Origin of the sequence: Candidatus Odyssella thessalonicensis L13 (assembly GCF_000190415.1) — a bacterium.
Lineage (GTDB): Bacteria > Pseudomonadota > Alphaproteobacteria > Paracaedibacterales > Paracaedibacteraceae > Paracaedibacter > Paracaedibacter thessalonicensis.
In genome coordinates this window covers 288,042-345,712 of record NZ_AEWF01000002.1, presented here as the reverse complement: position 1 = coordinate 345,712, position 57,671 = coordinate 288,042, and the positions used below count along the sequence as shown (strand labels likewise).

The window sequence follows — 57,671 nt, the reverse complement described above, 5'->3', positions numbered from 1 at the left end:
GGCGCACACTTTCCATTTTTAGCATGCGCATAATGACTTCCATGACCAAGCTATCAGGTAACAGGGTCATCACGCGGGCCGCATGTTCAGGCCGGATCCGGGTCAAGACCACGCTAATGGTTTGCGGATATTCGTTCTTCAGATAGTTCGCTAATAATTCTTCATTAATATTGCTGAGCTTATCCCACATGGTCCGTCCAGCGGGTCCGCTGATCTCTTCCATGATCTGGGCGACCTTTTCTTGGGGCAATGCCTTAGTCAATAATCGCTTTGTACTTTCAGGCGTCCCAATGAGCGACCCGGTGGTCGACAATTGATCAACAAAGTCGCCAAACATCACTTCCACAACATTTGACGGCACCTTCCCCAGGCTGGTCATGGTCATGGCAATATCACGAATTTCTGACTGATCTAAATGTTCAAAAATCCGCTGAACTTGCTCCTCGCCTAACGCCAGTAATAGCAAAGAGACACGTTCAATCCCATTCAGGCTTATGTAGTCTTTTCTTGTTTCCATGGCTCTTCATACATCCAGTTTCTGATTATTGTAACGGCTTCTTCAGGGTGTTTATCGATAATCTCTGCAATCTTCTTTAAAGAGGATGCCTTGAGACGACCATCGATATTAGAGATATCCAGCATATCCTCATCCTCTTCCTCTTCAGAGGATGAGAGCAAGTCAAGCTGGTTCTCTTCTATTTTTGTAAAATCGGGAAGTGCAACATAATTTCTGCCATTAGCATTAGCGAGCAGAGCAGCAATCTCACTATCCTCACTAGCGACACCACTACTTTCGATGACACGCAACAATACGGGGCGAACGATCATAATTAGGATCAGCACTCCTACAGCGGCTAACACGGCCAATTCAATAATCTTTGTGACATCCATTTGCGGCAGCATGGTGCTCGGATCTTCGGCTTTCAGATTATCGAGATCCGACTTGGCAAACTGCATGTTGATCACTTCGACCCGATCGCCACGTTCTTGTTTAAAGCCGATGGCAGTTTTAACCAATTTGGTAATTTGATCGATTTCTTCTTTGGTGCGCGGGGTATAGGTTTCCTTACCATCGCTTCCTTTGACATAGGTGCCATCCACTAACACAGCCACTGACAGACTCTTGATTTGACCCGCTTCTTTCTTATGGGTTTCCACAGTGCGAGAAATCTCATAGTTAATATTCTCATCGGCGCGTTTATTCTTATTATCAGTCTGCCCTTGACCTCCAGCTCCAGCGTTAGGCAAGGCATTGGCAACAGTAACGGTCCCATCATTCGCCGTTGAGGAAGCATCCTCATTACTATTGCTGGTTGATCGAGCCACCTGTCCATCAGGATCATACTTTTCTGAGTTAACAACCACTTGATCAAAATCAATATCTGCTGAAATCTCAGCTCGGATTTTCCCCACCCCGAGTGTGCGCTCCAATAAGCTTTCGATTTGTTTACCAGTAATAACTTCGTAGTTGCGGCGAGCTTCTTGTTGAACGGTCAGATTTTGAGCCGCCCCTTCCCCTTCTGTTCCCCGGGCTAATAAGGTTCCGCGATCGTCGACTATTGAAATGCGATCAACTGGTAAGCTTGGCACCGCAGAGGCCACTAAGTACTGGATCGATTTTACTTGCTGGTCGCTCAAACGCGTTACCCCTTTCATTTTCAGCATAATTGAAGCCGAAGGCTCCACTTTATCTCGTGAAAACAACTCTCTTTTAGGGACCACCAGATGAACCCGTGCTGCCGCAACTCCATTAATAGTTTTAATGGACTTTGTCAGCTCCCCTTCAAGGGCCCGCAGCTTATTAATATCGATCAAGCTACCCGATGTGCTAAGAATATCGCCACGGTCAAAAATTTCATAACCTAAAGCGCCGCCAGAAGGTAGACCTTCTTGAGCAACGTCCATACGCAGACGGGCAATTTTTTCAGCAGGTGCATAAATGGTCGTTCCATCAGGACTGATATTAACAGGGACCCCCATTGATTCTAATTTCTGAACAATGCGAGCACCATCGGCGGGATCCACTTGCGAGTAGAGAATTCCCATCCCTCCCGTTGATGTCTGCGACATAAGATAAATAAAGAATCCCGTCACCCCCAGCATAACGCTGCCGATTGCAGCAAGCCTGATGGGCCCTAAATTACGAAGTATTTGTGCAAACCCGTCCAATTTATCTGACCTTTATCTAAAATTACACCTATTATAGCTTCAGAGTAGGGCGCTGTTATTTAAAAAAGCGTTAACAATAGGAATTTTTTTCCTAGTTAATGTTTTTGCTAGGCAATTTTTTTAGCTTTAGGGAAAGTCGTAACATTATAGTCACACTTTCTGCACGAGGATCGGTATTGGAGGGGCGTTTCTTATTATTATAAAAGCTAACCATTTAATATTTTAGCCAGCAAGATTAAAAGGGGGCGTCTATCAAAAATTAAAAGCTTGAGCATTTTGCTTTAAGAGAAGTCCCTCGAGCTATAAACATAGCCATTTGATATTTAAAGAAACTAAGTAAAACTTTAATAAAGCAATCGGCACAGCTTCATTGTTAAAGATATTTTGTCCTCATTCTTCTCGACAAATTAGTGAGCAAAACCATGCAATCTTTATATAAGAGCTATAACTTAACGACTTCAAGTCGTCTTATCCACTTGCTTAAAAAAGTTTACCACAGATTCTTTTTAAGAAGCGCGAAACAAAAAAGAAGACCCTTAACGCAGCTGTTTGTGTGGGATCACTCTTTCTGTTTGGGAGGTCTGGAACTCCTTTTGCCTCTTAAGCAGATGCTCCCACGTTTATTAGTGTCACATAGTAAATTATTTATGTGACACCTTTTTATTCTCCAAAAAGGCAAGAGCACTCCAAGTTGGCTCTCTGGATTAAAGGCTAAACTTCTTTTCTGGATAACTTTTATTAATTGACCTTGTCACTATTGCACTTTAAAAACATGGCATAGAAGATATATTACGTCTCCACTCAGGGATCGCTCAATCACAATGATCCTCCAATCGATTAGGACCGAGCTTTTATAGTCCTGCAGGGACGGTATTTATAAAAAGCCATTAAAAATTGATTATTTTATAATGAATTCTTTATGTTTAAATTGTCGGAAAAAATCTTTGCCTGGCTTAGTTAGAAGACGGTGAGGCATTTGAATATCGAGAAACATTCGATAACCACGTCCCTCTAGAAATAAATGAGCTTGCGTTGATCCTGTTTTCAAGTCAACAGTGCTCCCTGTAAAAGCAAGCAAAAGATAAAGCCTCACTGATCATCTTCATAATCTTTTTACCAGTTTGTAGATCCTGCTCTGAGGAACTGAAATCAAAAATACGTTGATCATTCGAAAACGTTGCCGTTTGCAGCATCCCCATGAATAAAACAGCCCTTAAAATTGAGGTCAGCATAAATAGTCTCCCATAACATTCGGTAAACTGAAAAATCCCAACTATAATATGGAGAAAACAATTAAACAAGCCCTACTTAGAACCAATTTTTAATGTTATGATTTTCTATAATATTTATGCCTTCAAACATCAATAAAGAAAACTCACCTAATTACAGAATAAGACAAGGAGAGGACCTCATAACAGGAGCTCTACTCATAGAAGATTACTCCCCTCTTTCGTTAGAAAGAAGAGCATAAGCCACTATCATCTTAACTTCTATAGAATAAGCGGCATAAGATCGGTAAAGAGGAGTGTTAGCTTAACCCGCGCGATCCCATGGCTAAGAATTTATCATAACGGTGCCTTAATAAAGCTTCACCATCCATATTAGCAAAGGTGGTGATGTAATGCTCAATCTCACGCGCGACAGTCTCAATCACCGCTTCAGGATTACGATGGGCGCCACCAATAGGTTCAGACAAGATTTTATCGGTAATCCCTAATCCGTATAAATCTTGAGCCGTTAATTTTTGTGCCTCTGCCGCCTCGGGGGCCTTGGTGGCACTACGCCATAAAATAGAAGCACAGCCTTCAGGAGAGATGACAGAGTAAACGGAATGCTCAAGCATTAAAACTGCATTGGCAGCTGCAATTGCAATCGCCCCCCCGGAGCCACCTTCACCAATAACAATACTAATTAACGGCACCTTAACTCTTAAACAGGTCTCAATACTCTTAGCAATGGCTTCTGCTTGTCCCCGTTCTTCAGCATCAATGCCTGGATACGCCCCGGCTGTGTCGATAAAAGTAACAATCGGCAAAGCAAACCGATCCGCTAGTTGCATCAAGCGAATGGCTTTACGGTAGCCTTCTGGTTTAGCCATACCAAAGTTATGCTTAACTCGGCTTTCCAAGTCATTACCTTTTTGTTGGCCGATTACCATCACGGATCGAGTCCCAATCCGCCCTATTCCTCCAATAATGGCTTGATCATCCGCAAAGCAACGGTCCCCAGATAATGGCAAAAAGTCCTTAACAATAGCATTTAAATAGCTCAAAAATTGCGGTCTGTTGGGATGGCGAGCAACTTGTACTTTTTGCCAAGGCGTTAGATTAGCATAGAGCTGGCGGAGCATCCGATCTACTTTGGATTGCAAACGTGAAATCTCTTCGACGATATTAAGATCACCTTGAGAGGACAAATGGCGCAATTCTTCTATTTTGCCTTCCATTTCAGCGACAGGCTTTTCAAAATCTAAGAAAACGGCCATCGTGTTTTATCCTTATTTTTATTAGCATTAAGTAAAATTGTTGTACCTTATTTTTGCTTTCTTGCCAATGGGTGATGTGTATTAACAAGATTAATAATATGCTCAGCCGCCACATGAGTATAGATTTGAGTTGTTGAGATATCCACATGACCCAATAATTTTTGAATTGATAACAGATCTGCGCCCCCTTGTAACAAATGGGTGGCAAAAGCATGGCGCAGTACATGCGGTGAGACTAAATCCGGAATTAACCCCGATTTTAACGCCAATTCTTTGAGAAGTTGAAAAAATCTTATCCGAGTCACGTGGCCTTGTTTACCATGGGAAGGAAAGAGCCATGGGCTTGCTTTGTGCCCTTGTGGAATAAAATAGCCTCGTACAAGTAAATACTCTTTGAGAGCATGGACGGCGGGCTCTCCCAGGGGTACCAAGCGCTCGCGCCCCCCTTTACCTTTAATATGCAGCATTTGAATCTGCGCCAGCAGGCGGGTATCTTTTGGCAAGACTGAAAGCGGCAAACTCACGAGTTCACTGACTCGCATGCCGCTGGAATATAAAATCTCAAGCATAGCGCGCAACCGCAACCCATAAGCATCTTTCTGCGTTTCCGCAGCTGACAATAATAAGTCAACATCTTCTATAGATAGGGTTTTAGGTAAATTCTTACGTAAACGCGGTGAATCAATGGCGCGAGTAGGATCTGAGGCCAGGACATCTTCGCTTAATAAGAAGCGGAAATATTTCCGCAGGCAGGATAAGCGGCGGGCTTGGGTCGCACTTGAAAACTCTTTGCCAGCCAGATCTTTTAAATAGTCTGCAATGTCTGAAGATTGGACCTCTTGGACCGGTTTGGGTACAAAGTTGTGAAAATCCCCTAAGTCGCGGCGGTAAGCAAGCAAAGTATTGGTAGCACAGCCCCGCTCAGCGGCTAACATTTCCAGAAATTGTTCAATTAAATTTTTATGGTTTTCGGCGATTGAATTGAGTTTGGGCAACTTGGTCATAGAATAATTGCTCTTGTTTTTTCTGCTGCTGTAATTCTCTCATAATTTCTATATCTTTGACGAGCTCCATTTTTTTACTGTCCTGAAAGTATAAGTGCACCTCTTCCAAGCAGTCGCTAATTTGTTGATCGAGTTCTTTAATTTCCTGATGGATCTGGTCAAGTGTTAGACGCGTATGCGCCCCAAAAGCTGGCAAGGTAAAAGATTCAATGGGATGTTGAGCTGCTATAGCCGTCTCCAGACGTTCGTTTTCTTTAAGGCGATCTATTTCATTAGTCAACATATCCCGGCGTCCTTGAAGCTCAGAGACTTTTAACCGCAGCCGATCCAAATCCATATCTGCAAGGCGTTGCAGAAGCTTAAATGAGCGAATACGTTTTGACACCTCTGCCTCTTATTTTACACCTTTTATAATAAGCACACTATTATTGTCATGATATTTAAGATTCTGAAAAATCTAGCCACGCCTTTAGGGGGTTATAATTTCTTTTAGTAAGTTAAAGCTCTCTTCCAGGCTAAAAGATTCCTTATGATGCTGTCCTAAAAAGGCCATCAGTTTAGGATTCATCTCTATTGCTTCATCCACTTCAGCGTTGGTGCCCGGGCGATAGGCGCCTAAGCGAATCATGTCCGCCATATCTTCATACTTGGATAAGTATTCACGTGCCTGGATCACCATCGTTTGTTCTTCAGGCGTATGGCAGGCTGGCACCATTCGCGAAAGACTCTTTAGAATATTAATGGCCGGATAATGCCCCCGTTCCGCAATAGCTCGCTCTAAGACAATATGACCATCCAAGATACCGCGGACAGCATCGGCAATCGGTTCATTATGGTCATCCCCATCAACAAGAACTGTAAAAAAGGCTGTAATATCGCCTTGATTAACCCCTGGGCCGGCGCGCTCTAACACTCGGGCTAATTCCACAAACACACTGGGCGTATACCCCTTTGTCGTAGGGGGTTCACCCGCAGACAGGCCAATTTCTCGTTGAGCCATCGCCAGGCGAGTCACGCTATCCATTAAACATAGGACAGATAAACCTTGGTTACGAAAATGCTCTGCAGTTGCCATGGTCGTATACGCTGCCCGCCGCCGCATTAAAGGCGATTCATCAGAGGTGGCAACCACCATAATACTTTTCTTTAATCCCGCTTCCCCCAGGGTGTCTTCTATAAACTCCCGGACTTCCCTGCCCCGTTCACCAATTAAGCCGATCACACAGACATCACATTCTGTATAGCGAGCTAACATTGAAAGCAGCATAGATTTTCCCACACCAGAGCCCGCAAAAACACCGACGCGTTGCCCTCGGCAAACTGTTAAGAAAGTATTGATCGCCTTAATGCCTACACCGATGCGCCCGGAAACTTTATGGCGTTGGTGCGCTGATAGAGGTTGAGCTCTAACCAGCACATTATCCTGACCTTGAGGGAGCAAGCCTAGACCATCGATAGGCTGCCCCAATCCATTTAAGACACGGCCGAGCCATCCTTCACAAGGATGGACAACAGAGTCACGTAGATCAAAATCAACGCGCGTCCCGGGCCGTATGCCATCAAGAGAGCCATAAGGCATCACTAATACCAGTTCTTCCTCAAAGCCGACAATTTCACCGAGCATTTCCCCTTCAGGGATATCAATACGGCACTGCACCCCAACACTGATCTGGGTATTAATGCCCGCAACACGGATCAGCAATCCTTGTACGGATCTGACTACTCCATACAGGACAATCGTGGGAACTTTCTCAATAAGTTTAGAAACAGTTAATAAAGACATCACAATTTCTTTCAGAGCCAAACCCGCACTTTAGCTTAACTTTACCATAAAATGCAATATTATTATTGATATTTTATTAAAAATTTAAAAAATCCGTTATTTGTTTGTCAATTCTTTGCTAAGCTAATATTAAGAGGTCTGCCTATGAAGAGGACATTATGAGAGTTTTGCTTATTGAGGATGATTCAGCGACATCTAAAACACTTCAAGTTATGTTAAAGAATGAAGGCTTTGTTTGTGATACCACAGACTTAGGCGAGGACGGATTAGAGATCGGCAAGCTATATGAATATGATCTAATTATCCTTGATCTAATGCTACCTGACATTGATGGTTATGAAGTCCTAAAAAGACTGCGTGCCTCCAATATCAAAACCCCGACTTTAATCTTATCAGGCTTAAAAGAGATTGATGATAAAGTACGCGCCTTAGGTTTCGGCGCTGACGACTATATCACCAAACCTTTTAATAAATCAGAGCTGATTGCTCGTATTCATGCAATTATTCGCCGCTCCCACGGCCACTCTGACTCCTTGATCAGGACAGGCCGTATGTGCGTTAATCTTCGTCAGCATACAGTTACTGTGGACGATAAAATTGTGCATTTAACCGGTAAAGAATATGCCATTTTAGAACTGCTGTCTCTGCGCAAAGGGACCACCTTAACAAAAGAGATGTTTTTAAACCATTTATATGGCGGCATAGATGAGCCCGAACTTAAGATCATCGATGTGTTTATTTGCAAATTAAGGCGCAAGCTGACCGAAGCTCTGGACGGCGAAGATTGTATTGAGACGGTTTGGGGCCGAGGATATGTGTTAAGAGATCCACAGCCAAAAACAGCAGACGGACGGCAAAGCAAACCAATTACCGGGGCCGAGATCCCTTCCAAAACCAAACAAGCGCTTGATTCAAAACTCAGTGCTACGTCCTACCGTTAACACCATCACGTTCTTTAAATCTTAAAGCTGCTCTCTGAGCAGTTTTTTTAATATGCTCCCTTAAAGAACTCAATCTTAAGAAAATTCTATAGAATACACTGAAGCAATATGGGGCCGTGGCTTAATAAATCTCTCAGCTTTGGAGATTTCTTTTCCTTTAAATATTGCCAACATCTGAATTGCTTCCTTCAAACCTAAATGACCTGCACTTTCAAGCCAGTACAAAAAAGATTGCTGCAGTTGCGAGGCAAGCTTAGGATTGGATGTTCGCTTATAACTCTCATAATATTTCTCAGCTAGAGTATATTGCGCCAAAGCGAACCCTCCCTTTGCGGCAAACTCAAGATTATTGAGGGAAGCGGGTGTCCAGGGATCAATAACCGGCGCAATAGCATAAGCAAAGTAAGCAGACTTCACTCTTCCCATTTTTACAGCGTGACGGGTATAATATATAATTTTTCTAGCAGTAGCATAATTTATGTGAGCAGTACCTTGTATAGGTGAAAGCAGAAGAACATAAAATGGATCCCAAGCACTATCGCAATGGAGCTGCGAGAGCTTACAAAAGACGGACTTCAGGTCTGCAGAATGATTTGCATACTGCTCCGCAGCTGACGCGGTTGAAACAGGCACCGCTTCCTTAAAAAAGAGGAAGGCAAGCTCTGCAATGATAAAACTCTTATCCGCATAATTGACAATAAACTCTTTGAGCACTTTACCATGAGGAGAAGCTAGTATCTCTAGGGGACAATACCCATAAAGAAAGTACTTCTCTAAGACGCCTTCTAACATCTCCTTAACTTCATAAGGATAATCACTGTCTTCAGCCAGGGAGAGGCAGGTCTCCAGGTCCTGCTTTGTTAAGGTAGCAGGTGTATTTCTTAAGAGCGCAGAGGATTTATTACTCAGTGTATCTTGTTCAGCCGCGAAAACAAAACTCACCATAAGGTATATACAGCTAAGAATTATTCTGTGCATATCTTATCTCCGTTAGAGCTTATCTTCACAAGCTTGTAGCATATTATCGGCTATATTGAAATAAATTTTACACAAATATTATTTAGTGTTTTAATACCCCACCTTAGAGGAAGATCTTGCCCCACAAGGGCAACAGGGCCTCAATAGGACCCTGAGCACCTTCAAGCCTTTAAAAGGTTAAAATAATAATCCGCACTTTTTGTAGATATAGTTACGGATTATAAGTGTTTATAGCTATAAATTTGCTACTCAGCGTTAGGAAACGTATCTATAAACATTAATTTCTCTAGGAAGGCTTGGGTAAGCTGCTCCTCGTAGAAATTGAAATCACTCGCACCTTCAGGAAGTAAGCTTCTAGGAAGCGGGTTACCTTCTAAGCTTAAGGAGAATAAGGCTCTTGCTTGCAGCCACTCGTGCGGCAAGGTTGTCAAGTTGTTGTTCTCCAAACCTAGCTCCTTTATGTTACTGTAATCTGCTGCTGGAAGGGAGTCCAATTGGCACCCCTCTAATTTCAGAGCATCTGTTCGCTCAATAATATTTTTGGAAATGGCTTTAAGGGGATTATGGCTTAGATTTAGAAAAAGGAAACGAGGAAGATTATTTATACGCCATTCAAACGTATCCTCAACTTCTTCTATTTGATTCTTATCTAAATTAAGTGAATTCAATTTCGGCATACTAAAAAGGCTTCTAGAAACGCGCTTGATTTTATTATCGCTTAAATCTAGGTTATCCAACTTCGGGAATTCAATTAATTCTTCAGTGATCTCTGTCAGAGCCTGTCCAGAAATAGTTAATTGCCGCAAAACTGGTTTGAGCAGAAATATATAGCGAGGAATTGTCCTTAATTTAATATTTGTCCCATTTTCAAAAGAGATATCCAATGCTAATATTTCAGCCTCAAGATCTTCAGGAGCCATACGCTCAAAAAGATCTTTAAAATTTTCGTCAACTAAACGATAAATCCACAAGAGGTGTCTTAGTACATCCGTATAAGCATGCCAAGCTTTTAAATCATGGTAGAATGCTCGATAGTCATCCCCAAAAAGATTTTTAACAAGGGGAGAAGAAAACAGTAAATGATTAAGAATTTCACGCTTTATCGGAAATTCAACCTTTGATTCCTGGGTTCCTAAGTATTCATCCAACTCGCCTCCATATCTATCCCTAGCGCCCGTATCTAATCCTAAAACATCGCAATTGCCAAAAGCTTTAAAGATAAGCTGTTCAATCAGCGCTTTATTGCGAGGTAATCCCCAAAACAAATAGATTGATTTAGCAGAATTCCATACTTCCATATAAGATGTGTGCAGGAGCTGCTGCTGGCTTTGATTGCGTAACTTTTCAATCCAAATCTCTTCTCCTTGGATTATTTTGTTCCAATCCCAACAAACAGAGGTGGCGCTTGAAAACAGAGTCTTGTCATCGACACATGCTAAGACCTGCGCTAAAATCTGGGAGGTAAGCATATTAATGGGAGCAACAGCAGCCTCTTCCTCATTCTCTTCTTTTGCATTAATGCTCTTCTCACTATCTTGTCTTGCTTTCTTAAGAGGAGGGGACACCTCTGCTTCCGTGCTTTCTTTTTCCGCGCTTTCGCTTTTCGCTTCTTGTATAAGAGAAGCGTCACGACTTCTCTTTCCTAAGCTTTGTTGGTTAGTAAATTCGGCAGGATCAGGCTCCATTGAGTTCACCCATAGAGGCGTACTGAGGGCGATAAGAGTAAGAATTTTCTTCAAGACTTTGACCTTTGCTTATTATTTTTTCTTATATTTTACACCCCCTTTACTACGACGCATTAAAGATAAATTCAATATTTTATATATTGATAATGTCAGATATTTTAACCTTTAAGCACTTAGTTAGGGGGAATATTAATGGCGGTCATTTTAGGAAAATCTTATCTTCCTTTAAAACTCACTTTCACTAGTTTCAAAAAGCGAAGTATTAAAAAGAAAGCATGAAAAAGCTCTGCTAGCCTAACAAAGCTGGCAACTAATCTGCTTTATTTAGTTTAAATTGCTATCTTTGATGTTCACGGATAAATAAAGCAATTAAAGGCTGGATCTCTTCGCGCCATCGTCTCCCATTAAAAATACCATAATGGCCCGTGCCCATCTGTAAATAATGGGAACGCATACTTGAAGGTAAACTAGAGCACAGATCATGGGCAGCATAGGTTTGCCCAGGGCAAGAAATTTCATCCAATTCTCCCTCGACCGTCATTAATGCTGTTTTTTTGATTTTTTCAGGACGGACAAGATAGCCCCGCCAAGACAAGAGTCCTTGGGGCAGCAAGTGATCTTTAAAAGCGATGCGGATACTATCGAGATAATACTCTGCTGGCATATCTAATACAGCACGGTATTCATTATAAAAGCTTTTATGGGCGTCCGCCCCTTCTCGATCGCCTTGAATAAGCTTGCTGAATAAATTAAAGTTTGCCTCTTGGTGACGCTGAACATTTAAACTCATAAACCCTTGGAGCATCAAAAAACCTGGACAGACTTCGCGCCCGGCACCGGAATAGGGTTTAGGGACTGCAGTAATTAAATTATTCCGGTACCAGAGCATAGAATGCTCCTGTGAGAATTGATTAACAGGACCAGGGTTTACACGCGTATCAATAGGTCCCCCCATCAGGGTCATTGTCCGCGGTTGGCAGGGCTCATCATACTCCGCCAACAAAGACACCGCACATAATACCGGCACTGAGGGCTGGCATACGGCAATGACATGGACGTCTTTTCCAAGGTAACGGATAAAGTCCAATAAATAATCGACATAATTTTGAAAGTTAAAGTTACCTTCCTTTAAGGAAACATCGCGGGCATTATGCCAGTCGGTAATATAAACATCATGATAAGGCAGCATGGCCCGGGTTGTATCCCGCAGCAAAGTGGCAAAGTGTCCTGACAAAGGCGCACAAATAAGCACTTTCGGATCCTTATAAGGGGCGGGTTCCCCATTTCGCTGCCGCTCAAAATGTAGAAGCGTGCAAAATGGTTTTACCATTACTTTCTTCTCAACAATCGGGAGTATTTCATCTCCTCGCAACGTCTGAGTCAAATTAAATTCGGGGCGGTCAAAGACCATGGCTGAGCGCCCGATCACTTCAGAAGCTGCTGAAATAACCTTCGAATACGGGTCAATTTCTTCCGGCATAATTGAAGCAAATAATCCGATCGCATCAGACCAGAATTTTGCCGGCATCATCGCTGCGTTTTTGAACTCGTTTAGGTGGTACAGCATCGAATAACCTCATAAAGTAATACTCTTAATTATTACAGAGAGGTTGTTAAGAAGTAATGAAGATGCCATAATTTATTGCCTTAGGGGAGAGGATAATTAATTCTTACCTTATTGTGGGAGATCTAAAGATCCATAGTTCTAATTATATGACCTATACTCTCTGTCATTTTATCTTCCCAATTATTTAAAAGATACGGGTAAATTTACATTGAAATAAGCGGCAGAGCTTCCAATATTTTAAAAAAAGGTCGCATTAGCTTGTGGACTTAAATGTAGAAATTAGTTGATTTACTTTGAAAGGATCAAACTTATGTTAACAGGCTCTAAGTTATTAGCTGCAGCATAATATTTACCTTATATACTTTAGAATCCGTATTACAATATTATCGATAACCGCATAACTTTTCCGATTTTTACAAAGAAGGATAACACAATGGGAGTGAAGCTCAACTTTTTTAAAGCCTTACCATTTCTACTCTTGACCGCGAGCCCATCCGTGTATGCCTCTAGCTCGCTAACAGTGGCTGAGGTTAATAACACTCTGGAGAGATATGTCCGTCAAGAATCCCAGAAGGACAGCCATTCTTATCAAGCTTTTGCTCAAGCTAACGCGCGTGTTATTAGGGAGATTCACCAAGACATAGAGCTCCATGTCAAAAGGGCTGAGCAAGAAAAAAAGATACTTGAGCAGTTTAAGAACCAACTGCCCTCTCATATAAAATCAGATAATATAACCACAATTTTTGGTTTATTTGTAAACATCTATGGTGACATAAAACATATCCCTTTGGATCAAGCCCAAAAGGACCTGTATAGAAATCCAGAAATTTATTACCGCTATATGGATAAGCTGACGGACCTCCCCTCCTCGACGACAACGGCGCTGCTATTCATCTTTTCTGTAGCCCGAGGCAATGATCAAATTAATCAAAAGAGATATAGTGCCGCCATAGAAACTTATAGGATTGCCTATAATTATGCAGAGCAGTTAGAGCCTATAATCCCGGGATTATTCGAGTGCACATTAACAGGATTACTGAAGTATTTTGTAGAAGCTTCAGAAATAGAGCCAACCGAGTATCCCCACGTTCTTGCTGTTTACCACCATTTAAGAAAAACGGCCAATCTGACGACTGTCAGCCTTGATGAGCACATAATGCTCTCTAATTTTTATTGTACTGCAAGAAATTATAGGAAAACTATAAAGCATGCCCACTCCGCCCTAAAAATTTTAATTCAAGAGCGGAAAAAAATAACAGAGGACATTTTACAACTTCAACCTCAAGCTGGAGAACTTATAGCAAGAGAGAGACTTCGTGAAGGTGATAACCTTCTTAAAAGTCAACGTTTATATCAATGGGATGATGCTCAGCAGTCATCTCAGAAGCTTCTAGACGACCTTAACTCTTTAATATTGCGCCTTGAGCATAATTTAGCAATTTCATTTTACTATTTAAATAAGCCTGAAAGAGCTAATGATTATTTAGATCAGATATATAATTTTAACAAAGACACCATCCAAACGGATCCTGATTATTTTATTCTCAGATCGGTCGTATATGCTCGGCTTGAAAGATGGAACGACTCATTTAATGCATTAAAAACTGCTTTTACGCTTCGCCGTCGGGGATTAGAACAACAAGCCCAAGACGAGGATGAACTGCTTATTATTGAGACATTATTACGAAATAAAGGCGAGCATCCTCAAGAGATAAATCACCTCCTTAACTATATGACCAGTTATAAGCAGGAGCTGGCGCAAGACATTAGCAGAATAGCTTCTAAAATAAGTCATTCCCAGCTGACGGAGTTTAAAATAAACTATCTAAATAAATTGGCAAAGAACCTTTTTGAGGAAGCTAGAAACCATTATTTGCTAATAGATCAGTATTATCTGCGATATTGGAAAAAACAATCTTTTGAGACGGTCATTATTCCTGAGCACTTATATAAAAAATTGGATGAGCAGTTTAGCCAAGGCTATCAATTGTACCAAGAATTAAAAAAACTAAAGTCAGCTGATAATTATGCATCTTTTATTAAGAAGATTCGCCAATTGGTCGAAGAATTAAGAATTGTTAAAGACAAGCTATTCATGGAGGTAGCGTTATTTGGGTCTAACCTAAAAACTCTGCTCCTTAAAAAGCAACGTACCGCCCCTGTTTACTCATTTATACAGGATACATTTATTGATAACGTCGCCAATCGGCACCCTGAGCAACATCACGACCCTGAGGCTGAAGAAACAGAGAATGAACGGCAACAAAGATTAATTAGAAAAGAACAACGCCAGCAGGAACGCCTTTATCTTAAAGAAGCGTATGAGAAGAGCCTCCAAGGCCTTAAGCAGAATCATAATAAAGGTGAAGCAGAGTCCTCTCCCTCGGTACCGCATATGATCCGTTCTCTCAAAAAAGGCATAACCGCTGACATCTGGTCAACAAAAAATCCAGGCACTCTTCCCTATTCTACCCTTGAACTTCTCCAAGCTTTAGATATGGCGCAAAGCACCTACCATTTACGGCACCTTGTCCCTACCAATGCGAGAATAGAACTCTTAAAGGGAAAGCGCAAAGGACAGATAAGCTTACGCACCAATGACCATTTCAGGATCTGTTTCAGATGGGTTGCGGGCGAAGGAGCCTATGAAGTTGAAATTACCGATCATTACAAAGCTTTATAGTAAGCCTATTTACTGATAATAGCAGGCCAAAATGCGTAGGATCACCCCAACAAAGGCGCTCCCGCGCATTATAGTTTCCTAAGGTGACGCCCTCCTCTTTTCTCGAACCCTACCCGGCTGCTTTTTCACCCCTTTACTCCTTAGAGAATTACTATAACTTTATTGCGTCTCGAGAACCTTCAAAGCCTTAAGCACATTTAAGGCTCCTTTAAAAGTTAAGCGCATACAACCGAATTCCATATTAATTTCCCAGGCTTCCTCGCGCCCGGCTTCTGGGATAAACGGGGCAAACCAATTATACAGCTGTGAGTTTTCTTCAAGCTCAGCGTTTGCTGCTGCCACTATTGCATTAACCACGTCTCGTGGTCGTAAATGGTGATAGAAGGCCTGCATGATCTCATCTTTAGACTTTGCTATAAGTTTGGGATGGAGAGTCCGACTGTGGCGATCAAAGGCGACAGCAGCCGACAACCCAATATCTGGACCGAGCACATTTTTAATATAACGAGATTGGTGCGCCGGCTCTAGGACTTCCTCTGTGGGCTCGAGCTCCAATAAATACTTAAAAAGCAAAGTGGTCCCTGAACAAAGGGCTTCTATCTCTTTTAATAAAATGCTATTCACCCAATACTTGACCTTTTCTTCCTCAGAGTTATAGCCTTCTAATGCCGGAAATTTGAACGCTGAGGGTAAATTGGCATAATAGGAATGAATTCCCTCTTCTTTACCCGTTACGCAATTTTGGATACAAGCTAATACCTTGAGGAATGTTTCCTCTTGAAGGGATAAGACTTGTCCTGCCCGACACTCTTGATCCAGGTGTTGCAAGAAGCTCGCTATAGCCACCAGCTTACTCACCAACGCTGGCACCGGCTCGTCATCTGCTGCCTTAATACTGAGAAGATTCTTAAGGAAGGGGCTCCCTAATGCCCCTTGGCGCAACTCTGAATAGCTCAACGCAAAGTCGTGGTGGATCTTGACCTCTATCTCGGGGTGAGAATGAAGCCGAGCTGCCAAATGTTGGTCTAACTCATCGAAGAAGGTAGGATTAATCACAGGAAGCTCGGACAAATGGACGGCCTGCTGTCTTATACTGCGCAGATACTCAGGATTAATCTTAAAGTGGTCGCCGGCAAAGCTTTCAATTAAGGGCTTTATCTGCGGCCAATTAACGGGCGTTTGCCGCTTTTCCAAGGTTTTTCGATAAAGATAATAAGGGTTAGCCGGATCATGGGTATTAGAAACTAGAATCTGCATAAATAATGCTTCTTGCACTAAAGGATGAAGATCAAACACACCCAGTATATCCATACTTTGCAAAATAAGGCCTGTTAAGTCGCGGGTTCTGTTCTCAGTGGGCTGCAAGAACAAATGCTGCCAGTAATCAAAGAGTAAGTCGCGAAAATGAGAACTCTTATGAATCTCCAAAAGGAAGTAGGTTAAGACATCCATTGTCGATTGGCTTTTAAAACCCATGATAAAGGTCTCAATTGAATCGAGAGGAATAAACTGCAATGTCCACAACAGCAGAGGATTATCAATTTTTTCGCCAACAGAGTTTATCTTGCCGCACAACTGATCCCGCTCTGGCCGTTCTAAGGCGGTTATGATGTCGAGTATTGACTTGATAGAAGGCACCGAAAGAGTCGGCTCTATAAGCAGCTGTAAATTTTTTAAGACGTTTGCCCGTTCTTGATCAGGGATGGCGTTAATAATGTGCATTAAGATAAAGCGAAGATTTGAATCGGCGATGTCTGTTACCAAAGAATGCAGATAGCCCAGCACCGGGACCCGTTCGGCTGAAGGAACCCTCTCTGTGAATCTGACAAGGTAAGGGCGGTCCCGGACAGACACGCCCTTTAGCCAATTCACAATACTTACTCTATCTTGAACATTCATAGTGGCGTCGATTAAGGACTGAGCACAATTCACACTATCCATGCGCTCTGAACTGGGAATATCTTTAACAGCTCCCAGGAGCGCCAGATAAGATTCTAAATCTCCTAAAGGGATTGCAAGAGACGCAGCTGACGTGAGGATATCTTGGCGCTCACTGACCTCGATTGCTTGAATTAACCTTAAAAGTTTTTCCATATCAGTTGGGGTGGTAACGGATCGTAAAACTTGAGAATCGACACCTTGCAAGCAGATACGCTCTTGATCCGATAAACTTATCCCTTGGATAGATTCTAATTGACTGGGAGCATTGGACTCATGATTATTCTCACTTAAGGCTTCCCCTAAGGACGGCTGATCTTGAAGGGCATGGCGCGAAACTTGTCCCGTCTCCTTCGAATGGCTTTCCTCTAAACTACAAACGTCATTTAAAAGCGATAAAAACCACACAGTCCCAGAAACTGTATATCTGAAATAATCATAAAACCCTGGATAATTTTGAAAATGGGGATGCTTCATCATGGTTTACTTTAATAATTCCTCTAATTTTATTTTTCACATAGAGAAGTAAACACTTACTAAACGCATTTGATTAAAATTAAACTAACCTTAAAAGCGACACCCCTGATAAAGATCTTTTAAGCTTCTCTATATAGCAGTTATAAGCCCCACTTTCTGAAGCTTTTAGGAGAGACTACCTGCGCTGTTTAGCCTTAAAGCGCCCAATAATTCCTTGGAAAAATTTTCAAAGTTCTTATATAAAAATGAAGCATTTATTAAGGAGAACTAATAATGGCAAAATTAACAAGCTTATCTTTATTGATTACTAACTTCCTCTTTACAGCCCCCAGCTATGCTTGTGAAGCCCCCCACTGTGCTCCTTCAGAATTAATCTGCCATACAGATGACCTTGTAGGCAGGCAAGCTGCTGATTTCAGGAGCAACATTGACGCTCTAATCAGCAACCTAGCGCCGAGCGCCCCTGAAAGCTCAAAAGAAATGAATAAGGTACTTGAGGTTTTAGAAGCTGCTCTTGTCAATCACTGTCATCAGCAGGATCCTGATCTACCCTATTTAGCGATCCCCCAGGATTATAATCCGCTTGAGATATTTATGGACTTTGCCAAAGCTTTAAAGAGGGATGATCAAATAACTTATCGTACGCCTTTAAATGAGTGGGCGATACTTGCAGCGACTTATTTAAAGATTACCCTAGAAGGTCTGAAAGCAGAAAGTCAATTGGCAGAAATTCCGGCGTTGATCGATGAAATTCAGCACCGGGCCGAGAAGAAAAAAACCTCTTACTTATGGTTTACCCTGTTTACAGATCGCTTAACAATTTTACTATCGTCTCAGGAACGATCTGGTAAGGTTGGCTTTAATGATGGCTTTGATATTTATAAAGTAACTCAACTTGAAGAAGCATGGAGAACCCATAAAAACTATAAACAGGCTTGTCAGGAAAAAGGATCGCATCTAATTCGACAGATTTTATCTCCCCTCGCTTTATGCCGCGAGTTATTTCCTGATATTATCATGCTCCCCTATCCTTTTTCTCTTTCTGATACAGATCTCGTTTATACCATACCTACCCCCAACGCTAGTAACTTTTGGCCGGTCGGTTTTAATTTAAGGCCCACTTATGCAGATGGGGCCTACATGACACCTTCAACGTTTTTTACCCACGATCAGCAACATTTAGGCATTTTTGTGTGGTCCTTATCTGATGCCCCTAACCTCAAACAACGGAAGAGAACAGAGGCGATTGAATATATTTGGAAAGAAACAGCATCCATGAGAAAGCTATTCTTTGCAACAGTAAACCAATTGCAAGCTATAACACGAGACTGTTTACAAAGTGAAGAAAGTGATGAGATCAAACGCTTAACCTCATTTTTTCCTTTTATTTCATCCATGAAGTGCCAAAGAGTATCCCTTTTCTTCTCTCCCAGATCCATAATCCTCAAATTATGGAAAAGGGGCTTAATGCGTCGACACAATACTTTTTAGATCCTCATTATTACCTTGAGCTTCTGCCCACATCTTTACAATCTCTCAAAGACCAGCCTGAAGAGTTTAAGCAGCAACTTTTAAGCCATTTCACAAACCTTACCTCAAAGTTTGAGAAAAGTTTGAAAAGAACGCATGCAGGAAATGATTGGCTCTTCTATACTATGGGTAAGACCCTTGCAATGGCTGAGTATGGTCCTGAGGTCTGGAGTTCTTCTTATGGCTGGAACTCTTTTGTATATACCGGATACAATTCTGCAGTCCATGAAGATGAATTGAGTAGCACCTACGTAGTTCCTGGTATTACTATGACTAATGAGGCGGGCCAACCTGTCGATGAGGAAACTTATTATAGTCGGGATTTTCTAGGATTCTCTCTGTATTTAGGCAAGACGCCGCCACCTCATAAAGACCATATCTTTATATATAAATTCTCTTAAAGTACCTCTTCTGCTTTCGTTAAAGAGGGCAGCTAGGTGTCGGATAGGGTTCTGTGAGAGTATGCTAAGGGTAAATTACCCTTAGCCGTATTTGGAGCAGCCATGTCTACATGCTTTGAGAGGGATTAGAGATCTAAGCAGCGGGCATAATATTCTTTGCGATCAATTGTGAAGTGCAGCTATGCTCTTGGAGCAGAAAGGAAATAAAGCTCCCTTTAGATTTCTTGGTGGCTTTCCTCGCCTAGGCTTTACCTTACGCCCATAACAACTATATCAGCTTTTACAGCTTCAAAATAGAGGTCACGTCCCCGTTGACGCTCTTTGAGCCCTGCTTTAATCTCTGCTATCTTATCTTTATTAAACGCTGGAATGAATGACTTGACGTACTCTAAGTACTGTTTCAGATAAGGATCAGTTTCTCCAGAACTTAACTGATTATAACTTTGGTATAAGTGAATAATTTTCTGGATAGTGCTGGTTTCTTCTTGAAAAGAAGGAAAAGAATCATTGAGCTTCTGCACTTGATTTGGTGAATCAATTTTGTCATTACCACTTACAATTTTCTCATTACTACTTAACCGTAAAGGCCGCTGTCCTTTTAAACTTTGAAAATGATATTCCACAACTTTATATAGGATATCAATATAAGGTTTATGGCTTCCTATAAAAGCTTTGAGGTCCTTTATATCGGATGTTTCTGTAGTGGCATAAGAAGCTGTCTTCCACAATTGATTAAATTGTTCTGCTACTTCTAAAGACCTCTTTCTAATGGGATCCAATAGAAGCATCTCAGTTTTCAGATGATTAATAAGTCCATAGGAATCATAACTTAAGAAATATAACCTCCTGCACGTCCCAAAGAGCTGCATATGTTCAGGGGTAGGCAGCCATGAGATTATATGCAGTAAAACTTCATCAGGCAAGTCAAGGAGCTCTGGACGAGCCAGTTGCTCGTTATCTGAAGGGGCAACGTCACAAGTATGAATTGGGGCTTGCCAATATAGCTCACTTAAAGCCACAGGATATTCTGCTGCGTTTATCAAGCTAACATTAACAAACATAAGCAGTACAGAGGTATTAATAAATTTATTCAGCACCATAAAAATTTCTCAGTATATTGATTGTCAGTAAATAAAAAGCATCCCAGGAGGGCCGTCAAGCCCTACCATAATCAGTCATAACAATTTACATAAAATTTTAACTTTATTAAACAATAATTTTACGTCAAAGTATCTTATTGGGAGAAATTGGAACACATTTCTTCCTATATCAAAAGTTTAGTATAACATGAAAAGGATACTTTTATGAATTTTATGAACCTTACCATAGCGTTATGTTTCTCAGGCTTACTTTTATCACCTCACAGCTTTGCCCTCGAGCCGATAGAAAAATCAGAAGTGGTAGAATTCAAAGGCAATTGGACAGAATCATTTCCGACCATTACCCCATTAGGAAATATCACTCATACACCCACAGCAATTAAATTTGGCTTTCTAACTGTAGGTAAAGAGCTGCATTCTAGTAAAGGTAGTTCCATAAATGGATTTGTTTTTCCCAATACTCTGGAGTTGTATACAAATTCTACCCGCGAGGAATTTATCGCAGCTCTTAAGCGCGCAGGAATTTATAAAGAATAAAATATTTATCCTACCCTTAATCTTTAATAAAAGGGTAGGATAGGCTGCATCGTATTACAACTTTCAAAGGCTCCAATAATATATTAAGCTATTTTCTATATTTAAAACTTAACAATGCGAGCCAAATAGAAATTTAGCCTTTTATAAGTAGCATATTCCCCTACATGACCCCCTCTCCTCGCCCTCAAGCCTATTAATTCTAAGATTTAACTATTTATGGCCCTTTTAAAAAGTCAGGAGCGTTCCTTTTAGGTGGATAGAGCATTCTAGGGGGCTCGTAATTTCTTCTGCCAGAAGGCAAAAAAGAGAGCACTTGAAAGAGGCTACTTTGCAAAATATCTATGAGTTATATCAGAAATAAGAAAATCTTGAGAGAGAGAAGCGGCTAGCTAAGACCTGAATTAGGATTCTTCATTCATGTTTCAAAAAGCGAACACGGTAAAGGTATCTAAAAATAAATGAGGGGAGTTTAACACTCCCCTTCTCTAACTATACAATAAAAGCCTATGCTTAGCGATCAACGAATTCAATGACTGCCATAGGAGCATTATCGCCATAACGGAATCCATGCTTCATAATCCGGGTATAACCGCCTTGGCGGTTAGCAAAACGACCAGCCAAAACATTAGCCAATTTTGCTGCATGGCTGTCACTACGCAGACGCGATGAAAGAAGACGACGCGAATGAAGGTCACCTTTCTTAGCAATTGTAATAAGCTTTTCTATAACAGGGCGCAAGTCTTTAGCTTTGGGCAATGTTGTGACGATTTGTTCACGTTCAATTAAGGCCTGGCAAAGATTAGCAAACATTGCTTTTCTATGGGAACTGGTTCTATTAAATTTGCGGCCACTTATACCGTGTCTCATTGTTTTTCTCCAAAATTCTTAATTAAAAGGATCTTCTAATTTCTTTGTTAACTCTTCGATGTTCTCTGGTGGCCAATTAGGTATAATCATTCCTAAGGTTAGTCCCATAGTCTCCAGAACTTCACGTATTTCATTTAAGGATTTGCGTCCGAAGTTTGGAGTGCGAAGCATTTCATGCTCTGACTTTTGAACCAGATCACCAATGTAAATGATATTCTCATTCTTTAAACAATTTGCAGAGCGAACTGATAATTCCAGCTCATCAACTTTTCTTAAGAGATTTGGATTAAACGGTAATTCAATCTTACTTTCTTTCTTATCAATAGTCTTAGGCTCATCAAAGTTAATAAAGCTATATAGCTGATCCTGCATAATCCGGGCGGCTAAAGCAACTGCATCGTCTGGTTTTAGCGATCCATCAGTGCTAATACTCATAATAAGCTTATCAAAGTCAGTTCTTTGTCCCACACGTGTTTGCTCAATCTTATAGCTTACGCGCTTTACAGGACTAAATATGGCGTCGATAGGAATTAAGCCGATCGGTTTATCCTCATGAGAGGTGCTGTTGGCAGGAATGTATCCCTTTCCTGATTCCACTGTCATTTCCATAGAAAGCTTTGCACCTTCGTCTAAATGGCAAATGATAATATCTTCATCCAAGATTTCGATCCCAGCAGGACATTCAATTTGTCTTGCATAAACAGGACCTTTTCCACTGGCAACAAGCTTGACGCGCTTTACTCCCTCAACCTGGCTGCGGACACCTACAGTCTTGAGATTTAATATGATGTCAGTTACGTCTTCCATTACGCCCGGTATTGTAGAGAACTCGTGAAGAACACCCTCTATTTTAACAGATGTGAAAGCAGCTCCTTGTAATGAAGACAGAAGGATGCGCCGCAGCGCGTTCCCGAGTGTTAAACCATACCCTCTTTCAAGAGGCTCAACAATAATATCAGCATGACGTAAGTCGGGAGTTCCGTACCTTACGTCTAACTTATTTGGCTTAATTAACGCTTCCCAATTGTTTTGAAGCACTGGAATTCCCCACTAAATCTAATTGACAAACAGTTATACGCGACGACGCTTAGGCGCACGACAGCCGTTATGCGGAATTGGCGTAACATCCTTAATTGAGGTCACGACAAACCCTGCCGATTGCAATGCACGAATGGCAGTTTCCCGTCCGGATCCTGGCCCTTTTACAAAAACAGAAATGTTTTTAACACCATGTTCTGCAGCCTTTTTAGCAGCATCATCAGCCGCAATCTGTGCTGCGAAAGGTGTGGATTTACGAGACCCTTTAAATCCCATTGCGCCAGCAGTAGACCAGGAAATCGCGTTTCCTCTTTCATCAGTAATTGTTATAATCGTATTATTGAATGTTGAATTAATATGCGCGCACGCATTTATAACATTCTTTTTTTCACGACGCTTAACTCGGGATGTATTCTTTTGTGCCATTATCTATTCACCACTTACTTTTTAGCAATTTTCTTACCTGCAATTGGAACTGCTTTACCCTTACGAGTACGTGCATTCGTATGCGTACGTTGACCACGAACGGGAAGTCCCTTACGATGGCGCAAACCACGATAGCATCCTAAGTCCATAAGCCTTTTAATATTCATTGATATTTCCCGACGAAGATCTCCTTCGACAAGGTAATCACTGTCAATTATTTCACGGATACGTAAAACTTCTTGATCCGATAGCTCATTGACACGCTTTGATTCATCAACGCCCAACTTAGCTACGATTTCTTTAGCCTTTACTTTTCCAATACCATAAATATATGTAAGAGCGATAATAACTCGCTTTTGAGATGGTATATTTACACCAGCAATACGTGCCACTGCTTAGTTCTCCCTATATTTTAAAACCGGCCTGTATCAGACAACTTTTTAGCTCATTATTCACTGACACAGGATCTTTTGAGGCATCAAGATCTTTTACTAAACCTTTTTGCCTATAATATTCACAAACCGCCTGAGTTTGATCTAAATAAGCTTGTACTCTACTCTCGAGAACATCAGGTTGATCATCGGGACGCCGAAGAAACTCTTTAGATCCACAACGATCACAAATCCCCTCTATGAGAGGACGTTTGTTTTTATCATGATAAACTGCGCCACATTCTTTACAAGAATATCGCCCAGAGATCCGCTCAACAAGCATGTTGAGATTCACTTTTAAATTTGCAACTAATCCAATATTTTCCTTTTTTACACCAAGTAAGGTATCAAATGCAAGAACTTGATTCATTGTCCTTGGAAAACCATCACAAATAATCTGTTTATCAGAGTTTGTATCGATCTGTTTATTAATCAGATCCATGATCAAATCATCACTCGGAAATTCTCCCCGTGCCATGATATCTCGCACCAGTAAACCAATCTTACTTTCCTGCTTAACCTCTGCGCGCAAGAGATCACCCGTAGAAATATGAACAAACTTGCCAGTTTGCATCAATAAATCAGATTGTGTACCCTTACCCGATCCAGGAGCTCCAAATAAAATGAGAAACATTATAGCTTACCTTTAAGCTTGGCTTTCTTTATAAGGCCTTCATACTGATGCGCCACCAAATGGGATTGCATCTGACTAATGGTATCTATTGTCACGCTGACCACAATTAAAATACTGGTTCCACCAAAATAAAATGGCAAAGCTACCTTAGATAAGATTAATTCTGGCAATAAACATATTGAAGCAAGATAAATAGAACCAATCACCGTAAGACGCGTTAACACATAATCGATGTAATCCGCTGTTGCTTTTCCAGGACGAATCCCCGGAATAAATGTTCCCATTTTCCTCAGATTCTCAGCAGTTTCTGTCGGATTAAAAACAAGAGCCGTGTAGAAAAAAGCAAAGAAAATTATGAGGGCCGTTGAACATATCATATATAATGGCTTACCATGTGCCATATATGTGGCAATCATACCTAATATTGAATCAGGATTCATTGAGCCAGAAAAACCAGCAATAGTAGCAGGAAACAGCAACAAAGAATTTGCAAAGATAGGTGGGATAACGCCTGAGCTGTTTAATTTTAAGGGTAAATGTGTCGTTTGAGCTTGAGCTGGACGGTCAGCTGCCACTTGCCTTTTGGGATATTGGATAAGAATACGACGCTGTGCCTTTTCCATAAAGACCACATAAGCTATAACAACCGCAACCATCAATAAAATAAGAACAAGGATCCCATTTGAAATCGCCCCAGTCCGTGCAGAAATAAACGTTTTAGCAAAGGATTGGGGTAAATTAGCTACGATACCAGAATAGATAATTAAAGATGTGCCATTACCTAGTCCCCGACTTGTAATCTGCTCCCCAAGCCACATAATGAATAAAGTACCACCAGTTAAGGTTACAATCGTCGAAAATTTAAAAAAGAAGCCAGGATTCAATACTGCCGTACTTGTCCCGACGACCATCTTTTCCAATCCAACTGCAATACCAAAGGCTTGAACAGATGCTAATAAGACAGTCCCATAGCGGGTATATTGGTTGAGTTTTTTCCTGCCCGATTCACCCTCCTTCTTTAACGCTTCTAAATGCGGCGATACGGACGTCATAAGTTGCACGATAATGCTGGCTGAAATGTAAGGCATAATATTAAGAGCAAACACTGTCATACGACTAATTGCGCCCCCTGAAAACATATCTAAAATGCCAAATATACCGCCAGAATTCATAGCTGCAAATTCTTGTATAACAAGAGGGTTAACGCCGGGCAGAGGAATATAAGTACCAAATCGATATACGATCAGTGCTAATAGTGTAAAATAGATGCGCTTTTTCAAATCTTCAGCTTTTGAAAATGTTGAAAAGCTGAAACCTGAAGCGAGTTGCTCAACAGCTGATGACATTTGGTACCCTACCTCTTAACTATGCAATTGTGATCTTACCACCAAGTTTTTCAACTTGTGCAGAAGCACTCTTTGTAGCCCGTGTAACTTCAAAAGAAACTTTTTCAGTTAACGTGCCTGTCCCAATAAGAGAAACAGCATTATACCACTTCTTCATCAAGCCAGTTTGAATTAATACATTGCGATCAATAACATCGCCGCTTTTAACTAATCCATTTGTTAACAGTACATTGATTTTATCAAAGGTTAACTCGAACACTTTAGCGGCATGAATATTATTGAAGCCACGCTTTGGTAGGCGACGATAAATGGGATTCTGACCACCTTCGAAGCCATTAATGGCGACACCTGAACGAGCAGTTTGTCCTTTACCACCACGACCACAAGTCTTTCCTTTTCCAGAACCGATACCGCGTCCAACAATCATACGACGGGTACGGGCCCCTTTATTATCTCTTATATCAGTTAATTTAATAGTCATACTCGTAACCTTTATTCGACAACTGAAACCATATGCTGCAATCGAGTGATAAGACCTCTTACAGCAGGTGTATCTTGAAGTTCTCTTATTCTGTTAATTTTACCTAACCCAAGTGACTTTAAATATAACTGTTGTACCTTATTTCGACGAATCGGGCTGGCAATTTGCTTAACCTTAATTGTTGCTCCAATCTTCTTCTTATCAGCCATTCTCATCTCCTTGCCATAGACGCATCGCGGCGTGCAACAATTTCAGGAATCTTACGTCCTAATTTTGATGCTACATCGCGTGGTGAAGCTACATTGGTTAGAGCATCAAAAGTTGCTCGCACCATATTATAATAGTTTGAAGTGCCAACAGATTTACTGACGACATCCTGAATCCCTAAAGATTCAAAGACTGCGCGCATTGGTCCACCAGCAATGATACCTGTACCTGCAGGAGCAGCACGCAAGTAAACTCTACCTGCACCAAAATGACCTGTTAAGTCGTGGTGAATTGTCCTTCCTTCACGCAGAGGCACACGAATCATAGAACGACGCGCTTGTTCAGATGCTTTACGCACAGCATCCGGAACTTCACGAGCTTTACCTGAACCAAAGCCAACTCGACCTTTTCCATCTCCGACCACTACCAAAGCGGAGAATCTTAAATTTTTACCGCCCTTAACAACTTTTGTTACACGACGAACGCTAACAAGCTTTTCAATGTATTCGACTTCTTCGCGCTGTTTTTCTGTGTTTGTATTTTTAGCCATGACTCAATCCTAAAAGCTTAATCCAGATTCGCGGGCGGCATCAGCAATTGCTTTAATACGGCCATGAAAACGATAACCAGAGCGATCAAAGACGACCTCTTTGACTCCAGCTTTATTTGCGCGTTCTGCTATTAACTTACCAATTAGCTTAGCTGCTTCAAGGTTTGAAGTATTCTTTAAATCTGATTTGGTAGCAGCTTCAAGACTAGAGGCAGCTGCTATTGTTATCGATTTAATATCATCAATTACTTGAGCATAAAGATATTTACTTGAACGATGAACAGTAAGCCTTGGTTTACCAGAACTTACCTTACGCAATTTAGAACGGATTCGCTCTTTGCGTCGCGTATGCAGATCTATTTTTGACATTGTTACTTCTTCTTACCTTCTTTTCTCAGAACAAATTCACCATCACGTATAATCCCTTTTCCTTTATAAGGTTCAGGTTTACGATAAGCTCTAATTTCAGCAGCAACTTGCCCTACAAGCTGACGGTCAAAACCGCTGATTGTTAAAGAAGTTGGTTTATCTGATTTTGCTGTAATACCAGCAGGAAGCTCATAGACAACGTCGTGGCTAAATCCTAACTGGAGATTAACTTTACTACCTTGCACATTAGCACGGTATCCAACACCGACCAGCTCTAGATTAACGCTGACACCATTGGTAACATCATTAACCATATTTGCAAGCCGTCTTTGTACTGTTCCCCAGTTAATGCGCGCAAGCTTGGAATCGTTAACTGGCTTAACCAGCACAACACCATCTTGATTTGAAACTGTGACCACATCCATATAATTCATGGACAATTTTCCAAGCTTACCAGAAACTTCAATCAGGTTATTTAATACACTTACATTAACACCCGCTGGTAGCTTGATTGGAGTTTTTCCTACTCGTGACATTGATGGCTACTCCTTAATATACTCGGCAAAGAATTTCACCACCAACACCCTGCTGCTTCGCCTCAACATCAGTCATTACGCCTTTAGGTGTGGAAAGGATGTGTATACCAAGACCACTCATGAAAGAGGCTAAGTCTTTTGATTGAGAGTAAACTCTTAATCCAGGCTTGGAAACTCTTTCAATGATCTCTATAACAGGCTGTCCTTCATAATACTTTAATTCGATATTAATGTTCTCAATACCTTTACGTACTATTTCGGTTGTGTAACCACGAATATAGCCTTCTTTTATCAGAACTTCAAGGACAGCTCTTCTTACTTTTGAATTAGGAGACTTTACAGATGACTTTCTAGATCTCTGACCATTACGAATACGCGTCAGCATATCTCCGATGGGATCATTTACTATCATAATACTACCAACTTGACTTTGTTAAACCAGGAATTAACCCTAGAGATCCTAACTCACGCAGGGCTATTCTTGACATTTTAAATTTCCGATAAAAACCTCTTGGTCGACCAGTAACTTCGCAACGGTTGCGATAACGGGTCTTAGAACTGTTTCGAGGCAACTCTGATAATTTAATTGTTGCTTGAATTCTTTCGTCTAACGAAAGATCTTTATTCACAATAATATCTTTCAATTTCTGACGACGCGCAGCATACTTTTGCGCCATCTTTAAACGGCGCTTATTTGTATTTATTGAACTTAAACGAGCCATTACATCTATCCTTAATTATAGAATGGGACATTAAGCTCTTTAAGCAGAGCTTTTGCCTCATCATCTGTGGCAGCTGTCGTACAAACAATTATATCCATCCCACGAACTTTATCAACCTTATCATAGTTGATTTCAGGAAAAATAATTTGTTCTTTTATACCTAACGCATAATTGCCACGGCCGTCAAAGCTTTTTCCAGAAACTCCCCGAAAATCTCGAACACGTGGTAAGGCAATAGTTATCAGTCTGTCAAAGAATTCATACATACGGTCCCGACGCAGGGTAACCTTAGCACCAATAGCCATTCCTTCGCGTAATTTAAATCCTGCGATGGATTTTTTAGCTCGGGTAATTACAGGCTTTTGCCCGGTAATTGCCGACAATTCCTCAATAGCTGCTTGAAGCTTTTTGCTGTCTTGAGCAGCTTCACCAATACACATATTGACAACAATTTTCTCAAGCTTAGGAACTTGATGAATATTTTTATAACTGAATGTATTGATCAGTTTGGGAACGATTTTATCTTTATATTCTTTATAAAGGCGTGTCATAGCTGCCATAACCTCATATTATTTCGCCGCTTTTTTTAGCAAAGCGAACTTTTGTACCATCACCTTGGATCTTAAAACCCACCTTGGTTGGTTGCTCGGTTTTCGGATCTAACAATGCGACATTAGAAACATGGATCTTAGATTCTTTATTTTCAATACCACCTGCTGAAAACTGTGTAGGCTTGACATGTTTTTTTACAACATTTACACCTTCTACAATAAGAGCACAGTCGTCTTTGAGAACCTTTAATACAGTTCCTATTTTCCCTTTATCCCGACCTGTACGTACGATAACCTTATCGCCTTTTTTTATTTTAAACTTTACTGATGTCATTACAGCACCTCTGGCGCTAAAGAAATAATTTTCATATAGCCTTGGTTTCTCAGTTCACGCGTAACGGGGCCAAAAATACGTGTTCCAATAGGCTCATTCTGCTTGTTAATTAGAACAGCTGCATTAGTGTCAAAGCTGATTTCACTTCCATCAGCTCTCTTAATACACTGTTTAGTACGCACTACAACAGCTTTATGTACATCGCCCTTTTTCACTTTACCTTTTGGTAGCGCATCTTTAATGGAAACAACAATAATGTCTCCAATAGATGCATAACGACGCTTGGAGCCGCCCAATACTTTGATGCACTGAACCTGCTTGGCACCGGAGTTATCAGCTACTTCTAGTCTTGTTTCTGTTTGAATCATGGCTTACCCCTTATGCACTAACTTGATCAGTGTATAGAACTTGCCATTTTTTTGTCTTGGAGAAAGGCCGACTCTCTTCAATGCGAATCTTATCTCCAATTTTATAGGCATTCTTTTCATCATGTGCTGCATACTTAGCAGATCTGACAATATATTTTTTATACACAGGATGCTTAACACGCTTCTCGACACGAACGACAACCGTTTTGTCGTTCACATCACTTACTACTACGCCTTCAAAAACTCTACGTGGCATTTTTACCTCTACTTCACTTTCTTTTGAGCAAGGTGCATCATGATTTGAGCAATATTACGACGATTTTTTCTTATTAGAGAAGAATTCGTCAACTGCCCCATACTTTTTTGTATGCGAAGACCTAATAGCTCTTTCTTCATTGACTGAAGTGAATCGTATAATTCACTGATTGATTTATTATTAAACTCTTGCTTATTCATATCGTACCTCAGCCAATTCTTCTTACAAATCGTGTAGCGATTGGTAACTTAGCGGATGCAAGTTCAAATGCCTTTTCCGCAACCTCAGGCAATACACCATCAAGTTCAAACAAAATTTTGCCAGGTTTTACCCTACATACCCAATATTCTGGGCTTCCTTTACCACTTCCCATACGGACTTCTGCTGGTTTGGTTGACACCGGCACATCGGGAAATACGCGGATCCAAACCTTACCAACACGGCGAATATGACGAGTTATCGCCCGACGGGCGGACTCAATTTGACGTGCTGTCATACGGCATGGTTCTAATGCTTTTAGTCCATAGGAGCCATAAGCAACATCTGTTCCAGCTTTTGCGTTTCCATGGATTCTTCCTTTAAACGCCTTACGATATTTAGTTCTTTTCGGAGACAACATCTCACTAATCCTCTATCTATTATACCTTATCGGCCAGCCGGAGCATCAGAAGCTTTCGCCTCTAACAGGTAAGGATTCTTTTCCAGAATCTCGCCCTTGTAGACCCAAACTTTAATACCAATGATCCCATATGTAGTTTTAGCTTCACCTAAAGCATAATCTACATCTGAACGCAATGTGTGCAATGGAACTCGACCTTCACGATACCACTCCATACGGGCAATTTCCGCACCACCAAGACGCCCAGAACAATTTACGCGGATACCTTGCGCACCTAGTCGAAGGCTGGATTGCATAGCACGCTTCATTGCTCTACGGAAAGAAACACGTCGCTCTATTTGTTGAGCAATGTTCTCTGCAATCAACTTTGCATCAATTTCAGGCTTACGTACTTCCACGAGGTTGATAGTTACATCGGTATTAGCGATATCACTTAGCTTTTTACGAAGCTTATCAATATCCGCACCTTTCTTACCAATCAAAACACCTGGACGGGCTGTATGGATTGTTAATCTTGCTTTCTTAGCCAAACGTTCAATTACGACTTTTGCAACACCAGCTTGGGCGAGATTCTTCTCAACAAATCGACGAATTTCAAGATCCTGATGCAAATTCTTTGCATAATCTTTTTTAGAGAACCAACGTGAATCCCAAAGCTTATTTATACCAAGGCGTAGGCCAACTGGATTTACTTTTTGTCCCATTGTTACACCTCTTTCTCAGATACTTTAATAGTCAAATGGCTAAAAGGCTTCTTAATTCCAACGCCACGGCCCTTTGCTCTTGGACTAAATCTTTTCATTACAATAGATTGACCAACACTTGCTTCTGATACGACGAGGGTATCAATGTCTAATCCATGGTTGGTTTCTGCATTAGCAATAGCAGAAGCCAAAGTTTTACGTACATCTACAGCAATTCTTTTTGGACTAAAAGCCAGCACATCTAATGCTTTCGAAACTTTCATCCCTCGAATCATAGCTGCCACTAAATTAAGCTTGCGAGGACTAACACGAACATTACGCAAGATCGCTTTTGCAGTATTTTGTTCCATAATCATTAACCTCTTTTAGCTTTTTTATCTGCGCCGTGGCCATAAAAAGTACGTGTTGGTGAAAACTCACCAAACTTATGACCAACCATGTCTTCCGAAACCAACACAGGAACAAATTTTTTCCCATTATAAACCCCAAAAGTGAGGCCCACAAATTGCGGTAGAATGGTAGAACGACGAGACCACGTTTTAATAACGCCTTTACGTCCAGAATTGCGCTCGGTTTCTGCCTTAGCGAGCAGATAACCGTCAACAAATGGACCCTTCCAAATTGATCTTGGCACGAGTAGTCTCCGCTATTTACTTCTTCTTCTAATAATACTTTTCGTCGTACGCTTATTTGTACGAGTCTTTTTACCTTTTGTTGGAACACCCCAAGGTGTAACTGGATGACGACCACCATTTGTACGACCACCATGAGGGTGATCAACGGGGTTCATTGCAATACCACGTACACATGGTCTCCAGCCTAACCAACGACTGCGACCGGCTTTACCATAATTACGGTTCTGATGGTCAGCATTAGATACTGCACCTATTGTAGCATAACAATTGCCATTTACAAGTCTTAGTTCACCTGAGGAAAGCTTAACAATGGTATTGGAGCCATCACGGCCTGCAATTTGCACATAAGAGCCTGCAGAGCGCGCAATTTGTCCGCCTTTGCCAATTTTTAATTCCAAATTATGAATTATGGTACCAACGGGAATGTTTTTAACAGGCATAGAGTTACCTGGTTTAACATCGGCATTCTGGCTGGCAACCACCTTATCCCCAACCTTTAGACGCTGTGGTGCTAAAATGTAAGCATGCTCACCGTCAGTATATTTAATTAATGCAATAAATGCAGTACGGTTAGGATCGTATTCTAAGCGTAAAACTTCGCCTTCTATATCGAGTTTACGACGTTTAAAATCAATAATACGATAACGTTGTTTATGACCACCGCCGCGATTCCAAGAGGTAATACGGCCGTGATTGTTACGACCACCAGTGCGCTTTTGTCCCTCTGTTAATGCCTTAAATGGTTTTCCAGGCCATAGCTCAGATCGGTCAATATTAACAAGTTGTCGTTGTGACGGTGTCGTCGGTTTATATGTTTTTAGAGCCATTAATTTATACTCCTGATGCCATATCTATAGTCTGTCCCTTAGCCAGTCTAACGAATGCTTTTTTTACATCTATGCGTTGACCAAGACGACCACGGAAACGCTTTACCTTACCTTTTTGAACAAGGGTATTTACAGCCTCAACTTTTACATCATAGGCAAGTTCTACTGCCTGCTTAATCTGCGTTTTAGTTGATGCACGCGAAACAATAAAGGCCACTTGGTTAGATTCAGATAAACGCGTAGTTTTCTCTGTAACTAGTGGAAAGCGGATTACATCATATAGGTTGAAATTTACCTTCGTATTTGTTGTCATTTCAATCTCTCTTCAAGTGCTTTGATAGCTTCTTTGGTTACAATCAGCTTTTCTTTGCGCATTATATCATAGACATTTGCCCCATTATGAGGTAATACGTCGAATTTCTCTAAATTTGCAGCCGCTTTAACTACAGGATTGTCAGAATTTGCAATCGCATCGATCAGGAGCGCATTTGGCGCCTGGAGAGCTGTGATAATTTTTAAAAGATCTTTTGTCTTGCCTGTTGCCACTTTAAAAGAATCGACAACAATCAACTCACCGGCTTGAGTCTTAGCAGAAAGAGCAATCTTTAAACCAAGCTTTCTAACCTTTTTAGGCAAAGAGTACGCATGCGAACGTACCACAGGTCCAAACACGACACAACCCCCACGGAACTGAACTTGGCGTTTACTGCCGTGACGAGCATTACCTGTACCTTTTTGGCGGTATATCTTCCTTGTTGATCCTCTTACATCTCCGACTTCTTTTGTCTTGTGGTTACCTGAACGACGCTTTGCAAGCTGCCATTCGATAACGCGAGAGAGAATATCAACACGTGGCTGAAGGCCAAATATTTCTGGATTCAGCTCAATATCGCCGGCTTTTTTAGCCTCAATATTTATGACATCAATTTTCATTTTTTACCTATTCTCTTTTCTGGCAATACCGTTATGCAGACTTTTTAATAGCGTCACGTACGTAGACGATTCCACCTTGAGAACCGGGCACACTACCACGGATAAAGATAAGGTTCTTTTCTGCATCAATACCATATATGGTGAGATTCATTTTTGTTACTCGACGCGCACCCATATGGCCAGCCATTTTCTTATTTTTAAAGACTTTACCCGGGTCTTGTCTGTTACCTGTAGAACCATGGCTACGGTGAGTTACTGATACACCGTGGGAAGCTCGTAGACCACCAAAATTATGGCGCTTCATTGCTCCCGCAAAGCCTTTACCAATTGAGGTCCCAGTCACATCGACAAATTGCCCTGCAGCAAAATGATCTGCTTTTAATTCAGCACCTGGCTCAAGAAGATTCTCAGAACTTACACGAAACTCTTTTAAATGAGCTCTAGGCTCAATCTCTTTTTTAGCAAAGAATTCACGCATTGGTTTAGTAACATTATTTATCTTGGCTTTATTAGAGCCTATTTGGACAGCATTATAACCATCCTTGGAGTCAGCTGTTTTTTTGCCAACGACTACACAGTCGCTGACCTGGAGAACCGTGACTGGAACTAAAGTACCGTCAGCGGCAAAAAACTGCGTCATACCCACTTTTTCAGCGATAAGTCCAGTTCTCATTAGTCAACCCTTATTAAAGTTTTATTTCTACATCAACACCAGCAGCTAGATCAAGCTTCATTAAAGCATCAACCGTCTGTGGCAACCAATCAACAATATCAATCAGACGTTTATGAGTCCGTATTTCAAATTGCTCACGGGATTTTTTGTCAATATGAGGTGAACGGTTTACTGTAAAACGTTCAATTTGTGTAGGCAAAGGTATAGGTCCACGTACCTTTGCACCGGTCCGCTTAGCTGTACCAACAATTTCCTTAACTGACAGATCTAAAAGTCTATGATCATAAGCTTTTAGACGAATTCTTATGCTCTGGCCTTCCATATTTAATAGCTCACTTTTCTTATGATTTCAAGAGGGAATTTTCATTCCCCCCTGTCAAAAAGCAAAGGCTAGCTCGCCTTTGCAACTATTTCATCTGCTACGTGTTGAGGCACTTGCTCGTAATGATCGAACTGCATTGTAAACTGAGCTCGACCTTGGCTCATAGAGCGGAGTGTATTAACGTATCCAAACATGCTGGCGAGGGGTACCATAGCATTGATCACACGAGCATTTGCACGTTGATCCATACTAGATATTTGACCACGACGACTGTTTAAATCACCGATAATATCACCCATATACTCTTCTGGGGTAACAACTTCTACCTTCATGACGGGCTCTAATAAACGCGGATTGCACTTACCAATACCTTCACGGAAGGCAGCGCGAGCTGCAATTTCGAACGCTAAAGCACTTGAGTCAACATCATGGTAAGCACCATCAATTAATGTTGCCTTGAAATCAATTAATGGGAAGCCAGCAACGACACCGTTATCCATTGCCGAAACCAGACCCTTTTGTACGCCTGGAATATATTCTTTTGGAACAGCACCACCAACAATTTTGTTTTCAAATACGAACCCAGAACCAGCTTCCAATGGCTCAAAGACAATCTTAACACGACCAAACTGACCTGATCCACCCGACTGCTTTTTGTGGGTGTAGTCAACTTCAGCAGCTTTAGTGATCGTTTCGCGGTAAGCAACCTGAGGAGCACCTACATTTGCCTCAACCTTAAATTCGCGACGCATACGATCAACAATAATTTCTAAGTGAAGCTCACCCATACCTTTGATCACCGTCTGACCGCTTTCAACATCTGTTGTAACGCGGAAAGAAGGGTCTTCGCTGGCTAAGCGGGATAAGGCTAAGCCCATTTTTTCTTGGTCAGCTTTTGTCTTAGGTTCAACAGCTACTTCAATCACCGGTTCAGGGAATTCCATACGCTCTAGAACAATCTGCTTAGACGAATCACACAACGTATCACCGGTCGTGGTTTCTTTAAGTCCACAAACAGCAACGATATCACCTGCATAAGCTTCTTTTATATCTTCTCTGGTGTTTGCGTGCATCAACAACATACGGCCAACCCGTTCCTTTTTATCCTTAACTGAGTTTAGGATATAAGTACCAGTTTCTAGTTTGCCTGAATAAATACGGACGAAGGTTAACGTTCCCACAAAAGGATCAGTCATAATCTTAAATGCCAAACCACAGAATGGTTCCTCATCCGCAATTTTACGTACTAATTCGTTTTCTCCATCAACAGTGGTCCCTTTCACTTGCACCAAGTCATCAGGTGAAGGCAGATAATCGACAACGGCATCTAATAATGGCTGCACACCCTTGTTTTTGAAAGCACTACCACATAAAACTGGAACAAACAGACTGGAAAGAACGCCTTTGCGGATAGCACCTTTCAGCTCTTCAACTGAAATTTCTTCACCAACTAGATATTTTTCCATTAAAGCATCATCAGCTTCAACAGCCGTTTCTACTAACTTCGCATGATAATCTTCAGCTTGTGCTTTGAGATCTGCTGGAATGTCCACGACATCAAACTTCGCTCCTAAGGAGTCGTCCCGCCATACAATAGCATGCATCCGCAGTACGTCGACAACACCCACAAAGTCAGCTTCAGCGCCAATTGGTAAATATAAGACTAGAGGCCGTGCGCCTAACCTATCCACAATCATATCGACACAGCGGAAAAAGTTAGCACCCATACGATCAAGCTTATTCACAAAGCAAATACGAGGAACACCATATTTGTCAGCTTGACGCCAAACTGTTTCGGATTGAGGCTCAACACCTGCTACGCCGTCGAAAACAGTAACAGCACCATCAAGAACGCGCAAACTGCGCTCAACTTCAATAGTAAAGTCTACGTGTCCGGGGGTGTCGATAATATTGATTCTATGATCGTTCCAGAAGCAAGTTGTCGCCGCAGAGGTAATTGTGATTCCGCGCTCTTGCTCTTGTTCCATCCAGTCCATAACGGCGGTGCCTTCGTGGACTTCTCCGATTTTATATGATTTACCAGTGTAATACAGGATACGTTCAGTAGTAGTGGTTTTCCCCGCATCAATGTGGGCCATAATACCTATGTTACGATATCTTGAAAGAGGATGTGATCTTGGCATCTACAAATTCCTTACCAACGATAGTGAGCAAATGCACGGTTTGCTTCAGCCATTTTATGAGTATCTTCACGTTTTTTAACGGCAGCACCTCTATTGTTAATGGCATCTAACAATTCACCAGACAACCGGTCAATCATAGTTTTCTCGGAACGCTTGCGGGAACTGGAAATAATCCAGCGGAACGCTAAGGCCTGAGCTCGATCTGCCCGAACATCACAAGGAACTTGATAAGTTGCGCCACCGACACGACGGCTACGAACCTCAAGAGAAGGCTTAATATTCTCTAAGGCTTCTTCGAAAATTTCTAATGGGCTTTTACCGCTTTTACCTTGAATCTTATCAAAGGCTCCGTAAACAATTCTTTCAGCTACAGATTTTTTACCTTGATACATTAAGTTATTGATAAACTTTGCAACAACGATGCTATTAAACTTAGCATCCGGATTGATTTCTCTTTTTTCAGCCGCGCGACGACGTGACATTTTAACCTCTTAATTCTCTTTACTTAGGACGCTTTGCACCGTATTTAGAACGTGCTTGTTTACGATTTTTAACTCCTTGGGTATCCAATGTACCACGAACAATGTGATATCGCACACCTGGTAAGTCTTTTACACGCCCACCACGAATCATAACGACGGAGTGTTCTTGCAGGTTATGGCCTTCACCGGGGATGTAGCCTGTGACTTCAAATCCGTTAGTTAGGCGAATACGGGCAACCTTACGCAAAGCTGAGTTTGGTTTTTTTGGAGTTGTTGTAAATACACGAGTACATACTCCACGCTTTTGAGGACATGCTTCAAGAGCAGGAACTTTGTTTCTCGAAACTTTCGGAGCTCTTGGTTTCCGAATAAGTTGGTTAATTGTAGGCATGTGCCTATCCCCTTTTCTTTTACCTATATTACTATTCACACTAATAGCTTGCAAAAACGCAAGGGCACCAGTATTTGCACACTGGTTTCCTTGAATAATAAGCATGCTTTCCTAATATGTCAACGACTTAGTTTCCATATCTATGCATAAGATGATGCTTTTCCAGTATCATCGACGGGTAGAGAGCGAGCTGTCAAAGCTTCCTGGTCCCGTAGACCAGCAAGCTTACGCAAATTCTGAATGACGCTTCCAGTACCTGCAGGTATCAAGCGACCAACAATTACGTTTTCTTTTAGCCCGATCAAATCGTCTGTCTTTCCTGCGACAGCGGCCTCGGTCAGAACGCGAGTTGTTTCCTGGAAGGACGCTGCTGAGATAAACGATTTTGTTTGAAGCGATGCTTTTGTTATACCTTGCAGCACAGGTGTTCCTGAAGCTGGACGAAGGTTTTTATCGATCACCGCTTGGTTAACCTTGAAGAATTCTTCTCGGTCAATCTGTTCACCACGTACAAAGATAGTTTCACCTGGGTCAGTGATTTCATACTTCTGAAGCATCTGGCGAACGATAACCTCGATATGCTTATCATTAATCTTCACACCCTGTAAGCGATAGACTTGCTGAATCTCATTAACAAGGTAACTTGCTAAAGCTTCTACCCCAAGCACCCGAAGAATATCATGTGGATCAGAGTTGCCATCAACTAACAAATCTCCTCTCTTAACAATATCACCTTCATGAACGGTTATATGCCGTCCTTTTGGAATCAAATATTCAATGGGTTCTAACTCTTCATTAGTTGGAATAATTACAATACGGCGTTTTGTCTTGTAATCTTTTCCATATTCAACACGCCCATCGAATTCAGCAATAATAGCAGCATCTCGTGGATGGCGTGCTTCAAAAAGCTCAGAAACACGTGGCAAACCGCCAGTAATATCTCGAGTTTTAGTGGTTTCCCTTGGAACACGAGCCAAGATGTCACCAGCTTGAATTTCAGCATTATTCTCAACCGAAAGAATTGAATCGACTGACAAGAAATAACGTGCCTCAATCCCACTCCCTAGAAGCACAGGATTTCCTTTCTTATCCCGGATGCTGATCATTGGGCGCAAATCCGAACCTCGGGCTTGCTGTTTCCAGTCCACAACCACACGATTAGAAATGCCGGTGGATTCGTCGGTTACCTCACGCATAGAGATTCCGTCAACCAGATCAACATAATGGACTATACCAGCGGCTTCCGAAACGATCGGAATGGTATACGGATCCCATTCAACAAGCTTCTGTCCTTGTTGAACTTTATCTCCTTCTTTAACAAGAATCTTAGATCCATAAGGAATACGGTTGCGCGCTCGTTCACGGCCTTGATCATCAACGATCAAAACTTCACAATTGCGTGACAATACCATATCTGCCCCAGAACTACTGGTCACAATGTTCTTATTACGGAACTGAATTGTACCGGCGTGAACCGCCTCAATACTGTTTTGTTCTGCCCCACCTTGAGCCGCCCCACCAATATGGAAGGTTCGCATGGTTAACTGAGTTCCCGGTTCACCAATTGACTGTGCAGCAATAACACCGACTGCTTCTCCTGAATTAACGAGGATTCCGCGTGCCAGATCACGGCCATAACACTTGGAGCAAATTCCATTTTTGGATTCACATGTTAATACTGAGCGGATTTTAACAGTATCTATACCTGCTGTATCAATCTGATCAAGGACATCCTCTTCAATCAGATCGCCTGCAGCAAGGATAACCTTTCCACTGGCTGTATCAACAATATCCGTCGCAGCAGAGCGTCCTAAGATTCTCTCCGACAAGGAAGCAATGGTATCGCCCCCTTCCATGACTGCTGAAAGGCTAATCCCGTGTGAAGTACCACAGTCCAATTCAGTAATAATACAATCCTGCGCCACATCCACCAGACGTCGGGTTAGATATCCCGAGTTTGCCGTTTTCAAAGCAGTGTCAGCTAACCCTTTACGGGCGCCGTGGGTGGACGTAAAGTATTCTAAAACGTTCAACCCCTCTTTAAAGTTAGAGATGATTGGTGTCTCAATAATATCCCCTGATGGACGAGCCATAAGACCGCGCATACCGGCTAACTGCTTCATCTGAGCCACAGACCCTCGAGCTCCAGAATGAGCCATCATGTAAACAGAATTTACATGCTCCCCTGGCTTAGTCTTTGACATCGCTTTCATCATTTCTTCAGCGACGCGATCTGTACACTGAGACCACGCATCAACAACCTTGTTGTATTTCTCACCTTGGGTGATTAAGCCATCTGCATACTGCTGCTCAAATTCTGAAACGTAAGCTTTGGTTTCATCAATTAACTTCTTTTTCGCTTCAGGGATAATTAGATCATCCTTACCAAAGGAGATCCCTCCCCGTGTCGCATATTGGAAACCAAGTCCCATCAAGCGGTCCACGAATATGACAGTTTCTTTTTGACCACAATGTCGATAGACAAGGTCAACTAAGTTACCGATTTCCTTGGATGTTAGTTGGTTATTTATAAGATCAAAGGTCACCTTATCACTCTTCGGCAAAATTTGACTGAGAAGCAAACGTCCTGGAGTAGTCTCAACCCTTTTATGGAGGACAGAGCCATCCGCTTGATAATAAGGTACCCGGGCTGTAATCTTTGTATGAAGCTCGACCAGCTTGTTTTGTAATGCATGCTCTGCTTCTGCAAGCGAGGCAATAACCATTCCTTCGCCCGGTAAAGACTCTCTGATCTGGCTTAAGTAATAGATTCCTAAGACAATGTCCTTTGAGGGCACGATAATAGGACGACCGTTTGCAGGGCTAAGGATGTTATTTGTTGACATCATTAAGACACGAGCTTCCAGCTGTGCTTCTAGCGATAATGGCACATGGACAGCCATTTGGTCACCGTCAAAGTCAGCATTAAAAGCCGCACATACAAGCGGGTGCAATTGAATCGCTTTACCTTCAATTAATGTTGGTTCGAATGCTTGAATACCCAGTCTGTGAAGAGTCGGAGCTCGGTTTAGCAATACCGGGTGCTCTCTGATAACTTCTTCGAGAACATCCCAAACTTCAGGGCGTTCTTTTTCAACCATTCGTTTTGCGGCTTTCAGGGTGCTGGCTAAGCCATACCGCTCTAAGCGTGCATAAATAAAAGGCTTAAACAGCTCTAACGCCATTTTTTTCGGCAAACCACATTGATGTAACTTCAGCTCGGGACCCACGACAATAACAGAACGGCCCGAATAGTCAACGCGCTTACCAAGAAGGTTTTGACGGAAGCGACCTTGTTTCCCCTTAAGCATATCTGCCAAAGACTTCAGTGGGCGCTTATTGGCACCCGCAATTGCTCGACCACGCCGTCCATTATCAAAGAGAGCATCCACAGACTCTTGCAGCATTCTTTTTTCATTGCGGACAATAATGTCAGGAGCCCGCAGCTCTATTAATCTTTTTAAGCGGTTATTACGGTTAATAACACGTCTATATAGATCATTAAGATCGCTGGTTGCGAACCGCCCGCCATCCAAAGGCACTAAGGGTCTTAATTCTGGAGGGATTACGGGAATGACATCCATGATCAGCCACTGAGGATTGGTGTTCGAGTCTATAAATGCTTCAAAAAGCTTTAGACGCTTAACCAATTTTTTCCGGCGCATTTCAGAGCTTGTTTCTAACAACTCTTCGCGCATTTCGTCACGTTCTCTTTCTAGGTCAATTTGACCGAGAAGACGCTTTAGGGCTTCTGCTCCAATACCGGCAGTAAACGCATCTTCACCATACTCATCTTGCGCACGCGCAAATTCGTCTTCCGTGATAAGCTGACCTTTACGGTATGGCGTCATACCGGGATCAATGATGACATAATTTTCAAAGTATAGAACGCGATCGACATCCTTTAACGCCATATCCAGCAGTAACGCGACGCGACTTGGAAGAGACTTAGTAAACCATATATGAGCTACAGGACAGGCAAGTTCAATGTGCCCCATCCGATCGCGGCGAACTTTACTTAAAGTAACCTCAACTCCGCATTTTTCACAGATAACGCCTCGGTATTTCATCCGCTTATACTTACCACATAAGCATTCATAGTCCTTCACTGGACCAAAAATGCGCGCACAGAATAAGCCGTCTCGTTCTGGCTTAAAGGTACGATAGTTTATGGTTTCTGGCTTTTTCACTTCACCATAGGACCAGGACCTTATTTGTTCTGGGCTGGCAATAGAAATTCGTATCGCTTCAAAGCCAGGCGCGATTTCATTTGTTTCGATTTTCCGTAATGCATTGTTCATCTATTTTCTCCGAAACTAATTTCTATTGCTCAAACGACATATTCAAACCAAGCGAACGAAGTTCCTTGACCAGAACGTTGAAGGATTCTGGGATACCAGCCTCCATATTATCATCACCACGAACGATTGCTTCATATACTTTTGTTCTACCGGAGACATCATCGGACTTAACAGTTAACATTTCCTGCAGCGTATAAGCAGCACCATAAGCTTCAAGGGCCCAGACTTCCATTTCACCAAAGCGCTGACCACCAAATTGAGCTTTACCGCCCAAAGGTTGTTGGGTAACCAAGCTGTAAGGCCCAATTGAGCGGGCGTGGATCTTATCATCAACCAAATGGTGAAGCTTTAGCATATAAATGTATCCGACCGTGGTTGGCCGATCTAAACGCTCCCCTGTCCGCCCATCAACAAGATATTGTTGGCCGGTTGTTGGAATACCACTTGCAATTAAAGCATCAGCAATATCTTGCTCAGAGGCCCCATCGAAGACCGGAGTAGCGATAGGTACGCCGCGGCGTAAATTGCGAGCTAGTTCCATTACTTGCTCATCCGGCATATTATCAATATCTTTAGCATCCTCAGTCTTATTATAAACTTTTTTAAGCTCTGCTTTAAGTTCACCTAGTTGGGCATTACTTTGCTGGATACGGAGTACAGCATCATTAATTTGCTTACTTAATCCTGCGGCGGCAGCTCCCATATGGGTCTCTAAGATTTGTCCCACGTTCATACGAGACGGTAAACCGAGCGGATTGAGAATAATATCTAGTATGGTTCCATCTTCTAAATGTGGCATATCTTCAAGCGGAACAATACGTGAAACCACACCCTTATTTCCGTGACGGCCAGCCATTTTATCTCCAGGCTGAATCTTACGCTTAACAGCAATAAAGACTTTAACCATTTTTAAGACCCCAGGCGATAGCTCATCGCCAGCCCTGAGCTTTTCTACTTTACCTTCAAACCAATCCTGTAACTTTGTAAACCCATCATCTAGATGACGCTTCATAGCTTCAACACGCGACATTACATCATCATTATCAACAAGCAGTTGCTTCCACTGGTGCTTTGGCAACTCAGCTAAAAACGCCTCTGTGATTTTCTCGCCAGTCTTAATGCCTTTAGGAGCAGAAACTAAAGTATGGCCGAGAAGCATTTCTTCTAGGTTTTTATAGAAGTTACGCTCAAGAATAGCTTTTTCTGCATCTCTATCCTTAGCTAACCGTTCAATTTCTTGACGCTCAATTGTAAGAGCACGCTCATCCTTATCTACACCGCGACGAGAAAAGACGCGTACGTCAACAATCGTACCGGCAATTCCTGGCGGTACCCGCAAAGAGGTATCTCTTACATCGGAGGCTTTTTCACCAAAGATAGCTCTTAACAGCTTCTCTTCAGGGGTCATCGGTGACTCACCTTTAGGCGTAACTTTACCAACAAGAATATCGCCCGCTTTAACTTCAGCCCCGATGTAAATAATACCGGCTTCATCAAGGTTTCTTAAGGCCTCTTCTCCCACATTAGGAATATCGCGGGTGATTTCTTCATTACCCAGCTTCGTATCGCGGGCCATGACCTCAAACTCTTCAATGTGAATGGAGGTAAAGACATCGTCTTGCGCGATTCTCTCGGACAGAATAATTGAGTCCTCAAAGTTATAACCTTGCCAGGACATAAATCCAACCAAAACGTTGCGTCCGAGCGCTAATTCTCCCAGCTCAGTTGCCGGGCCATCCGCAATCACATCGCCCTTTTTAATGATATCACCTTTCTTAACCAAAGGTTTTTGGTTAATGCAGGTGCTCATGTTTGAGCGCTGGAATTTCTGAAGGTTATAAATATCGACACCCACAGAGTCATCGCCTTCTGTCCGCTCCAAAACACGGATAACTATACGTCGTCCATCGACACTATCGACCACCCCTGCCCGCTTTGCCAGCACACAAGAGCCCGAATCTTTAGCAACCGTGGCTTCCATCCCAGTTCCCACGAGAGGTGCTTCACAGCGTAAAAGCGGAACAGCTTGGCGTTGCATGTTGGAGCCCATTAATGCTCGGTTTGCATCGTCATTTTCCAGGAAGGGAATCAAAGAAGCTGCCACAGAGACGAGCTGTTTTGGTGATACGTCAACCAAGGTTATGTCTTCACGGGGTTGAATAACGAATTCGCCATTTTTACGACAGGTCACTAACTCATCAGCAATACGGCCATCTTTATCTAAGGTAATGTTAGCCTGCGCAATAATATGTCGCGTTTCTTCCATAGCCGTTAAATAAACGATCTCATTTGTTACTTTGCCCTCTTTGACCTTGCGGTAAGGGCTTTCAATAAACCCATACTGATTTACCCGCGCATAGGTCGCCAAAGAGTTAATAAGTCCAATGTTTTGTCCTTCTGGGGTTTCAATAGGACAAATACGTCCATAGTGGGTCGGATGCACGTCACGTACTTCGAAGCCAGCTCGATCACGTGTTAACCCACCAGGCCCTAAAGCAGACAAGCGACGCTTATGCGTAATCTCAGAGAGTGGATTAGTCTGGTCCATAAATTGGGATAATTGAGAGGAACCAAAAAACTCCCTAACCACTGCAGCTGCTGGTTTTGCGTTAATCAAATCGTGAGGCATCACTGTATCAATTTCAACAGAGCTCATCCTCTCTTTGATCGCACGCTCCATGCGGCTGAGGCCAACACGGTACTGGTTCTCCAATAACTCACCGACAGCTCTGACGCGGCGATTACCAAGGTTATCAATATCATCGATTTCGCCGCGGCCATCCTTAAGCTCAAGCAGCGCCTTTAAAATGAGTAGGATATCTTCCTTACGTAAGATCCGAACACTATCTGAACAATCGATATCCAGACGGGCGTTCATTTTGACGCGGCCCACTGCGGATAAGTCGTATTTTTCAGCATCAAAAAATAGGCCTGTAAAGAGAGCTTCTGCCCCTTCGAGGGTTGGCGGCTCGCCAGGACGCATAACGCGATAAATCTCAAATAAGGCTTCTTCACGGTTATTAATCTTATCCGCAATGAGAGAGTTACGCAGATAAGGACCGACGTTGACATTGTCAATATGTAGGACAGGAATCTCTTTAAGGTTAAGATTTTGCTCTAGCACAGAGATGATCTTTAATGTTAACTCTTCTCCTGCCTCAGCATAAATTTCCCCGGTCTCTTCATTTATATATTCTTTAGCAAGATAGAGACCTTCGAGGTTTTCGCTATAAACAAGAATCTCACTCAGACCATCTGCTGCAAATTTCTTTGCCATTCTTGGGGTAATTTTTGTACCCGCTGACGCAACAACAGTGCCTGTTGACGCATCAATGAGATCTGATGTCAGCTTCACACCCCGCCAGTTTTCAGGTAAGTAAGCGGTCTTCCATCCTTTTTTATGTTTACTATAAGTTATCGTTTCATAAAAGGTGGCTAAGATCTCTTCTCTTGACATACCTGTTACCATGGCTGCGGGCAGAGGCTGGCCTTTTGCCTCTGCTTCGGCTCTTTTTTGCATCGTCGCTGCTGAATCGAGAGCCATTAAAAATGCGGTAATGGGCAACTTACGACGCCGATCGATACGTACATGCACCAGATCTTTTGGATCGAATTCAAAGTCAAGCCAGGAACCGCGATAAGGCACGACGCGGGCAGCAAACAAGTATTTTCCTGAAGAATGGCTCTTTCCTTTATCATGGTCAAAGAAGACGCCAGGGCTACGGTGCATCTGTGAGACAATAACACGCTCAACCCCATTAATAATGAAGGTTCCATTATCCGTCATTAAGGGCATATCCCCCATATAGACTTCTTGTTCTTTGATATCTTTTATAGATTTTGCACCAGTATCTTCGTCAATATCCCACACAACCAAGCGTAAGGTTAGCTTTAAAGGAGCCGCATAAGTTAGCCCGCGCTGACGACATTCATCCTCGTCATATTTAGGTTTATCAAAGTCATACTTAAAATATTCTAAGTGAGCTTTACCGGAAAAATCAGTGATCGGGAAAGTCGATTTAAATACTTCGTGTAACCCGATTTCTTCTCTTTTATTGTATGCGATACTTTGTTGCAAAAACTTTTCATAAGAAGACTTTTGCAATTCAATCAGGTTCGGCATTTTAGCTTCATCAGAAATACGACCGAAGTTTTTACGAAATCTCTTCATACCGGTAAAAGATCTTACCATTGATTCCCTCATTAAAAGTCTATTTTTTTAAAATTAGCTGTTTATACAAACGATTAAACAACTCTTTGATACAGATTAATTGTCTGCATTAAAGAGTTGTTTGAGAGGAAGGAGGCATAAACGCCTCCTCCATGTGCAGTAAGCTTATTTAACTTCAACTTTTGCACCAGCTTCTTCAAGCTGCTTCTTAAGCTTATCAGCTTCGTCTTTGCTAACTGCTGTTTTAACAGCCTTTGGAGCTGCTTCAACAAGGTCTTTAGCTTCTTTAAGACCAAGGCCTGTAACTTCACGAACAACTTTAATAACGTTGATTTTGTTTGCACCCGCATCAGCTAAAACAACATCAAATTCTGTTTTTGCTTCAGCAGCTTCTGCAGCCATACCACCGGCTGCTGCAACTGCAACAGGAGCTGCAGCTGTAACGCCCCAATGCTCTTCTAATTTCTTAGAAAGCTCAGCAGCTTCTAAAACTGTGAGTTTTGATAACTCTTCAACGATTTTATCTAGATTAGCAGACATTTATATCTCCTTCTGTCTTTATCTTATCAAGGTTATTGACCACTGCCGTAGGCGTTCAATACGCGCGCCACACGGGTAGCAGGTTCTTTCGCCAATAGGGCAATACGAGTTGCTGGGGTATTGATAACAGCAATAATCTTGGAGCGCAGCTCATCAAGTGATGGCAATTTAGCCAACGCATCAACACCTTTTGCATCAAGGATCTGACCATCAAGATAGCCACCCACAAGTTTCAAGCGATCGTTTTTATTTGCAAACTTCGCTGTTACTTTTGCAGGAGCAATTACATCTTCGCTAGAAAAAGCAAGTGCTGTTGGCCCTTCTAAAATAGCAGATAATCCCTCAAGAGGGGTTCCTTGTACTGCGATCTTGGCGAGAGTGTTTTTCAAAACCTTGAACTCTGCACTAGCACCACGCATCTCACGACGAAGAGCGGACACCTCAGATACTGTAAGGCCGGTTTGATGGGCCACTACAACACACTTGGCGTTCATCAACTTCTCACGCATCTGCGCAACTAGCTGTTCTTTTTCTGAACGGTTCATGTTAACACTCCTAACAGTTTATTTTCTCTGTACACTCACAGAGCTTAAACCGGTTAGCCCGGTTTTTCTGTCCCAGAAGGAGTCGCGTCCCTCTGTCTCAATAGGCGGTTTCCCATTACCCTAAACGGACCTACAGTCTTGGACAGACACAAGGATTTACCTTGTGTATCTAGAGAGGGGGGATCCCCCCCTTTAGAATTTACTCAGAAATCTCAAATTTAACTGCTGGCCCCATCGTAGAGCTTAAGCTCAAAGACTTTAAGTATGTTCCCTTAACGCCTGTTGGCTTTGCCTTAATGACAGCATCAACATAAGATTTCACATTTTCTATAATAGCTTGCTCGCTAAAGCTTGCTTTACCTACACCAGCATGAACGATACCTGCTTTTTCAGTGCGGTATTCAACCTGACCACCCTTAACTGATTTAATAGCCTCAGCAACGTCCATGGTAACGGTTCCAAGCTTGGGGTTAGGCATTAAGCCACGGGGACCGAGAATCTTACCAACACGACCTACAAGCCCCATCATATCCGGAGTGGCAATACAACGATCGAATGGCATATCGCCCGCTTGGATTTTTTCCATTAGATCTTCAGCGCCCACAATATCAGCTCCAGCTTTTAAAGCTTCTTCTGCTTTAGGGCCTTTTGCAAAAACGGCTACGCGATAGGTTTTACCTGTCCCGTTGGGTAATTGCACAACGCCGCGCAAATTTTGGTCAGCTTTGCGGGGGTCAACATTCAAGTTCATGGCAACTTCAATAGTCTCATCAAACTTAGCTGTAGCACACTTCTTGATAACTTTAACTGCTTCAGCTAAAGAGTAAACTTTATTGCGATCGACTTCTTGAGCAGCGTTCTTAAGTCTTTTTCCTAACTTTGCCATGACTTTTTACTCCACCACTTCCAAGCCCATTGAACGAGCAGAACCTGCAATCATTAATGCAGCTGCATCAATATCATTCGCATTTAGATCAACCATTTTCAGTTGCGCTATTTCCCGCACCTGCCCCATCGTCACTTGACCAACCGCACCACGGCCAGGTGTTTGTGATCCTTTACCGAGCTTTGCTGCCTTCTTAAGAAGATAAGAAGCTGGCGGAGTCTTCATAACAAATGAAAAGGTACGATCAGCGTAGACCGTAATAACCACGGGGATAGGCATCCCTGGTTCCATACTCTGACTTTCAGCATTAAATGCTTTACAGAATTCCATAATATTTAATCCGCGTTGACCCAAAGCAGGCCCAATAGGTGGTGACGGATTCGCTTTTCCTGCGGATACTTGTAACTTAATGTACCCTGTGATCTTCTTTGCCATAACTATCCTCAGTTATTTTAGTGTTTTCCTGAGTGTGTGGTTTGATAGTGGTCCCTATCTCCCACACGCTATTCTCTTTTACTTAAGAAAGAGCCGACTATATTTTTTCAACCTGGTTGAATTCCAGCTCAACGGGTGTCGGACGCCCGAAAATCATAACAGACACTTTAAGGCGTGCTTTTTCATTATCAACGTCTTCCACGACGCCGCTAAAGGAGGAGAAAGGTCCATCACAAACTCGGATCTGTTCACCAATTTCAAAGTCAATTGCATGCCTTGGACGTTCTGCTGAATCTTGAACTTGCTTCAAAATGCGAGAGACTTCTGCTTCTGAAATAGGGGCAGGTTTGCCCTTCGCGCCCAAGAATCCTGATACTTTTGGAGTATTGCGTACAAGATGCCATGATTCATCATTTAAATCAATTTTCGCAAGAACATAACCTGGAAAATAATTTTTTTCAACAGAGATCTTAGCACCGCGTCTGATTTCAACAACTTCTTCCGAAGGCACAAGAATTTCTCCAAAGTAATCTTGCAGACCTTTTTTTTCAGCTTGTTCACGAATAGCCTGAGCGACTTTCTTTTCAAAGCCAGAATAAACGTTTACAACATACCAACGGAGAGCCATTATTTAACCTCAAGACTTTGCGATCACGCAATCTTCAAAAATACCATTAACCGGCAATACCGATAAGGAAATTAACACAACGATAAGCGATGGAATCTACAACCGCAAAGTAAATAGCCGCAACAACTGCGAAGATAAAGACGAATGTTGTCGTTAACTTTGTCTCATTCCAGGAAGGCCAGGTTACTTTTTTTGCTTCTTGACGAACTTGTGGAAAAAAATCCCGAGCTTGTTGAATAAGACTCTTACTTTCGGTACTCATATATTACACTCTAATCTGTATCGCAAACACAAAAATGGCAGGAGTGGAGGGTCTCGAACCCCCAACCTTCGGTTTTGGAGACCGACGCTCTAGCCAATTGAGCTACACTCCTGCATACTATAGACACTTCTTGTTTATGAATTTATAACTCATATAATTACTGCTGTCTATAGAAAAAGTGGAGATCCTAAGGATCCCCCCCCTTATATACCCTGTGCTGAACTGCTCATTAAAAAAAATTGGAGCGGGTGAAGGGAATCGAACCCTCATAACCAGCTTGGAAGGCTGGGGCTTTACCACTAAGCTACACCCGCATACTGTTGAACTATACCATCCATAATCTTGCATTTCAAGTATGATGGTGGAGGGAGAAGGATTTGAACCTACGTAGACATACGTCGGCAGATTTACAGTCTGCTGCCTTTGACCGCTCGGCCATCCCTCCTGGTTCACTACTACAATTTTGTAATTGATTTAAACACTACCTGTCAACATTGTTTTTTGTTTTTCTAACTTTTTCTTTGGCAGAATCCAACTCCTCTCTTCTAGACGGGCGATTTAGATCTGTATTTATCGGGTTCTCCGGGTCTTACAATTTAATCCATTCCAGTCAACCTTTAAGAATAATTGTATACATAGCAATATGACGTCTGCTTTGGTGCAAATTAGGAGGAAAGCCCTAAAGGTTTCTCAACAGCCTGCGCGCGAGCCCACGATTCATGCTTATCCTGCCTCTCTTACCCATACAAGCTAACAAAAGCACAAACTTATGAAACTTCTAGGGGCACCTTTTCAGCTGGTAAATTAAAATAGATAACAGTTTCAGGGTTGTTAGCTTGCTCTTTCAAATGGATCTGCGCTTCAGCTTCAGCGTTCGCATCTATCTCAAAAAGCTTTTATAATGCTTTGAGTTTTCCTGAAGTATGCGCCTCGAACCACCAGCTGTCTTCCTGATCAGAGAACATCATAGCTAATGCAAAGTTTAGCTTTCCTTCTTGCGCTTTCTTAAAGTAATTTGTCAATTATCTCTTTTAACTCTTGGTCTCTCATAATTATTCTCCACAATATTATTAACTTACATCTTTAAACTAAGAGATAATACTTTAGAAAAATTACGACAGAGCGATAAGTTTGAAAATCAACCATCTTTCTCTCACCTGCTATAATTCTAACTATCTCATCCCTTTAAGAGATCACTCTTCTAGGAAAGAGTTAAGGAAGAGGTGGTGAAGTCTTATTACCGTCACGCTAATATCTTCTCCTAACCAAGCTGTTCCACACTAAAGTGGAAAAAATTAAGAGGATGTGATACAGATAACAAAAAGGAAATTTATCTTATGAAGCTCCATCGCTCAAAATATTATATGTACGGAATTCATCCGTGTGCGGCCGCCTTACAAAATCCCATGCGACAGATTGATGAAATTATTTATTCATCAGAAAGACTACTGGAAAAGTTTCCGCCCCTCCCCAAGCCAATCAAGACGCGACAAGCGGATAAGGCATGGTTTGACAAAACACTAGGGAGTGAGGCTGTCCATCAAGGCATTGCGATGCGAGTTTCCGGCCTCGATCCTTTAGGAATCGATGAGCTCAAAGCATTTAGTCACCCTAATCAATTGGTCATTATTCTCGACCAAGTGAGTGATCCTCATAATGTGGGCGCGATCATTCGCACAGCCGCGGCCTTTGGAGCCAAGGCTCTGGTGATGACCGACCGCCATGCCCCCGAAGAGACAGGCGTATTAGCCAAATCAGCCTCTGGGGCTTTAGAGATTGTTCCTATTATGCGCTATGCAAATCTTGCTAATGCAATCCAAGAACTGAAAGAAGCTGGGTTCTGGATATATGGATTTGCCGAAAGCGGCGACCAAAGTCTCTCCAATATCAGCTTTTCTGGCAAGGTCGGCTTAGTGATGGGCGCGGAAGGGGCTGGGATGCGAGAGTTGACGAAGAAAAACTGCGACTTTTTGATCCGCTTAGAGACAACTAAGGAATTTTCTACACTGAATGTTTCAAATGCTGCAGCAATTGCCATGTATCAAGTCTTTACTAAGTTCACTCCCTAATTTTAGAAGGTTAAGACCGGAAATTAGAAGCACACGAGATTCACTATTTAATTGAGCAACGTTAAGTGTCTGTCAGTTCATCTCGCCAAATTATTGTTGTCTCTTAGGAAGGATTTCTATCTGCTGCGTGACTTCAAAATAACGTACCTTTACGGGAGTCCCTAAAACGCTTCACTATATTAATGGCCGCGTTACAGCTCTCTATGACAATTAGGCAGAGCTCCATGTCTTTACCGAACGGGTTGACGGCTTTTACCCTCACTCAGCACCTTTTCCTCGGATAATAATTCCTGGAAGAGATTTAAGTATCGTCTTATGAATTTCTTCCTCCCCAGAGATTATCTTTGAGGAAGATTAATCTTATAAGCATAGACTGCAAGCCACGTAAAAGAGGGATGCATCCTGCTATAAATTATATGATTAGGTCAGGGAGCGAATAATGGCGTACTCTGCTACATTCACGCTTACCTCTCCTTTCTATTTTTCCTACACAAAGAGATAAGCTTTACTATAATCCCATCCCACTATTAAGAAGACTACGCGTTAATCCGCCCTTAAGCCGCTTGGCTCCATGGGGCGCTAGAATTCAGCAATACCTAGAAATACTAAATTAGAAAGTCTTTAGCTAATTCCACGTCCTCTATCATGGTCGATAAAATTTACCGATAACTTCTAAGTGCTCTGACCACAAAAACTGATCTAGAGGTGTCACAGACTCTAAACTAAAGCCTGCTTGACAAAGTACCTGAGCATCGCGCGCAAAGGAGGCCGGATTACAGGAGATATAGACCACATGTTGTAAAGTCGACTGAGCAACTTGTTCAACTTGAGCTAAAGCGCCGGCCCGTGGGGGATCCACAAATATAAAATCATACTCTTGTAACTCTTCAGCACTCAACGGATTGGCAAAAAGGTCACGTTTGATAACTGTGATAGGTATCTGTGCCTTATTTGCTGCTGATTGTAAGGCAGTAATAGCATCATTTTCACACTCAAAGGCATCGGTAGGCCCTCTTTTTGCCATTAAAAAAGTAAAGGTGCCTCGCCCAGAAAAGAGATCCACGCCGCGGTTAACCTTAATAGGCATATACTCTGCTACTCGTTGCAGCATAAACTCATCGGCATCATCACTCGCTTGCAGAAATTTACCGGCTTCAACGGCGACATCCACCCCCGAGAAGTTGACCACAGGCTCTTTAAAAGTAACTAAAGGACGATAATTTATTAGCAAGCGGGCAATATTATTCTCTTGCGCAAAGCTGGTCAAATCTTCAATTTGGGGTAAAGTCGGATTTCTTAAAAAGCCAGTTTTCAAGTTTACGTCTAATCCGACCTTTGTGGCTAAGATGTCTACAGTTCCTGACTCCCGACTTTGGAACATAGTTGCCAATAATCTTCGAAGACGCGGTATCAACTGCTCTATCTCCGGCAAAACAAGATGGCATTCTTTATTATCGATTATCCACTTTGTTCCTCGACGCATATACCCAATCATCATCCCTTCATGACGATGCGCAAATGTTAACGAGATTCGACGACGGCGGTGCGGAGGAATTATGTGCAACGGCTTCCATTCTTGGGCCTTAACACCGTGGAACTCAAGGGCACGCTTTAAAAGCCCAACTTTAAACTCTTGGTAGGACGGTTGGTTCAGGTGCTGAAGCTTACAGCCGCCACATTCTTCAAAATGAACACACGGAGGCGATTGGCGAAGCGGAGATTTCTGAAAAAATTGGTTAACGTTAATGCGCGAATATTTCTTGCCTTTAATAACTTCAAAGTCGATTTCGTCGCCGGGGGCCGTGAAAGGAACAAAGTATTTTTCTCCTTCAACGATCGCTACGCCATCACCATCAATTCCAATCGATTCAATTTTTGCTCTCATTATTTGTTTTCCTTAGGGAAAGATATATTGCAGCCAACTTAGCGTGATGAAACATTATCAAGCTTAATCTAGTTCATCACAATAAATTCGCTAATTTAAAGTTAGGTGTCAAGCCTTTCAGCTTATTTTCATCCGAGCTGATTTGAGAATGCTTTATGGTATGAATATCAGAGACTGGATAACCATCACATACCCCAGCGCGTATAAGAGCTAAAGGTTTTCCCTTATCCAGCCAACCACCCGTTGAAGCAAGTTATCTCCCACAACAGGTTTTGCCAAGACCGCATGATCTTCACTCATAAAGTCACGCATGGCAAACTTAAGCAACCCGCCACAGGTGGCAAATGTTGGTGTGGAAACAAAATCTCCCCCGCCATGAAATCCGATAGGACTGCCCACTCGGATCTGCTTTTGCCACTTTTGTGAAGCTAGCTCACGGATTCCAGGTAACTGACTTGTTCCCCCTGTCAGAACAATTCGCTGTCCGACAATGCGATCCATGCCTGAATACTGCAATCTTTTCCAGATTAGATCCAACATTTCCTCGGCTCGGGCTCTAACAATATGGACAAGCAACGACTTTGGCACTTGATGAGTAGCTGTTATCTTGCTTTCCCCTAATTGCGGCACAATAATGCTTTCGCGTTCATCTGAAGACGACGTAATAGTTGTACCATATAAGGTTTTTAAGCGTTCTGCTTGGGAGAGCGGCGTTGACAAGCCCCGCGCAATATCATTGGTTATATGCGCTCCGCCAATGGGGATGCTATCCACATGAACTAAAGCACCATCAAGAAAGGAAGCGACACCACAGCTGCTGCCTCCCAGATCGATTACTGTAACGCCTAAGGATAATTCATCCTCATCGAGCGTAGCTAAACCTGAAGCATAGGGCGCAACTACAAATCCCGCCACCCCTAAATGACAGCGATCAATGCAATTGGTGATATTCTGCATGACCCCGTTAGCAATAGAAACAATATGGAGACTCGCCATCAACTTTTTACCAAATAACCCTCGTGGATCTCGGATGCCAAATTCGCTATCCAAAGCATATGTTACCGGTAACACATGAACTATCTGCTGATCCTCTTTCTGAAAGGCCTGCCGTCCCATGACCAGCAGTTGCCGTATATGATTATTGTCGACAGGACCATTACCCAAGGCCAGTTCAACATCTAAGGTATGAGAACGGGCCGTTGCTGCAGATATGCTAACATAGACTGCATCCAAGGTCTCTTTAGCCATTTGTTCTGCCGTATGGACTGCATTCAAGATCGAGTCTTCCAGAGCTTCCAGATCAGTGATAATGCCATTTCGGATGCCTTGTGAATGCTGATGCCCGACGCCAATAACCCGTAACGTATCACCACTGGCACGCTCATCCACCCGGGCAATAGCACAGCAGATTTTGTTGCTACCTAAGTCAATAGAAGCAAAGATATCTTTACGGCGCTTATGTGTTTTCTTAAAAAAAAGGTTCATATTTATAACCTAGCTGATTTTTTAATTGTCGCCCAGTCAAAAGTTATCATTTTAATCAAGCTTAACTCACATATTGAGCCCCTAGCCTTTCCCCAACCGTACAGGCAATACCTCTTCTTCAATTTATTTATTGGCAATCAGTTTTTAGAGTTCAACTCGGGTGTTGAGAGCGTCTTTAATAGGCTTCTTTAGGAGTACTCTATTATTGTTTAAGTAGGACTAAGTGGAAGCTCATAGAGTTTACTCGGCAAATACAAAGTATAACTCCTTAGCTATCCCTCGTTTCTAATTTAACTGCCCACCGCTTTGAGGCCCATTTACCGTTTGAGGAACAGGCGCTCGACGTAGCCCGCCAATATTACTGATATTGACAGGGTAGATAGTTCCTAAATTTTTGAAATCCAATTGTAAGAGGATCTTAGTATCTGGCCTTAAATCCCGATCTCGGAAGCCGGTTCGGATGACAGAGAATGTCGTCACCAAGCACTCATTAGTATGGCGTAAAGATATAGAGCGATTCAAAATTCGCACAGATTGTCGGCTATATAAGTTACGAATTTCACTGTAGCTTAAGGAAAAACCGCGGTACTGACCCGAGCTGACACCCCATACTAATTGAGAGATCCGCTTATTATCTATAGCAAAATTTTTATTATAAAAAGTGTGCCCCAGACTTCCATTTAACCATGCTGACTTAATGGTAGCCGATGACTCTGCAACATCTACGCGCAAAGTCCTACGATTGAACATGGCTCGTGATCTTATATCTAACCACTTAACTGGCACAATTTGGATACCGGAAACAAAATTGGACGCTTTACGATCTTCTCCCGATCTTAATGGCAGAACCTGGTTTTTGTCTATCCGAACACTCTGCCCCAAGAATAAATTAAATCTGCGAGAGTCCCTAAATAATTGTTGTGAATTAAATCCATAAACAAAGCGATGGCCAGAGTCAATGCGATCAATACCATACAAACGATTAGCTAGAAATATGTTCGTCGTATCCACGATGACAACGGGCGTATCTTCATTGGGAATTTCAATAAAATTACCTCCTACTGAAGAGGTTGTAAGCATAGCCGCTGGTTCTAAGATCCAATGCATAAGGGGGTTAATACTGAGGAAAGGATAGCGCCAGGTTAGCGATGCTTGGGGATAGTAACGCCCTTGAGTTTTATCTTTTAACTTTTGGTTGGCTTTTACCTCATAGCCATTAATATAGTAAAGATCCCCACGCATATAAGCTTTCAAAGACCATACATCTCCCCACGGAGACACATAAGGGACCTGTCCTCCTAGTCCGAGCGACCCCCGAACCATAGATTCAGCTGAACTCCCAATAATGGCTTTATCACGATACAAATTTAAAAAATTAAAATCCGCCATCCATGTTTCACCATAGCTACCCGGCAAAGTTTCATGAGAGTATTGAATTAAAGGCAGAACCACAGGCACTGTTTTCTGTCTATCCGCTTGAAACACATAAGAGCGAATAACACCGTAACTTTCAGGGCGAAAACGCTCCAAAGCTGCCGTAGTCGTTAAGGCTGTACTAGAGGCAAATGGATCAACGCTTCCTCGAGGAAGAACGGGAAAGCGTTTAAGATAGGTTAAGTCGCTGGCCCTTTGAACATCGAGGGTAAACAGAAGCTCAGGCGTAATATCATATCGGGCCCTCATAAAATAATGCCAACGATGGTGGCCTGCACGCCCATAATTATTGGGATTATAATTTGAAGCAAACCCAGTGGTGGTATTATTCGCATAGCTACCATGCATGACATATTCGCCATTATCAAAGTGATAGCGGTGCTCGAAGGCCGGGATCACCCCTTGCTTTGAGGTAAATGTAGGAAAGAGAGTAAAATCATGATTCTGCGCACTGGCAATGAAATAAGGAACAGTTACACTATAGCCTAAATCATTACTATGACTATAAATTGGCATCAAGAATCCAGTCTTACGCTTAACTGCAGGATCAGGATGGGAAAAGTAAGGCACATAGAAAATTGGCCACCCAAAAAACTCCATCCAAGCATGATGATATTGAACCATCTTAATTTCCTGGTTATGAATAATCTTGTCTGCCTTTAACTGCCATAACGGCGCTTTTTCAGGGTCAGCCTTGCATACGTCACACGGTGAATATACACCTTGCCATAAGACGACTCGTTTTCCTTCATACCGTTTGGCACGGTTGCCTGCTAAACGGGATTGATCAACCATAAGAATTTTAACATTTTCTACAAAACCATCAGCCATTTTATTGGACAGGACAAGGTGGTCGGCAAAGGAATAATTTCCTTCAGAATCTCTTAGCCACACTTGCCCTGTGGC

Annotated in this window: 59 protein-coding genes, 3 tRNA genes and 1 pseudogene (2 of these 63 cut by a window edge); 6 read left to right on the top strand and 57 right to left on the bottom strand. The window is 42.1% G+C overall.

Annotated features, from left to right (window positions below):
* The 7 genes from fliG to fliI all read right to left on the bottom strand — a co-directional run.
* On the bottom strand, positions 1 to 517 hold the 5' portion of the coding sequence (gene fliG / locus HMO_RS0105140; protein WP_010299582.1) for a flagellar motor switch protein FliG. Its footprint begins 503 nt before the window's first position; only the first 517 of its 1,020 coding nucleotides appear in the window; the start codon lies at positions 515 to 517; its stop codon lies beyond the left edge, outside the window.
* Positions 493 to 2,169 (bottom strand): flagellar basal-body MS-ring/collar protein FliF, encoded by a 1,677-nt coding sequence (gene fliF / locus HMO_RS0105135; protein WP_010299579.1) that lies wholly within the window; start codon positions 2,167 to 2,169, stop codon positions 493 to 495. Before fliF ends, fliG begins: the two co-directional genes overlap by 25 nt.
* A 1,049-nt stretch (positions 2,170 to 3,218) precedes the next feature.
* On the bottom strand, positions 3,219 to 3,401 hold the full coding sequence (locus HMO_RS0105130; protein ID WP_010299577.1) for a hypothetical protein: 183 nt from the start codon (positions 3,399 to 3,401) through the stop codon (positions 3,219 to 3,221).
* Positions 3,402 to 3,697: 296 nt separating this feature from the next.
* Entirely contained in the window at positions 3,698 to 4,654 is a 957-nt protein-coding gene (locus HMO_RS0105125; RefSeq protein WP_010299576.1) for an acetyl-CoA carboxylase carboxyltransferase subunit alpha, read from the bottom strand.
* A 47-nt stretch (positions 4,655 to 4,701) separates the two neighbouring features.
* On the bottom strand, positions 4,702 to 5,658 hold the full coding sequence (locus HMO_RS0105120; RefSeq protein WP_010299575.1) for a site-specific tyrosine recombinase XerD: 957 nt from the start codon (positions 5,656 to 5,658) through the stop codon (positions 4,702 to 4,704).
* Entirely contained in the window at positions 5,615 to 6,043 is a 429-nt protein-coding gene (locus HMO_RS0105115; protein ID WP_010299574.1) for a flagellar FliJ family protein, read from the bottom strand. The genes HMO_RS0105120 and HMO_RS0105115 overlap by 44 nt, the downstream gene beginning before the upstream one ends.
* Positions 6,044 to 6,127: 84 nt before the next feature.
* Positions 6,128 to 7,441 (bottom strand): flagellar protein export ATPase FliI, encoded by a 1,314-nt coding sequence (gene fliI / locus HMO_RS0105110; protein WP_010299573.1) that lies wholly within the window; start codon positions 7,439 to 7,441, stop codon positions 6,128 to 6,130.
* Between the two features lie 158 nt (positions 7,442 to 7,599).
* Here fliI and ctrA point away from each other — a divergent pair, with 158 nt between their 5' ends.
* Entirely contained in the window at positions 7,600 to 8,382 is a 783-nt protein-coding gene (ctrA, locus tag HMO_RS0105105) for a response regulator transcription factor CtrA (RefSeq protein WP_010299568.1), read from the top strand.
* 75 nt (positions 8,383 to 8,457) lie between these two features.
* Here ctrA and HMO_RS0105100 read toward each other — a convergent pair whose 3' ends face one another.
* The 3 genes from HMO_RS0105100 to HMO_RS0105090 all read right to left on the bottom strand — a co-directional run bounded on the left by HMO_RS0105100 (position 8,458) and on the right by HMO_RS0105090 (position 12,612).
* On the bottom strand, positions 8,458 to 9,360 hold the full coding sequence (locus HMO_RS0105100; protein WP_010299566.1) for a hypothetical protein: 903 nt from the start codon (positions 9,358 to 9,360) through the stop codon (positions 8,458 to 8,460).
* Between the two features lie 245 nt (positions 9,361 to 9,605).
* On the bottom strand, positions 9,606 to 11,099 hold the full coding sequence (locus HMO_RS0105095; protein WP_139016832.1) for a leucine-rich repeat domain-containing protein: 1,494 nt from the start codon (positions 11,097 to 11,099) through the stop codon (positions 9,606 to 9,608).
* Between the two features lie 283 nt (positions 11,100 to 11,382).
* Positions 11,383 to 12,612 (bottom strand): polyhydroxyalkanoate depolymerase, encoded by a 1,230-nt coding sequence (locus HMO_RS0105090; protein WP_029448455.1) that lies wholly within the window; start codon positions 12,610 to 12,612, stop codon positions 11,383 to 11,385.
* Between the two features lie 433 nt (positions 12,613 to 13,045).
* Between HMO_RS0105090 and HMO_RS16460 the strand changes: the two genes are divergently transcribed.
* The gene (locus HMO_RS16460; protein ID WP_010299557.1) at positions 13,046 to 15,295 is read left to right on the top strand and encodes a type II toxin-antitoxin system RelE/ParE family toxin; all 2,250 of its coding nucleotides are present in this window, start codon (positions 13,046 to 13,048) and stop codon (positions 15,293 to 15,295) included.
* Between the two features lie 159 nt (positions 15,296 to 15,454).
* Here the strand turns inward: HMO_RS16460 and HMO_RS0105080 are convergent, their stop codons facing one another.
* Entirely contained in the window at positions 15,455 to 17,713 is a 2,259-nt protein-coding gene (locus HMO_RS0105080) for a P-loop NTPase family protein (protein ID WP_139016831.1), read from the bottom strand.
* Positions 17,714 to 17,983: 270 nt separating this feature from the next.
* Here HMO_RS0105080 and HMO_RS0105075 point away from each other — a divergent pair, with 270 nt between their 5' ends.
* Positions 17,984 to 19,201 carry a hypothetical protein gene (locus tag HMO_RS0105075; protein ID WP_010299553.1) on the top strand — a complete coding sequence of 406 codons (1,218 nt, stop codon included), beginning with the start codon at positions 17,984 to 17,986 and terminating at the stop codon, positions 19,199 to 19,201.
* Positions 19,162 to 19,641 (top strand): hypothetical protein, encoded by a 480-nt coding sequence (locus HMO_RS0105070; protein ID WP_010299550.1) that lies wholly within the window; start codon positions 19,162 to 19,164, stop codon positions 19,639 to 19,641. Before HMO_RS0105075 ends, HMO_RS0105070 begins: the two co-directional genes overlap by 40 nt.
* Before the next feature lie 248 nt (positions 19,642 to 19,889).
* Here HMO_RS0105070 and HMO_RS0105065 read toward each other — a convergent pair whose 3' ends face one another.
* On the bottom strand, positions 19,890 to 20,741 hold the full coding sequence (locus HMO_RS0105065) for an F-box-like domain-containing protein (protein ID WP_010299546.1): 852 nt from the start codon (positions 20,739 to 20,741) through the stop codon (positions 19,890 to 19,892).
* Positions 20,742 to 20,945: 204 nt separating this feature from the next.
* Here HMO_RS0105065 and HMO_RS0105060 point away from each other — a divergent pair, with 204 nt between their 5' ends.
* Entirely contained in the window at positions 20,946 to 21,278 is a 333-nt protein-coding gene (locus HMO_RS0105060) for a hypothetical protein (protein WP_010299541.1), read from the top strand.
* A 513-nt stretch (positions 21,279 to 21,791) separates the two neighbouring features.
* Here the strand turns inward: HMO_RS0105060 and rplQ are convergent.
* From rplQ to HMO_RS17505, 42 genes and pseudogenes are all read right to left on the bottom strand, one after another.
* A pseudogene (gene rplQ / locus HMO_RS0105055) lies at positions 21,792 to 22,145 on the bottom strand (50S ribosomal protein L17); the annotation flags it as partial.
* An 18-nt stretch (positions 22,146 to 22,163) separates the two neighbouring features.
* The gene (locus HMO_RS0105050; protein ID WP_010299539.1) at positions 22,164 to 23,183 is read right to left on the bottom strand and encodes a DNA-directed RNA polymerase subunit alpha; all 1,020 of its coding nucleotides are present in this window, start codon (positions 23,181 to 23,183) and stop codon (positions 22,164 to 22,166) included.
* Positions 23,184 to 23,216: 33 nt separating this feature from the next.
* The gene (rpsK, locus tag HMO_RS0105045) at positions 23,217 to 23,609 is read right to left on the bottom strand and encodes a 30S ribosomal protein S11 (RefSeq protein ID WP_010299538.1); all 393 of its coding nucleotides are present in this window, start codon (positions 23,607 to 23,609) and stop codon (positions 23,217 to 23,219) included.
* A 14-nt stretch (positions 23,610 to 23,623) separates the two neighbouring features.
* The gene (rpsM, locus tag HMO_RS0105040) at positions 23,624 to 24,001 is read right to left on the bottom strand and encodes a 30S ribosomal protein S13 (RefSeq protein WP_010299535.1); all 378 of its coding nucleotides are present in this window, start codon (positions 23,999 to 24,001) and stop codon (positions 23,624 to 23,626) included.
* 13 nt (positions 24,002 to 24,014) lie between these two features.
* Entirely contained in the window at positions 24,015 to 24,674 is a 660-nt protein-coding gene (locus HMO_RS0105035) for an adenylate kinase family protein (protein ID WP_010299532.1), read from the bottom strand.
* Positions 24,674 to 26,020, bottom strand: coding sequence for a preprotein translocase subunit SecY (gene secY / locus HMO_RS0105030; RefSeq protein WP_010299528.1), 1,347 nt, complete (start codon positions 26,018 to 26,020; stop codon positions 24,674 to 24,676). Before secY ends, HMO_RS0105035 begins: the two co-directional genes overlap by 1 nt.
* A gap of 19 nt (positions 26,021 to 26,039) precedes the next feature.
* Positions 26,040 to 26,495, bottom strand: a complete 456-nt coding sequence (rplO, locus tag HMO_RS0105025; protein ID WP_029448450.1) for a 50S ribosomal protein L15 — start codon at positions 26,493 to 26,495, stop codon at positions 26,040 to 26,042.
* A gap of 17 nt (positions 26,496 to 26,512) precedes the next feature.
* Positions 26,513 to 26,710 carry a 50S ribosomal protein L30 gene (gene rpmD, locus HMO_RS0105020; RefSeq protein WP_010299522.1) on the bottom strand — a complete coding sequence of 66 codons (198 nt, stop codon included), beginning with the start codon at positions 26,708 to 26,710 and terminating at the stop codon, positions 26,513 to 26,515.
* Positions 26,711 to 26,712: 2 nt separating this feature from the next.
* Positions 26,713 to 27,258 carry a 30S ribosomal protein S5 gene (rpsE, locus tag HMO_RS0105015; protein ID WP_010299519.1) on the bottom strand — a complete coding sequence of 182 codons (546 nt, stop codon included), beginning with the start codon at positions 27,256 to 27,258 and terminating at the stop codon, positions 26,713 to 26,715.
* A 9-nt stretch (positions 27,259 to 27,267) separates the two neighbouring features.
* Positions 27,268 to 27,627 carry a 50S ribosomal protein L18 gene (gene rplR / locus HMO_RS0105010; RefSeq protein ID WP_010299516.1) on the bottom strand — a complete coding sequence of 120 codons (360 nt, stop codon included), beginning with the start codon at positions 27,625 to 27,627 and terminating at the stop codon, positions 27,268 to 27,270.
* Between the two features lie 2 nt (positions 27,628 to 27,629).
* Positions 27,630 to 28,163, bottom strand: coding sequence for a 50S ribosomal protein L6 (gene rplF, locus HMO_RS0105005; protein ID WP_010299513.1), 534 nt, complete (start codon positions 28,161 to 28,163; stop codon positions 27,630 to 27,632).
* Between the two features lie 13 nt (positions 28,164 to 28,176).
* The gene (rpsH, locus tag HMO_RS0105000; protein WP_010299510.1) at positions 28,177 to 28,575 is read right to left on the bottom strand and encodes a 30S ribosomal protein S8; all 399 of its coding nucleotides are present in this window, start codon (positions 28,573 to 28,575) and stop codon (positions 28,177 to 28,179) included.
* Between the two features lie 4 nt (positions 28,576 to 28,579).
* The gene (rpsN, locus tag HMO_RS0104995; RefSeq protein ID WP_010299499.1) at positions 28,580 to 28,885 is read right to left on the bottom strand and encodes a 30S ribosomal protein S14; all 306 of its coding nucleotides are present in this window, start codon (positions 28,883 to 28,885) and stop codon (positions 28,580 to 28,582) included.
* An 11-nt stretch (positions 28,886 to 28,896) separates the two neighbouring features.
* Entirely contained in the window at positions 28,897 to 29,436 is a 540-nt protein-coding gene (gene rplE, locus HMO_RS0104990; RefSeq protein WP_010299497.1) for a 50S ribosomal protein L5, read from the bottom strand.
* Positions 29,437 to 29,449: 13 nt separating this feature from the next.
* Complete coding sequence (gene rplX / locus HMO_RS0104985; RefSeq protein WP_010299495.1) at positions 29,450 to 29,770, bottom strand: 50S ribosomal protein L24; 321 nt, start codon at positions 29,768 to 29,770, stop codon at positions 29,450 to 29,452.
* The gene (gene rplN / locus HMO_RS0104980; RefSeq protein ID WP_010299493.1) at positions 29,770 to 30,138 is read right to left on the bottom strand and encodes a 50S ribosomal protein L14; all 369 of its coding nucleotides are present in this window, start codon (positions 30,136 to 30,138) and stop codon (positions 29,770 to 29,772) included. The genes rplX and rplN overlap by 1 nt, the downstream gene beginning before the upstream one ends.
* A 10-nt stretch (positions 30,139 to 30,148) precedes the next feature.
* Positions 30,149 to 30,394 carry a 30S ribosomal protein S17 gene (rpsQ, locus tag HMO_RS0104975; RefSeq protein WP_010299491.1) on the bottom strand — a complete coding sequence of 82 codons (246 nt, stop codon included), beginning with the start codon at positions 30,392 to 30,394 and terminating at the stop codon, positions 30,149 to 30,151.
* 8 nt (positions 30,395 to 30,402) lie between these two features.
* Positions 30,403 to 30,594, bottom strand: a complete 192-nt coding sequence (gene rpmC / locus HMO_RS0104970) for a 50S ribosomal protein L29 (protein WP_010299489.1) — start codon at positions 30,592 to 30,594, stop codon at positions 30,403 to 30,405.
* An 8-nt stretch (positions 30,595 to 30,602) separates the two neighbouring features.
* On the bottom strand, positions 30,603 to 31,013 hold the full coding sequence (rplP, locus tag HMO_RS0104965; RefSeq protein ID WP_010299468.1) for a 50S ribosomal protein L16: 411 nt from the start codon (positions 31,011 to 31,013) through the stop codon (positions 30,603 to 30,605).
* 26 nt (positions 31,014 to 31,039) lie between these two features.
* Complete coding sequence (gene rpsC, locus HMO_RS0104960) at positions 31,040 to 31,717, bottom strand: 30S ribosomal protein S3 (RefSeq protein ID WP_010299466.1); 678 nt, start codon at positions 31,715 to 31,717, stop codon at positions 31,040 to 31,042.
* A gap of 2 nt (positions 31,718 to 31,719) precedes the next feature.
* Entirely contained in the window at positions 31,720 to 32,073 is a 354-nt protein-coding gene (gene rplV / locus HMO_RS0104955; RefSeq protein ID WP_010299450.1) for a 50S ribosomal protein L22, read from the bottom strand.
* Positions 32,073 to 32,351, bottom strand: a complete 279-nt coding sequence (gene rpsS / locus HMO_RS0104950; protein ID WP_010299447.1) for a 30S ribosomal protein S19 — start codon at positions 32,349 to 32,351, stop codon at positions 32,073 to 32,075. Before rpsS ends, rplV begins: the two co-directional genes overlap by 1 nt.
* A 12-nt stretch (positions 32,352 to 32,363) precedes the next feature.
* A complete protein-coding gene (gene rplB / locus HMO_RS0104945) occupies positions 32,364 to 33,179 on the bottom strand; it encodes a 50S ribosomal protein L2 (RefSeq protein ID WP_010299444.1) in 816 nt (271 codons plus the stop codon).
* 4 nt (positions 33,180 to 33,183) lie between these two features.
* Positions 33,184 to 33,492, bottom strand: a complete 309-nt coding sequence (locus HMO_RS0104940) for a 50S ribosomal protein L23 (protein WP_010299441.1) — start codon at positions 33,490 to 33,492, stop codon at positions 33,184 to 33,186.
* A complete protein-coding gene (rplD, locus tag HMO_RS0104935; protein ID WP_010299438.1) occupies positions 33,489 to 34,112 on the bottom strand; it encodes a 50S ribosomal protein L4 in 624 nt (207 codons plus the stop codon). Before rplD ends, HMO_RS0104940 begins: the two co-directional genes overlap by 4 nt.
* A 31-nt stretch (positions 34,113 to 34,143) precedes the next feature.
* On the bottom strand, positions 34,144 to 34,785 hold the full coding sequence (gene rplC, locus HMO_RS0104930) for a 50S ribosomal protein L3 (protein WP_010299435.1): 642 nt from the start codon (positions 34,783 to 34,785) through the stop codon (positions 34,144 to 34,146).
* Positions 34,786 to 34,798: 13 nt separating this feature from the next.
* Complete coding sequence (rpsJ, locus tag HMO_RS0104925; RefSeq protein WP_010299431.1) at positions 34,799 to 35,107, bottom strand: 30S ribosomal protein S10; 309 nt, start codon at positions 35,105 to 35,107, stop codon at positions 34,799 to 34,801.
* A 68-nt stretch (positions 35,108 to 35,175) separates the two neighbouring features.
* Positions 35,176 to 37,251: an elongation factor G gene (gene fusA / locus HMO_RS0104920; RefSeq protein ID WP_010299428.1), complete on the bottom strand. Its 2,076-nt coding sequence runs from the start codon at positions 37,249 to 37,251 to the stop codon at positions 35,176 to 35,178.
* An 11-nt stretch (positions 37,252 to 37,262) separates the two neighbouring features.
* Positions 37,263 to 37,733, bottom strand: a complete 471-nt coding sequence (gene rpsG / locus HMO_RS0104915) for a 30S ribosomal protein S7 (RefSeq protein ID WP_010299426.1) — start codon at positions 37,731 to 37,733, stop codon at positions 37,263 to 37,265.
* 19 nt (positions 37,734 to 37,752) lie between these two features.
* Positions 37,753 to 38,124 carry a 30S ribosomal protein S12 gene (gene rpsL / locus HMO_RS0104910; protein WP_010299423.1) on the bottom strand — a complete coding sequence of 124 codons (372 nt, stop codon included), beginning with the start codon at positions 38,122 to 38,124 and terminating at the stop codon, positions 37,753 to 37,755.
* Positions 38,125 to 38,264: 140 nt separating this feature from the next.
* Complete coding sequence (gene rpoC / locus HMO_RS0104905; RefSeq protein WP_010299421.1) at positions 38,265 to 42,425, bottom strand: DNA-directed RNA polymerase subunit beta'; 4,161 nt, start codon at positions 42,423 to 42,425, stop codon at positions 38,265 to 38,267.
* A gap of 22 nt (positions 42,426 to 42,447) precedes the next feature.
* Complete coding sequence (gene rpoB / locus HMO_RS0104900; RefSeq protein WP_010299418.1) at positions 42,448 to 46,617, bottom strand: DNA-directed RNA polymerase subunit beta; 4,170 nt, start codon at positions 46,615 to 46,617, stop codon at positions 42,448 to 42,450.
* Between the two features lie 144 nt (positions 46,618 to 46,761).
* Positions 46,762 to 47,136, bottom strand: a complete 375-nt coding sequence (rplL, locus tag HMO_RS0104895; protein WP_010299415.1) for a 50S ribosomal protein L7/L12 — start codon at positions 47,134 to 47,136, stop codon at positions 46,762 to 46,764.
* 32 nt (positions 47,137 to 47,168) lie between these two features.
* Positions 47,169 to 47,681 carry a 50S ribosomal protein L10 gene (gene rplJ, locus HMO_RS0104890; protein WP_010299412.1) on the bottom strand — a complete coding sequence of 171 codons (513 nt, stop codon included), beginning with the start codon at positions 47,679 to 47,681 and terminating at the stop codon, positions 47,169 to 47,171.
* A gap of 199 nt (positions 47,682 to 47,880) precedes the next feature.
* Positions 47,881 to 48,567: a 50S ribosomal protein L1 gene (gene rplA / locus HMO_RS0104885; RefSeq protein ID WP_010299409.1), complete on the bottom strand. Its 687-nt coding sequence runs from the start codon at positions 48,565 to 48,567 to the stop codon at positions 47,881 to 47,883.
* Between the two features lie 6 nt (positions 48,568 to 48,573).
* Complete coding sequence (rplK, locus tag HMO_RS0104880; protein ID WP_010299406.1) at positions 48,574 to 49,002, bottom strand: 50S ribosomal protein L11; 429 nt, start codon at positions 49,000 to 49,002, stop codon at positions 48,574 to 48,576.
* Positions 49,003 to 49,099: 97 nt separating this feature from the next.
* A complete protein-coding gene (gene nusG, locus HMO_RS0104875) occupies positions 49,100 to 49,630 on the bottom strand; it encodes a transcription termination/antitermination protein NusG (protein ID WP_010299403.1) in 531 nt (176 codons plus the stop codon).
* Between the two features lie 46 nt (positions 49,631 to 49,676).
* Complete coding sequence (gene secE, locus HMO_RS0104870) at positions 49,677 to 49,892, bottom strand: preprotein translocase subunit SecE (protein WP_010299399.1); 216 nt, start codon at positions 49,890 to 49,892, stop codon at positions 49,677 to 49,679.
* A gap of 35 nt (positions 49,893 to 49,927) precedes the next feature.
* Positions 49,928 to 50,004, bottom strand: a tRNA-Trp gene (locus tag HMO_RS0104865).
* 128 nt (positions 50,005 to 50,132) lie between these two features.
* Positions 50,133 to 50,206 (bottom strand) — tRNA-Gly (locus HMO_RS0104860).
* A 45-nt stretch (positions 50,207 to 50,251) separates the two neighbouring features.
* Positions 50,252 to 50,337 (bottom strand) — tRNA-Tyr (locus tag HMO_RS0104855).
* Between the two features lie 451 nt (positions 50,338 to 50,788).
* The gene (locus HMO_RS17505; protein WP_010299397.1) at positions 50,789 to 50,914 is read right to left on the bottom strand and encodes a hypothetical protein; all 126 of its coding nucleotides are present in this window, start codon (positions 50,912 to 50,914) and stop codon (positions 50,789 to 50,791) included.
* A 315-nt stretch (positions 50,915 to 51,229) separates the two neighbouring features.
* Between HMO_RS17505 and rlmB the strand changes: the two genes are divergently transcribed.
* Entirely contained in the window at positions 51,230 to 51,961 is a 732-nt protein-coding gene (gene rlmB, locus HMO_RS13840; protein ID WP_010299395.1) for a 23S rRNA (guanosine(2251)-2'-O)-methyltransferase RlmB, read from the top strand.
* Positions 51,962 to 52,604: 643 nt separating this feature from the next.
* Here the strand turns inward: rlmB and rlmD are convergent.
* From rlmD to HMO_RS0104830, 3 genes are all read right to left on the bottom strand, one after another.
* On the bottom strand, positions 52,605 to 53,846 hold the full coding sequence (gene rlmD / locus HMO_RS0104845) for a 23S rRNA (uracil(1939)-C(5))-methyltransferase RlmD (RefSeq protein WP_010299391.1): 1,242 nt from the start codon (positions 53,844 to 53,846) through the stop codon (positions 52,605 to 52,607).
* A gap of 210 nt (positions 53,847 to 54,056) precedes the next feature.
* A complete protein-coding gene (ftsA, locus tag HMO_RS13835; RefSeq protein ID WP_010299389.1) occupies positions 54,057 to 55,331 on the bottom strand; it encodes a cell division protein FtsA in 1,275 nt (424 codons plus the stop codon).
* Between the two features lie 285 nt (positions 55,332 to 55,616).
* Positions 55,617 to 57,671, bottom strand: the 3' portion of a protein-coding gene (locus tag HMO_RS0104830) for an LPS-assembly protein LptD (RefSeq protein WP_010299387.1). It continues 252 nt past the right edge of the window; only the last 2,055 of its 2,307 coding nucleotides appear in the window; its start codon lies off the right edge, out of view; its stop codon occupies positions 55,617 to 55,619.

Excerpts from the sequence above, each read along its gene's own strand:
- rplD (WP_010299438.1), bottom strand. The coding sequence starts at position 34,112 with ATGAAAATTGATGTCATAAATATTGAGGCTAAAAAAGCCGGCGATATT.
- HMO_RS0105100 (WP_010299566.1), bottom strand. The coding sequence starts at position 9,360 with ATGCACAGAATAATTCTTAGCTGTATATACCTTATGGTGAGTTTTGTT.
- rplP (WP_010299468.1), bottom strand. The coding sequence starts at position 31,013 with ATGTTGTCTCCGAAAAGAACTAAATATCGTAAGGCGTTTAAAGGAAGA.
- HMO_RS0105070 (WP_010299550.1), top strand. The coding sequence starts at position 19,162 with ATGGAAAAGGGGCTTAATGCGTCGACACAATACTTTTTAGATCCTCAT.
- rplJ (WP_010299412.1), bottom strand. The coding sequence starts at position 47,681 with ATGAACCGTTCAGAAAAAGAACAGCTAGTTGCGCAGATGCGTGAGAAG.
- rpmD (WP_010299522.1), bottom strand. The coding sequence starts at position 26,710 with ATGGCTGATAAGAAGAAGATTGGAGCAACAATTAAGGTTAAGCAAATT.
- rpsE (WP_010299519.1), bottom strand. The coding sequence starts at position 27,258 with ATGGCTAAAAATACAAACACAGAAAAACAGCGCGAAGAAGTCGAATAC.
- rplF (WP_010299513.1), bottom strand. The coding sequence starts at position 28,163 with ATGTCACGAGTAGGAAAAACTCCAATCAAGCTACCAGCGGGTGTTAAT.
- HMO_RS0104940 (WP_010299441.1), bottom strand. The coding sequence starts at position 33,492 with ATGACAACAAATACGAAGGTAAATTTCAACCTATATGATGTAATCCGC.
- rplC (WP_010299435.1), bottom strand. The coding sequence starts at position 34,785 with ATGAGAACTGGACTTATCGCTGAAAAAGTGGGTATGACGCAGTTTTTT.
- rplL (WP_010299415.1), bottom strand. The coding sequence starts at position 47,136 with ATGTCTGCTAATCTAGATAAAATCGTTGAAGAGTTATCAAAACTCACA.
- fusA (WP_010299428.1), bottom strand. The coding sequence starts at position 37,251 with ATGCCAAGATCACATCCTCTTTCAAGATATCGTAACATAGGTATTATG.
- rplB (WP_010299444.1), bottom strand. The coding sequence starts at position 33,179 with ATGGCTCTAAAAACATATAAACCGACGACACCGTCACAACGACAACTT.
- HMO_RS0105120 (WP_010299575.1), bottom strand. The coding sequence starts at position 5,658 with ATGACCAAGTTGCCCAAACTCAATTCAATCGCCGAAAACCATAAAAAT.
- rplE (WP_010299497.1), bottom strand. The coding sequence starts at position 29,436 with ATGACACGCCTTTATAAAGAATATAAAGATAAAATCGTTCCCAAACTG.
- HMO_RS0105080 (WP_139016831.1), bottom strand. The coding sequence starts at position 17,713 with ATGATGAAGCATCCCCATTTTCAAAATTATCCAGGGTTTTATGATTAT.
- rpsJ (WP_010299431.1), bottom strand. The coding sequence starts at position 35,107 with ATGGAAGGCCAGAGCATAAGAATTCGTCTAAAAGCTTATGATCATAGA.
- rplX (WP_010299495.1), bottom strand. The coding sequence starts at position 29,770 with ATGACATCAGTAAAGTTTAAAATAAAAAAAGGCGATAAGGTTATCGTA.
- HMO_RS0105125 (WP_010299576.1), bottom strand. The coding sequence starts at position 4,654 with ATGGCCGTTTTCTTAGATTTTGAAAAGCCTGTCGCTGAAATGGAAGGC.
- ftsA (WP_010299389.1), bottom strand. The coding sequence starts at position 55,331 with ATGAACCTTTTTTTTAAGAAAACACATAAGCGCCGTAAAGATATCTTT.
- rplN (WP_010299493.1), bottom strand. The coding sequence starts at position 30,138 with ATGATTCAAACAGAAACAAGACTAGAAGTAGCTGATAACTCCGGTGCC.
- rlmD (WP_010299391.1), bottom strand. The coding sequence starts at position 53,846 with ATGAGAGCAAAAATTGAATCGATTGGAATTGATGGTGATGGCGTAGCG.
- rpmC (WP_010299489.1), bottom strand. The coding sequence starts at position 30,594 with ATGAATAAGCAAGAGTTTAATAATAAATCAATCAGTGAATTATACGAT.
- rpsN (WP_010299499.1), bottom strand. The coding sequence starts at position 28,885 with ATGGCTCGTTTAAGTTCAATAAATACAAATAAGCGCCGTTTAAAGATG.
- nusG (WP_010299403.1), bottom strand. The coding sequence starts at position 49,630 with ATGGCTCTCCGTTGGTATGTTGTAAACGTTTATTCTGGCTTTGAAAAG.
- rplR (WP_010299516.1), bottom strand. The coding sequence starts at position 27,627 with ATGTCAAAAATAGATCTGCATACGCGACGCAAAGAGCGAATCCGTTCT.
- rpsL (WP_010299423.1), bottom strand. The coding sequence starts at position 38,124 with ATGCCTACAATTAACCAACTTATTCGGAAACCAAGAGCTCCGAAAGTT.
- HMO_RS0105130 (WP_010299577.1), bottom strand. The coding sequence starts at position 3,401 with ATGCTGACCTCAATTTTAAGGGCTGTTTTATTCATGGGGATGCTGCAA.
- secY (WP_010299528.1), bottom strand. The coding sequence starts at position 26,020 with ATGTCATCAGCTGTTGAGCAACTCGCTTCAGGTTTCAGCTTTTCAACA.
- rplA (WP_010299409.1), bottom strand. The coding sequence starts at position 48,567 with ATGGCAAAGTTAGGAAAAAGACTTAAGAACGCTGCTCAAGAAGTCGAT.
- secE (WP_010299399.1), bottom strand. The coding sequence starts at position 49,892 with ATGAGTACCGAAAGTAAGAGTCTTATTCAACAAGCTCGGGATTTTTTT.
- HMO_RS0105065 (WP_010299546.1), bottom strand. The coding sequence starts at position 20,741 with ATGGTGCTGAATAAATTTATTAATACCTCTGTACTGCTTATGTTTGTT.
- rpsG (WP_010299426.1), bottom strand. The coding sequence starts at position 37,733 with ATGTCACGTCGTCGCGCGGCTGAAAAAAGAGAAATCAATCCGGATGCT.
- rlmB (WP_010299395.1), top strand. The coding sequence starts at position 51,230 with ATGAAGCTCCATCGCTCAAAATATTATATGTACGGAATTCATCCGTGT.
- rpsC (WP_010299466.1), bottom strand. The coding sequence starts at position 31,717 with ATGGGACAAAAAGTAAATCCAGTTGGCCTACGCCTTGGTATAAATAAG.
- HMO_RS0105075 (WP_010299553.1), top strand. The coding sequence starts at position 17,984 with ATGGCAAAATTAACAAGCTTATCTTTATTGATTACTAACTTCCTCTTT.
- rpsQ (WP_010299491.1), bottom strand. The coding sequence starts at position 30,394 with ATGCCACGTAGAGTTTTTGAAGGCGTAGTAGTAAGTGATGTGAACGAC.
- HMO_RS0105090 (WP_029448455.1), bottom strand. The coding sequence starts at position 12,612 with ATGCTGTACCACCTAAACGAGTTCAAAAACGCAGCGATGATGCCGGCA.
- rplK (WP_010299406.1), bottom strand. The coding sequence starts at position 49,002 with ATGGCAAAGAAGATCACAGGGTACATTAAGTTACAAGTATCCGCAGGA.
- rpoC (WP_010299421.1), bottom strand. The coding sequence starts at position 42,425 with ATGAACAATGCATTACGGAAAATCGAAACAAATGAAATCGCGCCTGGC.
- rplV (WP_010299450.1), bottom strand. The coding sequence starts at position 32,073 with ATGATTATGGAACAAAATACTGCAAAAGCGATCTTGCGTAATGTTCGT.
- HMO_RS0105035 (WP_010299532.1), bottom strand. The coding sequence starts at position 24,674 with ATGTTTCTCATTTTATTTGGAGCTCCTGGATCGGGTAAGGGTACACAA.
- rpsH (WP_010299510.1), bottom strand. The coding sequence starts at position 28,575 with ATGATAGTAAATGATCCCATCGGAGATATGCTGACGCGTATTCGTAAT.
- HMO_RS0105060 (WP_010299541.1), top strand. The coding sequence starts at position 20,946 with ATGAATTTTATGAACCTTACCATAGCGTTATGTTTCTCAGGCTTACTT.
- ctrA (WP_010299568.1), top strand. The coding sequence starts at position 7,600 with ATGAGAGTTTTGCTTATTGAGGATGATTCAGCGACATCTAAAACACTT.
- fliI (WP_010299573.1), bottom strand. The coding sequence starts at position 7,441 with ATGTCTTTATTAACTGTTTCTAAACTTATTGAGAAAGTTCCCACGATT.
- HMO_RS16460 (WP_010299557.1), top strand. The coding sequence starts at position 13,046 with ATGGGAGTGAAGCTCAACTTTTTTAAAGCCTTACCATTTCTACTCTTG.
- rpsK (WP_010299538.1), bottom strand. The coding sequence starts at position 23,609 with ATGGCACAAAAGAATACATCCCGAGTTAAGCGTCGTGAAAAAAAGAAT.
- rpoB (WP_010299418.1), bottom strand. The coding sequence starts at position 46,617 with ATGGTAAGATCTTTTACCGGTATGAAGAGATTTCGTAAAAACTTCGGT.